This window comes from Sphingomonas sp. GM_Shp_2, from assembly GCF_026540875.1.
Taxonomy (GTDB): Bacteria; Pseudomonadota; Alphaproteobacteria; order Sphingomonadales; family Sphingomonadaceae; genus Sphingomonas; species Sphingomonas carotinifaciens.
In genome coordinates this window covers 1-54815 of the sequence record NZ_JALNUQ010000022.1, presented here as the reverse complement: position 1 = coordinate 54815, position 54815 = coordinate 1, and the positions used below count along the sequence as shown (strand labels likewise).

Annotated in this window: 56 protein-coding genes, 1 pseudogene and 1 riboswitch; of the genes and pseudogenes, 17 read left to right on the top strand and 40 right to left on the bottom strand. The window is 69.1% G+C overall.

Annotated features, from left to right (window positions below; all coding sequences use genetic code 11):
* From OXR08_RS18685 to OXR08_RS09740, 11 genes are all read right to left on the bottom strand, one after another.
* A partial coding sequence (locus OXR08_RS18685) for an archaeosortase/exosortase family protein (protein ID WP_346731896.1) occupies positions 1-112 on the bottom strand: 112 nt, incomplete at its 3' end.
* Between the two features lie 53 nt (positions 113-165).
* Positions 166-1329, bottom strand: a complete 1164-nt coding sequence (locus OXR08_RS09785; RefSeq protein ID WP_267349495.1) for a TIGR03087 family PEP-CTERM/XrtA system glycosyltransferase — start codon at positions 1327-1329, stop codon at positions 166-168.
* Between the two features lie 4 nt (positions 1330-1333).
* Positions 1334-2356 (bottom strand): FemAB family XrtA/PEP-CTERM system-associated protein, encoded by a 1023-nt coding sequence (locus tag OXR08_RS09780; protein ID WP_267349494.1) that lies wholly within the window; start codon positions 2354-2356, stop codon positions 1334-1336.
* On the bottom strand, positions 2353-3204 hold the full coding sequence (locus OXR08_RS09775; protein ID WP_267349493.1) for an XrtA system polysaccharide deacetylase: 852 nt from the start codon (positions 3202-3204) through the stop codon (positions 2353-2355). The genes OXR08_RS09780 and OXR08_RS09775 overlap by 4 nt, the downstream gene beginning before the upstream one ends.
* Positions 3194-4267: an AAA family ATPase gene (locus OXR08_RS09770; RefSeq protein WP_267349492.1), complete on the bottom strand. Its 1074-nt coding sequence runs from the start codon at positions 4265-4267 to the stop codon at positions 3194-3196. Before OXR08_RS09770 ends, OXR08_RS09775 begins: the two co-directional genes overlap by 11 nt.
* A gap of 19 nt (positions 4268-4286) precedes the next feature.
* Entirely contained in the window at positions 4287-5957 is a 1671-nt protein-coding gene (locus OXR08_RS09765) for a hypothetical protein (RefSeq protein WP_267349491.1), read from the bottom strand.
* A complete protein-coding gene (locus OXR08_RS09760) occupies positions 5954-6946 on the bottom strand; it encodes an AAA family ATPase (protein ID WP_267349490.1) in 993 nt (330 codons plus the stop codon). The genes OXR08_RS09765 and OXR08_RS09760 overlap by 4 nt, the downstream gene beginning before the upstream one ends.
* Before the next feature lie 8 nt (positions 6947-6954).
* Positions 6955-8466: an XrtA system polysaccharide chain length determinant gene (locus OXR08_RS09755; RefSeq protein ID WP_267349489.1), complete on the bottom strand. Its 1512-nt coding sequence runs from the start codon at positions 8464-8466 to the stop codon at positions 6955-6957.
* Between the two features lie 10 nt (positions 8467-8476).
* Positions 8477-9121 carry an XrtA/PEP-CTERM system exopolysaccharide export protein gene (locus tag OXR08_RS09750; RefSeq protein ID WP_267349488.1) on the bottom strand — a complete coding sequence of 215 codons (645 nt, stop codon included), beginning with the start codon at positions 9119-9121 and terminating at the stop codon, positions 8477-8479.
* Between the two features lie 118 nt (positions 9122-9239).
* Positions 9240-10451 (bottom strand): pyridoxal-dependent decarboxylase, exosortase A system-associated, encoded by a 1212-nt coding sequence (locus OXR08_RS09745; protein ID WP_267349487.1) that lies wholly within the window; start codon positions 10449-10451, stop codon positions 9240-9242.
* Positions 10448-11917: an AMP-binding protein gene (locus tag OXR08_RS09740; RefSeq protein ID WP_267349486.1), complete on the bottom strand. Its 1470-nt coding sequence runs from the start codon at positions 11915-11917 to the stop codon at positions 10448-10450. The genes OXR08_RS09745 and OXR08_RS09740 overlap by 4 nt, the downstream gene beginning before the upstream one ends.
* An 84-nt stretch (positions 11918-12001) precedes the next feature.
* Between OXR08_RS09740 and OXR08_RS09735 the strand changes: the two genes are divergently transcribed.
* From OXR08_RS09735 to OXR08_RS09725, 3 genes are read left to right on the top strand one after another with little or no spacing between them, the layout of a single operon-like run.
* The gene (locus OXR08_RS09735; RefSeq protein ID WP_112382575.1) at positions 12002-12274 is read left to right on the top strand and encodes an acyl carrier protein; all 273 of its coding nucleotides are present in this window, start codon (positions 12002-12004) and stop codon (positions 12272-12274) included.
* Complete coding sequence (locus OXR08_RS09730) at positions 12271-12912, top strand: hypothetical protein (protein ID WP_267349485.1); 642 nt, start codon at positions 12271-12273, stop codon at positions 12910-12912. Before OXR08_RS09735 ends, OXR08_RS09730 begins: the two co-directional genes overlap by 4 nt.
* Entirely contained in the window at positions 12900-13658 is a 759-nt protein-coding gene (locus OXR08_RS09725; protein WP_267349484.1) for a hydrolase 1, exosortase A system-associated, read from the top strand. The genes OXR08_RS09730 and OXR08_RS09725 overlap by 13 nt, the downstream gene beginning before the upstream one ends.
* Here OXR08_RS09725 and OXR08_RS09720 read toward each other — a convergent pair.
* The 13 genes from OXR08_RS09720 to OXR08_RS09660 form a co-directional block, all read right to left on the bottom strand.
* Entirely contained in the window at positions 13655-16378 is a 2724-nt protein-coding gene (locus tag OXR08_RS09720; RefSeq protein WP_112382576.1) for a TonB-dependent receptor, read from the bottom strand. The genes OXR08_RS09725 and OXR08_RS09720 overlap by 4 nt on opposite strands.
* A gap of 102 nt (positions 16379-16480) precedes the next feature.
* Complete coding sequence (locus OXR08_RS09715; protein WP_112382681.1) at positions 16481-18070, bottom strand: hypothetical protein; 1590 nt, start codon at positions 18068-18070, stop codon at positions 16481-16483.
* 368 nt (positions 18071-18438) lie between these two features.
* Positions 18439-19236: an AIM24 family protein gene (locus OXR08_RS09710; protein WP_267349483.1), complete on the bottom strand. Its 798-nt coding sequence runs from the start codon at positions 19234-19236 to the stop codon at positions 18439-18441.
* A 16-nt stretch (positions 19237-19252) separates the two neighbouring features.
* Entirely contained in the window at positions 19253-20146 is an 894-nt protein-coding gene (locus tag OXR08_RS09705) for an HpcH/HpaI aldolase/citrate lyase family protein (RefSeq protein ID WP_267349482.1), read from the bottom strand.
* On the bottom strand, positions 20143-21231 hold the full coding sequence (locus OXR08_RS09700) for a cysteine protease StiP domain-containing protein (protein WP_267349481.1): 1089 nt from the start codon (positions 21229-21231) through the stop codon (positions 20143-20145). Before OXR08_RS09700 ends, OXR08_RS09705 begins: the two co-directional genes overlap by 4 nt.
* Positions 21228-21968, bottom strand: a complete 741-nt coding sequence (locus tag OXR08_RS09695) for a hypothetical protein (RefSeq protein ID WP_267349480.1) — start codon at positions 21966-21968, stop codon at positions 21228-21230. Before OXR08_RS09695 ends, OXR08_RS09700 begins: the two co-directional genes overlap by 4 nt.
* Positions 21968-23071, bottom strand: coding sequence for a phosphoribosyltransferase domain-containing protein (locus tag OXR08_RS09690; RefSeq protein ID WP_267349479.1), 1104 nt, complete (start codon positions 23069-23071; stop codon positions 21968-21970). Before OXR08_RS09690 ends, OXR08_RS09695 begins: the two co-directional genes overlap by 1 nt.
* A 3-nt stretch (positions 23072-23074) precedes the next feature.
* Positions 23075-23650 carry a TerD family protein gene (locus tag OXR08_RS09685; RefSeq protein WP_112382580.1) on the bottom strand — a complete coding sequence of 192 codons (576 nt, stop codon included), beginning with the start codon at positions 23648-23650 and terminating at the stop codon, positions 23075-23077.
* 61 nt (positions 23651-23711) lie between these two features.
* Positions 23712-24797 carry a DUF475 domain-containing protein gene (locus tag OXR08_RS09680; RefSeq protein ID WP_149681997.1) on the bottom strand — a complete coding sequence of 362 codons (1086 nt, stop codon included), beginning with the start codon at positions 24795-24797 and terminating at the stop codon, positions 23712-23714.
* A gap of 47 nt (positions 24798-24844) precedes the next feature.
* Positions 24845-25954: a TerD family protein gene (locus OXR08_RS09675; RefSeq protein WP_267349478.1), complete on the bottom strand. Its 1110-nt coding sequence runs from the start codon at positions 25952-25954 to the stop codon at positions 24845-24847.
* A gap of 14 nt (positions 25955-25968) precedes the next feature.
* Positions 25969-26553: a TerD family protein gene (locus OXR08_RS09670; RefSeq protein WP_112382582.1), complete on the bottom strand. Its 585-nt coding sequence runs from the start codon at positions 26551-26553 to the stop codon at positions 25969-25971.
* A gap of 77 nt (positions 26554-26630) precedes the next feature.
* Positions 26631-27671 carry an ATP-grasp domain-containing protein gene (locus OXR08_RS09665; RefSeq protein ID WP_267349477.1) on the bottom strand — a complete coding sequence of 347 codons (1041 nt, stop codon included), beginning with the start codon at positions 27669-27671 and terminating at the stop codon, positions 26631-26633.
* 96 nt (positions 27672-27767) lie between these two features.
* Complete coding sequence (locus OXR08_RS09660) at positions 27768-28550, bottom strand: IclR family transcriptional regulator (protein WP_112382584.1); 783 nt, start codon at positions 28548-28550, stop codon at positions 27768-27770.
* A gap of 314 nt (positions 28551-28864) precedes the next feature.
* Between OXR08_RS09660 and OXR08_RS09655 the strand changes: the two genes are divergently transcribed.
* Positions 28865-29551, top strand: coding sequence for a DUF4197 domain-containing protein (locus tag OXR08_RS09655; protein ID WP_267349476.1), 687 nt, complete (start codon positions 28865-28867; stop codon positions 29549-29551).
* An 8-nt stretch (positions 29552-29559) separates the two neighbouring features.
* Here OXR08_RS09655 and OXR08_RS09650 read toward each other — a convergent pair whose 3' ends face one another.
* From OXR08_RS09650 to OXR08_RS09600, 11 genes are read right to left on the bottom strand one after another with little or no spacing between them, the layout of a single operon-like run.
* A complete protein-coding gene (locus OXR08_RS09650; RefSeq protein WP_267349475.1) occupies positions 29560-30081 on the bottom strand; it encodes a histidine phosphatase family protein in 522 nt (173 codons plus the stop codon).
* Positions 30078-30815, bottom strand: coding sequence for an adenosylcobinamide-GDP ribazoletransferase (locus OXR08_RS09645; RefSeq protein WP_267349474.1), 738 nt, complete (start codon positions 30813-30815; stop codon positions 30078-30080). Before OXR08_RS09645 ends, OXR08_RS09650 begins: the two co-directional genes overlap by 4 nt.
* A 25-nt stretch (positions 30816-30840) precedes the next feature.
* Positions 30841-31854, bottom strand: coding sequence for a nicotinate-nucleotide--dimethylbenzimidazole phosphoribosyltransferase (cobT, locus tag OXR08_RS09640; RefSeq protein WP_267349473.1), 1014 nt, complete (start codon positions 31852-31854; stop codon positions 30841-30843).
* On the bottom strand, positions 31851-33308 hold the full coding sequence (locus OXR08_RS09635) for a cobyric acid synthase (protein WP_267349499.1): 1458 nt from the start codon (positions 33306-33308) through the stop codon (positions 31851-31853). Before OXR08_RS09635 ends, cobT begins: the two co-directional genes overlap by 4 nt.
* A complete protein-coding gene (gene cbiB / locus OXR08_RS09630) occupies positions 33296-34180 on the bottom strand; it encodes an adenosylcobinamide-phosphate synthase CbiB (protein ID WP_267349472.1) in 885 nt (294 codons plus the stop codon). The genes OXR08_RS09635 and cbiB overlap by 13 nt, the downstream gene beginning before the upstream one ends.
* The gene (locus OXR08_RS09625; RefSeq protein ID WP_267349471.1) at positions 34177-34950 is read right to left on the bottom strand and encodes an ABC transporter ATP-binding protein; all 774 of its coding nucleotides are present in this window, start codon (positions 34948-34950) and stop codon (positions 34177-34179) included. The genes cbiB and OXR08_RS09625 overlap by 4 nt, the downstream gene beginning before the upstream one ends.
* Positions 34947-35909 (bottom strand): iron ABC transporter permease, encoded by a 963-nt coding sequence (locus OXR08_RS09620; RefSeq protein WP_267349470.1) that lies wholly within the window; start codon positions 35907-35909, stop codon positions 34947-34949. The genes OXR08_RS09625 and OXR08_RS09620 overlap by 4 nt, the downstream gene beginning before the upstream one ends.
* Positions 35906-36727, bottom strand: coding sequence for an ABC transporter substrate-binding protein (locus OXR08_RS09615; protein WP_267349498.1), 822 nt, complete (start codon positions 36725-36727; stop codon positions 35906-35908). Before OXR08_RS09615 ends, OXR08_RS09620 begins: the two co-directional genes overlap by 4 nt.
* 2 nt (positions 36728-36729) lie before the next feature.
* Entirely contained in the window at positions 36730-37341 is a 612-nt protein-coding gene (gene cobO / locus OXR08_RS09610) for a cob(I)yrinic acid a,c-diamide adenosyltransferase (RefSeq protein ID WP_267349469.1), read from the bottom strand.
* A complete protein-coding gene (locus OXR08_RS09605; protein WP_267349468.1) occupies positions 37338-38309 on the bottom strand; it encodes an aminotransferase class I/II-fold pyridoxal phosphate-dependent enzyme in 972 nt (323 codons plus the stop codon). The genes cobO and OXR08_RS09605 overlap by 4 nt, the downstream gene beginning before the upstream one ends.
* Positions 38310-38313: 4 nt before the next feature.
* Positions 38314-40245 carry a TonB-dependent receptor gene (locus OXR08_RS09600; RefSeq protein ID WP_267349467.1) on the bottom strand — a complete coding sequence of 644 codons (1932 nt, stop codon included), beginning with the start codon at positions 40243-40245 and terminating at the stop codon, positions 38314-38316.
* 139 nt (positions 40246-40384) lie between these two features.
* Positions 40385-40592, bottom strand: a riboswitch (cobalamin riboswitch).
* Between the two features lie 25 nt (positions 40593-40617).
* Here OXR08_RS09600 and cobU point away from each other — a divergent pair.
* The 5 genes from cobU to OXR08_RS09575 are packed head-to-tail and all read left to right on the top strand — an operon-like array spanning position 40618 to position 45576.
* Positions 40618-41130, top strand: a complete 513-nt coding sequence (cobU, locus tag OXR08_RS09595; RefSeq protein WP_267349466.1) for a bifunctional adenosylcobinamide kinase/adenosylcobinamide-phosphate guanylyltransferase — start codon at positions 40618-40620, stop codon at positions 41128-41130.
* Positions 41131-41160: 30 nt separating this feature from the next.
* Entirely contained in the window at positions 41161-41787 is a 627-nt protein-coding gene (locus tag OXR08_RS09590; RefSeq protein ID WP_112382597.1) for a TetR/AcrR family transcriptional regulator, read from the top strand.
* 36 nt (positions 41788-41823) lie between these two features.
* On the top strand, positions 41824-42939 hold the full coding sequence (locus OXR08_RS09585; RefSeq protein ID WP_267349465.1) for a glycosidase: 1116 nt from the start codon (positions 41824-41826) through the stop codon (positions 42937-42939).
* Positions 42936-44555, top strand: a complete 1620-nt coding sequence (locus OXR08_RS09580; protein ID WP_267349464.1) for an alpha-amylase family glycosyl hydrolase — start codon at positions 42936-42938, stop codon at positions 44553-44555. Before OXR08_RS09585 ends, OXR08_RS09580 begins: the two co-directional genes overlap by 4 nt.
* A 10-nt stretch (positions 44556-44565) precedes the next feature.
* Positions 44566-45576 carry a glycosyltransferase family 4 protein gene (locus OXR08_RS09575; RefSeq protein WP_267349463.1) on the top strand — a complete coding sequence of 337 codons (1011 nt, stop codon included), beginning with the start codon at positions 44566-44568 and terminating at the stop codon, positions 45574-45576.
* A 124-nt stretch (positions 45577-45700) separates the two neighbouring features.
* On the opposite strand, the gene OXR08_RS09570 is transcribed toward OXR08_RS09575, so the two are convergent.
* A complete protein-coding gene (locus OXR08_RS09570) occupies positions 45701-46159 on the bottom strand; it encodes a MarR family transcriptional regulator (protein ID WP_267349462.1) in 459 nt (152 codons plus the stop codon).
* A 64-nt stretch (positions 46160-46223) separates the two neighbouring features.
* Here OXR08_RS09570 and hppD point away from each other — a divergent pair, with 64 nt between their 5' ends.
* The 5 genes from hppD (at position 46224) to OXR08_RS09545 (ending at position 50222) form a co-directional block, all read left to right on the top strand.
* Positions 46224-47285: a 4-hydroxyphenylpyruvate dioxygenase gene (gene hppD, locus OXR08_RS09565; protein WP_267349461.1), complete on the top strand. Its 1062-nt coding sequence runs from the start codon at positions 46224-46226 to the stop codon at positions 47283-47285.
* A gap of 180 nt (positions 47286-47465) precedes the next feature.
* The gene (gene hmgA / locus OXR08_RS09560) at positions 47466-48743 is read left to right on the top strand and encodes a homogentisate 1,2-dioxygenase (protein WP_267349460.1); all 1278 of its coding nucleotides are present in this window, start codon (positions 47466-47468) and stop codon (positions 48741-48743) included.
* Entirely contained in the window at positions 48740-49372 is a 633-nt protein-coding gene (gene maiA, locus OXR08_RS09555) for a maleylacetoacetate isomerase (protein WP_267349459.1), read from the top strand. Before hmgA ends, maiA begins: the two co-directional genes overlap by 4 nt.
* Positions 49369-49758: a Rieske (2Fe-2S) protein gene (locus OXR08_RS09550; RefSeq protein WP_267349458.1), complete on the top strand. Its 390-nt coding sequence runs from the start codon at positions 49369-49371 to the stop codon at positions 49756-49758. The genes maiA and OXR08_RS09550 overlap by 4 nt, the downstream gene beginning before the upstream one ends.
* A 68-nt stretch (positions 49759-49826) precedes the next feature.
* Positions 49827-50222: a hypothetical protein gene (locus OXR08_RS09545; RefSeq protein ID WP_267349497.1), complete on the top strand. Its 396-nt coding sequence runs from the start codon at positions 49827-49829 to the stop codon at positions 50220-50222.
* A gap of 7 nt (positions 50223-50229) precedes the next feature.
* Here OXR08_RS09545 and map read toward each other — a convergent pair whose 3' ends face one another.
* The 3 genes from map to OXR08_RS09530 all read right to left on the bottom strand — a co-directional run bounded on the left by map (position 50230) and on the right by OXR08_RS09530 (position 52404).
* Positions 50230-51003 carry a type I methionyl aminopeptidase gene (gene map, locus OXR08_RS09540; RefSeq protein ID WP_267349457.1) on the bottom strand — a complete coding sequence of 258 codons (774 nt, stop codon included), beginning with the start codon at positions 51001-51003 and terminating at the stop codon, positions 50230-50232.
* Between the two features lies 1 nt (position 51004).
* On the bottom strand, positions 51005-51211 hold the full coding sequence (locus OXR08_RS09535; RefSeq protein ID WP_267349496.1) for a ParD-like family protein: 207 nt from the start codon (positions 51209-51211) through the stop codon (positions 51005-51007).
* Positions 51212-51555: 344 nt separating this feature from the next.
* Positions 51556-52404, bottom strand: coding sequence for a PEP-CTERM sorting domain-containing protein (locus OXR08_RS09530; RefSeq protein ID WP_267349456.1), 849 nt, complete (start codon positions 52402-52404; stop codon positions 51556-51558).
* 93 nt (positions 52405-52497) lie between these two features.
* Between OXR08_RS09530 and OXR08_RS09525 the strand changes: the two genes are divergently transcribed.
* The 3 genes from OXR08_RS09525 to OXR08_RS09515 all read left to right on the top strand — a co-directional run bounded on the left by OXR08_RS09525 (position 52498) and on the right by OXR08_RS09515 (position 54425).
* Positions 52498-52773, top strand: a complete 276-nt coding sequence (locus OXR08_RS09525) for a metal/formaldehyde-sensitive transcriptional repressor (protein ID WP_112382606.1) — start codon at positions 52498-52500, stop codon at positions 52771-52773.
* A gap of 13 nt (positions 52774-52786) precedes the next feature.
* The gene (dmeF, locus tag OXR08_RS09520) at positions 52787-53689 is read left to right on the top strand and encodes a CDF family Co(II)/Ni(II) efflux transporter DmeF (RefSeq protein ID WP_267349455.1); all 903 of its coding nucleotides are present in this window, start codon (positions 52787-52789) and stop codon (positions 53687-53689) included.
* 73 nt (positions 53690-53762) lie between these two features.
* Entirely contained in the window at positions 53763-54425 is a 663-nt protein-coding gene (locus OXR08_RS09515; RefSeq protein WP_267349454.1) for a L,D-transpeptidase family protein, read from the top strand.
* Here the strand turns inward: OXR08_RS09515 and OXR08_RS09510 are convergent.
* Positions 54422-54815, bottom strand: a pseudogene (locus tag OXR08_RS09510) (glycosyl hydrolase family 43); the annotation flags it as partial. The gene OXR08_RS09515 and the pseudogene OXR08_RS09510 sit on opposite strands and share 4 nt — an antisense overlap.

Genomic DNA, 54815 nt, shown 5'->3' with positions numbered 1-54815 from the left:
GCTGCCACACCAGCCACCCGACCACCGGCAGGATGAACAGGCAATGCCCATAGGTCGTGTTCGTCCACCACAGACCGACCAGCTGCACCACATCGCGCCAGAACAGCGCCACCAGCGCCAGCCACACCGCCCCCAGCACCAGCAGATGCCAGCGCCACCGGCGGCTCACGCTTCCAGCCCCATCAGCGCGTCCAGCGGCGCCAGCCGCGCGCGCCAGTCATAACGGCTCAGCACCTGGGCACGCGCGTCCGGCCGATCCGCGGGTCCGTCCAGCGCCGCGATCACCGCCGCCGCGAACGCCTCCGGGCTATCGGCCACCGCGATCGTGCCGCCATGGTCGATGCCCTCGGCCGCCGCCTGCGTCGCCACCACCGGGCGCGCCATCGCCATCGCCTCCAGCACCTTGTTCTGGATACCGCGCGCCAGCCTGAGCGGTGCCACGCACACCCGCGCCGCCGCCAGCCATCCACGTACGTCGGGCACCGTCCCCGTCACCACCACCCCGTCCCGCGCACCCAGCCGCGTCACCGCCGCCACCGGCGCCCGCCCGACGATCACAAACACCGCCGCCGGCCGGCTCTGCCGGACGATCGGCAGGACATGGTCGGCAAACCACGTTACCGCCTCGATATTCGGGCGGTAATCCATCTGTCCGGTGAACAGGATCGTCTCCGCTCCCGCCGCCACCGGGCGGCACGTGGCCGGATCATAGGTCGCCGCATCGATCCCGTTCTCGACCGCGACGATCCGTCCACGACCACCGCCTGCGCGGAACAGCGCTGCCTCCGCCTCGCTGACGAACAGGGTCGCCGCCGCGCGCGCCGATACCGATCGCTCATGCGCCGCCAGCAATCTGGCCTCACGCGCATAGATCCACGCCATGGGGCCGTGCGCGCCCTCGGCCAGTTGCGCGAACTTGGCGGAATCGACATCCACCATGTCCATCGTCATCGGCACGCCCGCCGGGGCATAGGGCGCCATCTGCCCCGAAAACACATAGGTCGCCGCGATCGGGTGGGCACGCACCACGTCCGCGACGGCCGCGGTCATCCGGCGATCGGCAAAGGCGGTCAGCGACAGGGGTCGCCCGCTCGCCAGCGCCTCCAGCCCCGCGCGCGGGCTCGATTTGGTGCGCGGCACGATGCGGCAACTCGCCAGCCGCGCCGCCAGCGCGGGCGGCACCACCCGGTCCGCCGGATCGTCGGCAAAGGCGCACAGATGCACCCGCGCCCGCGCCGCCAGATGCGACAGGATATGGAAGCTGCGGATCTTGTCCCCGCGATCGGGCGGAAACGGCGCCCGATGCGCCAGGAACAGCAGGTCCTTCACCGCCTCAGCCGAGCCCCCGGGAAATCCAGGGCCCGGCGCGATTGGCCAGCCATAACGGCAGGCGCTTCCACGTCGCCACCATCAGGGCATATTTGGGGTTCAGCGGGTTCACCTCGCGCGCCTCGCCCTCGTGCCGGCTGGCATAGCGCAGCGGTTGGCCGTCGAACCCCCAATTCTTCTTGAACGCGGCGGCCCCCGTGCCCGTCTTCGACCGACCGAAGTCGAACCGCGTACATCCGCGTTCGCGCGCATGACGCATCAGGGCGAAATACATCGCGTCGTTGGCGCGCAGGCCCCGTGCCGCCTGCGTACCCCCGCCCCAATAGGGATACACCGTTCCGTTGAAATACAGGTTCAGCACGCTCGCCACCGCCCGCCCCTCATGCCGCACGGTCAGTATGTCGGCATCCAGTTCGTCCAGTACGGCCGCGAACAGCGTGCGCGGGAATACCGGCGTCCCCAGATTGCGCACCGACTCGCCGTAAACGCGTGCATGCGCCGCCCGGTCGCGCGCCCCGCTGCCGGTTTCGATCTGCAGGTCCAGCGCCAATGCCTTGCGCAACTCCGCACGCTGCTTGCGCGGCACCGCCTTCAGTTCCGCCTCGTCATCCGCCGCCAGCGGCCGGACAAAGCCCAGGTAGCTGCTGTCGTTCACCGCCCAGCCCTCGGGCGCCGGCCCGCCGCGCAACTCGACACTGCCCATTCCGCCGGCCCGTGCCATATCCCAGGCCGCCGCCGCCAGCGCGTCCACACCCTCGCCCAGCACGCCGCCATCGACACCGAACCCGGCGGATACCAATGCCTTACCGAACAGGGGCGATCGCATCGCGGTCAGCGGCAGCACCCCCACCGGCACGCCGCCGCGCTCCGCCACCAGATAGCGTGCCTTCTGCCCCGTGCCCCGCTCCACCGCGCGCGACCAGCCGGTCAGGTGAAAGGGCGTGGCGCCCGGCGCCTGCTGCACGAACGCATCGATCCGCGCGGCCTCATCGGCCACCCGCAGGTCCGCCACGCGGATCTCGGTCATGACAGCGCCCGTGCCTCCTGCGCCACCACCGCGTCCATCCGGCCCCAGTCGTGCCGCCTCGCCAGTCGGCGCAGCTTGCCCGCCATCGCGCCCAGCCGCGAATAATGCCGCACCCGCGATTTTAACGGCGCGTTCGCCACGCGCGGCTGGTCCGGGTCGATCTCCCAGGGGTGGAAGTAGAACACCGCGCCATGCGCCTCGGCGTTCACCTGCCGCACCGCAAAGTCCATCAACTGCCCCGGCAACAGGCGGAAAAAGCCGCCCCCCGTCGCCCATCGCCGCCCGGCGATCTCGGCTACCGTCACCGGCACCTCGATCAGTGCGCTGTCGACGAGCGGGCGATAGGCATAGCGCGGCGCCTCGCGCCAGCCATAATGGTCGTGCGCCAGCGGTGCGACGCTGGAGGAATAGGCATAGCCCGCCTCGGCCAGCACCTGGTGCGCCCATGGAGTGCGCGCATCGATCGAAAAGCTCGGCGCCCGGTACCCCGTCACCGGCTGCCCCGACGCATCCTCGATCGCGGCCCGCGCCCGCGCCAGATCGGCGCGGAACGTCCCTGCGTCCATGGTTAAGACGCGGGCATGGTCCCAGCCATGGCTTGCCATCTCGTGCCCGGCATCGACGATGCGGCGGATCAGGCGGGGGTGGCGGTGTGCCACCCATCCCAGCGTGAAAAAGGTCGCGCGCGTTCCCGTCTCGGCGAACAGGTCCAGCACCGCACCGGTATTGGCCTCGACGCGGGCGTCCAGCCGGTCCCAGTCCGCCTTGTCGATCACCCGCTCGAACGCGCCGACCTGGAACCATTCCTCCACGTCGACCGACATGCCGTTCAGGGGCTTAGGCGGCATGGTCCCACGCGCTCGGCCGGTGCAGGGGCGACAGGTCGGGCTGTTCGCGATCGGATTCGACCCAGTCGACCAGCAGCGTCAGGATACGGCGCAGCGCTGCCTCCTGCTGCTCGACGCGCGTCTCAAGCGCCGCCACCCGCGCGCGCAATCCTTCGTCGGGGGTCGGCGCGGGCGACGGAGTGACGGGCACCGGTACCTCGTCGGCAACGACGCGCACCGATTCCGGGGCCGCCGCCTCGGTCGGCATCGGCAGGTCCGCCGCCATGTCCTCCGCCACCGTCTCCACCACCTCGGCATCGATCAGCGTCAGATCGAGCACCGCCGCCTGCAGCATCACCCGCCCGGCCAGCAGGTTCAACCGCCGCGGCACGCCGCCCGACACGCGGTACAGCGCGGCGAACGCGTCGTCGGCGAAGTCCGGCCGCCCCTGCCACCCCACGATCGACAGGCGATGCGCGATGTAATCGGCGACCTCATGTTCCTCCATCGGGTCGAGATGGTGGATCGCGATGATCCGCTGGCGCAGTTGCTCCAGCCGCTCCGACCCGTGCAGCCGCTCGCGAAACTCGGGCTGGCCGAGCAGTACGATCTGGAGCAGCGCATGCCCGCCCGCCTGGAAGTTGGAGAGCATGCGCAGTTCCTCCAGCGCATCCACCGGCAACCCTTGCGCCTCGTCCACGATCAGCAGCGTCCGCCGCCCGGTCCGCGCGACGCCGTGCAGTCCCCGCTCGATCGCGGTCAGCAATTGCGCCTTTTCCAGCCCGTCGGGGTCGACGTTCAGCTGCGTCGCGATGGTGCGCAGCAGGTCGCGCGCGTCGATCGCGGTCGACACGATGGTCACCGCATGCAGCCGGCGCGGATCGATCGTCTCCAGCAGGTGACCGACCAGCGTCGTCTTGCCCGCGCCGATATCGCCGGTGATGACGATGAAGCCCTCGCCCTGCGCCAGCCCGTATCCCAGATAGGACATCGCCTTGCGGTGGGTCGCCGTCTCGTACCAGAAGCGCGCGTCGGGCGTCAGCTGGAACGGCCGTCCGGTTAGCCCGTAATGCGTGTCGTACATATCCTGCCTTTCCGGCCGATCAAAAATAGTAACGGGCGGCGATAAGCGCCTGTGCGGACAAGGCGCTGTCGAGGTCGCCCACCTGGAAGTGGTACAGCCCGACGCTGGCCGTGGTGCCCAGCCGTCCGAAATTGCGGTAATAGCTGGCGGTCGCCCCCACCGAGACGACATCGTCCGCCCCCGCAAGCTCGCTGCTGTAATGATTGATGAAGGCGTTCAGGTCCACGCCCGACACCGCGTTCAACTGGCGTGCATAGAAGAGCTGCCCGTACCAGCTTTCGTCCTCCAGCCCGTACAGCACCACGCCCCCCGGCACGTTCGGCGAAAAGAGCCGCCGGTTGGCATAGCCGGCACCCGCGCCCCAGGTCGCCAGTCCCCGCTGCACCGTGACGATCCCGTCCACCCCGCGTGCGCGGTAGCTGGCCGTTTGCACCGACTGGAACACGTCGTTCAGGCATCCGCCCGGCGTCGTCCCGCTGGTCGAGAAGACGCAGCCATTCACCCCCTGGCCGAACACGTCGCGCGCACCGATGAAGCTGGTCGGCAGGCTGGCCAGCCCGGTGCGAAGCTGCCGCCCGAAGGTCTGCACCCCGTCATACACCACCACCGCCACACCCATGCTGCGCGACACCTGATAGCGCAGCGACCCCGTGTAGCTGATCGATCCGAACCGCTCGCCCACTCGCGCCTCCAGCGCGGTGCGGCGATTGGGCCGCCACATCACGCCGACATCGTAATAGACGCCGTCCGTCCGGTACGCGATCCGCCGCGGCGAGGCGGGATCGGTGACGAAGCGGCCATCCCCGTCCAGCACCGGCGCCCCGTCCGCACCGCGCAAGGCGTCGCGCTGGCTCGTCTCGATCCGCTCGTAACCGACCCCGCCGACCAGCGCGACATAAGGGGAAACCGGCCACAGCACGTCGCCGCGCCCGTACCAACCCTCGTACCGGCCGGACAACTGCCCCGCCGTTTCGCGCTCATAGGCGCCGCTGGCCGTGAAGCCCGGCGTCGCCACCACGCCCGGCGCCACGCCGATGCTGGCGGTCGCGATGTGATTCCAGCTGTCGTCGAAATAATCCAGCCGCGGCAGCGTGGGCGAAATGCCGCCGATCGACGGCACCTCCACCTTGGTATAGCCCAGCCGGTAATTGGCGTTCACCGTCGCGACGCCCAGTTGGCCGGTATAGCTCGGCCCGACATAGGCCGAATAAAGCTGGCTGGTGTTGCCGACATTGCCGACCAGCACGCCCGGCGCATCGCCGCGAATGTCCGATCGCACCCGCGTCGCCAGCGCCCCGCCCTCCAGGCTCAGCCCGCGGGTCAGCGACACGAACCCGCGCGCCAGCCCGGCATGCACGTCGCTGTCCGCCAGATCATTGCCCCAGCCGATCCGCCGCTCGTAGCGATAGCTGGCCTGCCCCTGCGCGCGCGCGGTGGCGATCGACGCATCCACCCCGGCGGCCAGCGTGGTATAGGTCAGCACGTCGCCGGAGCGCAGGTCCGCCGCCAGCACCTGCCCCAGCTCGATATAGGGCTGCACCACCGTGCGGCCCGATGCCGGCGCCCCGTTCGCGGTCCCGTCCGCGACCTGTGCCTGCGACGGCACCGATGGGCCGGCGACGCCGCCCCCAGTCTGTGCCGCCGCGGGCACCGCCAGGACGACGCCGGCAAGGGCCGCCACTGCCTTCACCGTGCGCCCTCCTGCCCGTAATAGCTGCCGAACCGCTGGCTGCCGGACACGAACGCCACCGAGTTCAGCACGAGCTGGATATGCTCGCACCCGTCGAGCAGGTTCACCGCTGCGGCCAGTTCGTTTTCCGGCGTCCGGTCCGCCCGCACGATCAGCATCACCTGCCCGACCAGCATCGCCAGCACCGAGGCGGGCGACGCCGCCAACGCCGGCGGCGAATCGAAGATGATCAGGCGGCGGGGATTGGCCTCCAGCAGCCGGGCCAGCACCGCGCGGGTCCGTGCCGATCCCAGCAATTCGGTGTCGCTCGCCGTCTTGGTGCCCGCCGACAATACCGACAGATGCGGCACGTCGGTGCGCACCACCAGCGTCTCGACGTCGATCCGCGCATCGTCCAGCGCATCCAGCAGCCCCGGCCCCTCGGGCAGCCCCAACCGCGCCAGCACGTCCGGCTTGGCAAAATCGGCATCGACCAGCAACACCTCGGTATCGCGTTCCGCCGCCACCGACAGCGCCAGATTGATCGCGCAGAACGTCTTGCCGTCGCGCGGCCGGGACGAACAGACCAGCACGCTGCGCGCCTTGTCCGTCTCGCCCGCGGCCAGCAACCGTTCGCGCGTCACGAACAATTGCCGCTTCACCAGCCGGAATTCCTCCGCCAGCGGCCCCACCGGCGCGCCGGGCACGATCATGCCGTTTTCCGCCAGCATCGCCCGGTCGATCGTCGCCACATCGGTAAAGCCCGGCGCATATTCGCTCGCCAGGAACGCGCTGTCGGCCGCGCTCGCCCGAAACTCCTCGGGAATGTTCAGCAGCACCGGCCCGTCATTACCCGGCGTTGCCGGCATCGCGACCGGCGCCTCGGGCTCCCGTTCCGGCGGCACGGCCACCGCCGCCGGCGGCGTTGCCCGAATATGCGCCGAAAAGTCGTATATCTCGGCCGCACGTTCCAGCAGCGAGGATGATCGGCGCGGTCTGGGGTTGCTCATCTGGGTCCTCACGCCGCCATTCCGCGCTGCAATACCTCAACACCCAGCAGCAGCACATAGGCCACCCCCAGCGCCGCCGTCCCGCCGAGGAACAGTTTCAGCCGCTTTGCCCGTGCCTCGGCCTGGGCGCGGGTCACCACCTCGCCGATCGCACCGATCACCGGCATGCCGGTCGCCCGCTCCAAGGCGCCGACCGTGGTGAACGTCCCCCTCAGCTTCGCCAGCGCGAACGCCGCGGCGACGCCTGCGCCCAATCCGGCCACGAAAACGCCACTCAGCAACAGCATGCGGTTCGGCGCCACCGGCTTGGAGGCCAGCGTCGGCGGATCGATCAGGCTGAAGCGCACGGCATCGGTCTGCGTCTGCGCCTGACCGCGCAGCGCGATCTGTTCGCGCTGGCGCAGCAACTGGTTATATTGGTCCTGCAGCACCTCATAATCGCGCTCGATCTGGCCCTGCTCGGCCGCGACCTCCGGATCACCGGCCAGCTTGGCGTTCAACTGGTCCAGATCGCCCTGCAACTGCGCCTTTCGCATCCGGAGTGCCGCGACCTGCGCCTGCTTGTCCGCCGCCAGCGATTGCAGCGACAGGTAGAGCGGATTGGCCGTCGCACCGCCCGCCGTGCCCGCCGGCTCGGCCCGCGCCGCCGCGGTCGCCGCGCCCAGCTGGCTCTTCAGCGCCACCACATCGGGGTGATTGTCGGTATAGCCGCGTGCCCGCGCATCGGCCAGCTGCCCCTGGATCGCCGCCAGCCGCGCGCGCGCCGGGCCACCGGTGGTGCCCCCCGGGCCCGCCACGGTCTGTGCGGTGGACGCCATCTGCCCCTGCACCGCCGCCAGCCCGGACTGCGCCGCGGCCAGGTCGCCGTCCACCTGCGCCATCTGCGCGCGCGACGCACCGATGCGGTCGCTCACCGACCCGGTACCCGGCAGGCCACCCAGATACCGGTTCTGGAAGTCGGCGCGCTTGGCCTCCGCATCCGCCAGTTGCCGCTGGCGCTGCGCCAGTTGCTTGTCCAGAAACGCCAAGCTCTGGCTCGTCGCGCTGCGATCGCCCGCCAGATTGGTTTCGACGAAAATGTCGATCAGCTTCTGCGTCACGTCGCGCGCCAGCTTCGGGCTGCTCATCGTCGTGGTGATCTGGAACAGATTGTCCTGCTGGCTGTCGATCTTGATCGACTGCGCCAGCGACGACACCCGGTCGGCCACGTCGCGATCGTTCGCCACCGTGTTCGCCAGATCGGTGCCGCGCACCACCTTCTGCAGGTTCACCGCCGAGATCAGCGTCTGGCGCACCTGGTCCACCGTCTGCTGCGCCGCCTGCGGCGCCCCGTTCAGGTCGGCGGGCAGGATCGACTGCATGTCGACCAGCACGCGGGCGCGCGACTCGTACCGGCTCGGTATCTGCGCCACGAACAGCCAGCCGAGCACGCACACGGCCCAGGCGACCGCCAGCGCGACCCAGCGCCGCGTCCACACCGCGTGCAGCGCCAGCCTTACCTCGTCCAGGATGCCGTTCATGCGCGCATCCTCAGAACATCGACTCGGGGATGATGATCACGTCGCCCGGCTCCAGCCGGACATTGGCGGAGGAATTGCCGCGCTTCAGCAGGTCGGCGATCTTCAGCGCATATTCCTTCTGCTTGCCCGTCGCCCGGTCGTAGCGCACCAGCTTGGCCTTGTTGCCCGCGGCATATTGGCTGAGGCCGCCGACCGCGATCATCGCATCGAGCAGCGTCATGTTCGCGCGGTAGGGCAGCGATGCCGGCTTTTCGGTGGCGCCGACGATGCGCACCTGCTGGCTGAACGTGCCGGAGAAATTCTCCACGATCACCGAGACGATCGGCTTGGAGATATATTCGGACAGGGCCTTGGTCATGTCCTCGGCCAGCATCGCCGGCGTCTTGCCCACGGCGGGCATGTCGTTGACCAGCGGCGTCGTGATCCGGCCGTCGGGGCGCACCTGTACCTTGGCGGTCAGTTCGGGATTGCGCCACACGAAGATGTTCAACTGGTCCAGCGGACCGATCACATATTCCTCGCCCGGCTGCTCCTTGCTCGCCACATAGGACGCCGCGGGCAACTGCGCCGCCGGCGTCGTCGTCGTGGCGCACCCGGTCAGGGCCGTGGCAGCGATGCCGGCGAGCAGGCAGGAACGGACAAATGGGCCGGGCATCGGAACATCACTCCTCAAGACGCCATGTCCGGCGCCATCGTCTTCACCCTCCGCTATGCTGTGCCAGAGGTGAACATAGCGTTAGAGGCGGATGGAAAGTCGCAAAACGGCGGCACCGTCACCGCGCCAGCCGCTCCGCCGCCGCCGGATGGCCCAGAAACGCTGCCGGACTCGCGCTCGCGCCATACGCCCCCGCCAGGAAGATCGCGATCACGTCCCCCGCCGCGGCGGCGGGCAACGCCACCCGGTCGCCCAGCCGGTCCAGCGGCGTGCACAGCGGCCCGACCACCGACACCGTCTCGTGCCGTTCCGCCCCCATCGCATGCACCACCGCCAGCGGATAGTTGCGCCGCACCACCGTGCCGAAATTGCCGCTCGCGGCCAGTTGGTGGTTCAACCCGCCCGACAGGATCAGGAAGGTCTCGCCCCCGCTCTCCTTGCGGTCGATCACCCGCGCCAGATACACGCCCGCCTCCGCGACCAGCCAGCGGCCCAGTTCGATCGCGAACCGGCTGTCGGCCAGCACCGCGGCACGCCCCGACAGGGCATCGGCCAGCGCCGCGCCGACCGTTTCCACCTCCAGCGCCGTGTCGCCCGCGAAATAGGGCACGCCGAACCCGCCGCCCAGATTGACCAGCGGCGGCGCATGGCCCGCCTCGTCCGCCAGCCGCGCCGCCAGATCCAGCGTCGCGGCGTGCGTGTCGATGATCGCCTGCGCGTCCAGCGCCTGGCTGCCCGCATAGATGTGGAAACCGCGCCAGTCCGCGCCCGCCGTCACCAGCCGCCGTACCAGCGCGGGCACCCGCACCGCGTCGATCCCGAATGGCGAGGGGCGCCCGCCCATCCGCATGCCCGATCCGCGCAACTCCACATCCGGGTTCACCCTGACCGCCAGCCGCGGCACCCGGTCAAGGCGTGCCGCGATGGTCAGCGCCCGCTCCGCCTCCCCTTCCGATTCCACGTTCAGCGTGATCCCGGCGGCGATCGCCGCGGCCAGTTCGCCGTCGCGCTTGCCCGGCCCGGCAAAACTGATCGGCAGGCCAAGCCCTGCGACCTTGTCCAGTTCTCCCGCGGATGCGACGTCGAAACCGTCGACCATCCCGGCCATCGCCGTCAGCAGCGGCGGGAACGGATTGGCCTTGATCGCATAATGCAGGTCGATGCCCGCAAAGCTCGCCCGGAACCGCGCCACCCGCGCCGCGACGATGGCGGGGTCGTAGACGAACACCGGCGCGTCCCCCTCGATCCAGTCCGCCGCCGCGCGCCCGCCGATCGCCAGCGCACCCCGCTGCCCGGCGAACTCCGGCGGGATCGGTCCCATCGGCTTCATGCGCGCAACCCCGCCCGGTCCAGCTTGCCATTGGCGTTGCGCGGCAGGGCTTCCCGCCAGTCATAGCTGCGTGGTTGCATGAAGCTCGGCAAGTCGCGTTTCAACCGCGCGCGCAAGCCCGCCTCCTGCGCCGGATCGCCGGCCAGCACGACATGGATCGCCTGGCCCAGCCTTTCGTCCGCCACGCCCATCGCCACCGCTTCGCGCGCCTCGCCACCCGCCAATACCGCCTCCTCGATCTCCTGCGGACTGATCCGGTTTCCCGCCGACTTGATCATGTCGTCGTCCCGCCCGACGAAGCGCAACAACCCGTCCTCCCCCTCCACCACGCTGTCGCCCGACCACACCGCCATGCCCCCCGACACGGCAAATTCCGGTGCCGGGCGAAAGCGTTGCGCGCTACGCTCCTCGTCCTGCCAATAGCCTCCCGCGACGAGCGGCCCGGCATGGACCAGCTCCCCCTGCTCGCCGGGGAGCGCGCGGGTGCCGTCCGCCCGCACCACCATCACCTCGGCAAAGGGAATGGCCCGCCCGATCGCGTCGGGATGTGCGTCGACCAGCGCTGGATCGAGGTAGGTGGAGCGGAACGCCTCGGTCAGCCCGTACATCGCGTACAGGTCGGCGCCCGGAAAGCGCGCCCGCAGATCGCGCACCAGGCGCGGCGTCAGCGCGCCACCGGAATTGGTCAGTCGCCGCAGCGATGCCGCGACCTCCCCCGGCCATTCCGCCTCCAGCATCTGCACCCACAGGGGCGGCACCCCGGCCAGCGTCGTCGCACCGACCCGCGCTACCCCCTTCACCACGTCGCGCGCGGTCAGATAGTCCAGCGGCGCCACGCTTGCGCCAGCGATCCAGCTCGAAAACAACTGGTTCTGCCCGTAATCGAAACTCAGCGGCAACACGCCCAGCACCCGGTCGTCGGGCGTCAGCTTCAGGTAATGCGCGACCGACACCGCCCCCAGCCACAGATTGGCATGGCTCAGCATCACCCCCTTGGGCCGCCCGGTCGATCCGCTCGTATACAGGATCGCCGCCAGCGCACCGGTGTCGGCGTCGGAGCGGCCGAGCGCCGGCCCGTCCAGCGCATCCTCGGCAACGATCGGCGTCGCGATATCCTCAAGCCCCGCCGTCCGCGCCTCCTGCGTCACCAGCATCCGGGCACCGCTGTCGTTCAGGATGTGCTCCACCTGTGCCCGGCGCAGTGCCGGATTGATCGGCACGTGCACCAGCCCGGCGCGCGGCACCGCCAGCGGCAGGATGCAGGCCATCCGCGTCTTGGGTAGCCAGCTCGCCACCCGGTCCCCTTTCGCGAAGCCCTGCGCCGCCAGCCAGCCGGCCGCCCGCGCGACCGCATCCTCCAGCGCGGCATAGTCCATCACCCCCGCCCGCTCGATCAGCGCAGGAGCATCGGGCGCGCCGGCCAGAACATGGTCGATGGGTCGGGGGGTGGCATCCAGTGGGATCATGACACCGCCGCTATGCGCCAAGCCGTTGCCGAATTCACCCCCGCGCATTAACGGGCGGGCTGAACCATAGCGAGGCCACAAGCCGTGATCCCCGAAGGCCGCCACGAAATCGAACATACCGTCCGCGCCGTCCTGGCCGACGTGCTGGGACTGACGCCGGAGCGCGTTGCCGGCTTCACCGCCGACACGCCGCTGTTCGGCGCGCTGCCCGAACTCGACTCGATGGCGGTCGCCGGCGTGCTGACCGAGCTTGAGGACCGGTTGGGCGTCCTGATCGAGGATGACGAGGTGGACGGCGAGATGCTGGAAAGCTTCGGCAGCCTCGTCGCGTTCGCCGCCGGCAAGGCGCTCGTTTGATCGATCGCTACACCTGGTCGGGGGGGACCGAGGCGATGCTGCGCTTCGGCCCCCCGACCGGTGTGGTGGTCATCGCCATCCTTCCGCTTCTCGAAGAAGCGAATCGCACCCGCGGCCTTGCCGTTTCGATCCTGCGGCATCTTGCGGATCGTGGCATCGCCGGGGCGCTGCCCGACCTGCCCGGCACCGGCGAAAGCCCGCTCCCTACCGATGCGCTGTGCCTGCCCGACCTGCGCACCGCACTCGCTACCGCCGTCCGCTCCCTGAACCGCCCCGCCGTCACGCTCGCCATCCGCAGCGCCGCGCTTCTCGATGCCGACGCGCCGATGGTCGCGCGCTGGCTTCTGGCGCCGCAGGGGGGCGACGATCTGCTGCGTGCATGGCGGCGACTGTCGACGGGCGAGATGGTGGCGGGAAATGCCGTCGCACCCGCACTGCTCGCCGCGCTGCCCGGCACCGACCCCGTCGCCAGCGACGTACCGACCCGCGTCGTGCGCCTGGATACCGACCCTCGCCCCGCCGACATGAAGCTGCCCGGGGCTCCCCCCTGGCACCGTTCGGAACCGGACACGGACCTGACGCTCGGCACGGCGCTGGTGGACGATATCGCGACATGGGTCCGGCGATGCGCCGCCTGATCGCATTCGCGTGCGAGGGGGCGTCGCTGCTCGGCACGCTGGACGAGGCGACGGGCAGCACCGGCATCCTGATCGTCTCCGGCGGCAACGAACCTCGGATGGGCGCACACCGCGGCATGACGATGCTCGCTATCCGGCTCGCCGCACGGGGCCACCCCGTCTTCCGCTACGACCGACGCGGCATCGGTGATTCGCAAGGGGCGAACGGCGGCTGGCAATCCGCCGCGCCCGATCTCGCCGCCGCCGCCGCTATATTCCGTGCCGCAGCGCCGCAGGTCACGCGGCTGATCGGCTTCGGCAATTGCGATGCCGCCACCACGCTGGCGCTCTATGGTCGCGCCGCCGGGATCGACCGCGTCGTTCTGGCGAACCCGTGGCTGGGGAAGGACGATGACGCACTTCCCCCCGCTGCCGCGATCCGCCGGCATTATGCGCAACGCCTGTTCTCGCCCGCGACATGGTGGCGCTTCGCCCGCGGCGGCATCGACCGGACCCGCCTGCGCGCCGGCCTGGTGAAGCTGTGGCGCTCGCCCACCCCGCCCCTTTCGGACCGCGTGATGCGTGCCATCGCCGGCTGGGGGGCGGATGCCTCCATCCTGCTCGCCGAGGGCGACGCCACCGCCATCGGCTTCCAGGTCGCCACCCGCCGCCACCGTTTCGCCACCGGCTACGTGGCCACCGCCTCCCACAGTTTCGCCGGCCACCCGCAAGCGGTGGACGCGGCGATCCTGGCAGCCCTTGCTTAGAAGGTCGTGCTGACGCCCAGCGTGAAGATGCGACCCAGGCGGTACCGGTTGATGTCCACCTGCGCGCCGTTTTCGAAGGTCTGGAATTCGCGGTAGCCGGTGCCCGTCAGGTTCCGTGCCTCGAACTTCACCTCGAACTGACCACCCAACAGATCAACGCCCTGCCGCGCCACCACGTCCAGACGGATGCCCGGACGCTCGATCAGATCCGGCAGGCGCAGGCCGCCGCCGCCCGACACCGGGCCGCGATTGGTCACGCGGTTGCTGGCATAGTTGAACAGCACGGTCAGCTGCGACAGGCTTTCCTTGTCCTCCAGCCCAAGTTGCAGGTTCACCAGATGGTCCGACTGGCCGACCAGCGAGGCACCATCCTGGAACAGGATGTTGGCCGGGCGCAGCACCGGGTTGACGCCGGTCTGCAGCGGGCTGGCGATCAACTGGTCCGTCGCGTCGATCGACGATTTGGTAAAGGTATAGTTGGCGATCGCGACCAGGCGGCGTGTCGCCAGGAAGCCGATGTCCAGCCCGTCGAGCGGAATATATTTCTGCAACTCGACCTCGCCGCCGTACAGCTTGGCACGCGGGGCATTGGCGAAACCGGTCTGGAGCACGTCCGCGCCGCCGGGGAAGAATGCCACCGCCTCGATCGGATCGTCGATCCGCTTGTAGAAGCCGGAGGCGCTGAACCGCTGGTCGCGCGCAAAATACCATTCGTAGCGCAACTCGCCGTTGTAAAGCTGCGAGTCCTTCAGGAAGGCGTTGCCGAAGAACAGGCGATCGCTCTCGAAATCCTGGTAAAGCTGCGGCGCCAGTTCGCGGAATTGCGGCCGGGCCAGCGTCTTGGACATATGCCCGCGAAGCTGCATGTCCTCGGCGAAATTCCAGGTGATCGTCACCGCCGGCAACCAGTAATCATTCTGGATACGCGTCGGCGCGGCGTTGCCCGAAGGCATCACCTGCTCGTCGCCATTCTCGTAGCGCACACCGACCGTGGCACGCAGCCCGTCGGTGATCTCGCCCTCCACCTGCGCATAGGCGCCGTGGACGCGCAGGCTCGCGTCATATGCGGCCGCTCCCTGCCCGGTCGACGTGTTGCGCAGATAGATGCCCGCATTCTGGATGGTGAAGTCGGACAGCAGGTAATCGGGCCGCAACTGCGCGATAGTGTCGGACACCGGACCATTGTTCGGCCCCGAATATTGGAAGGTGTAGCGGCTGGAGCTACGCGCCGTATCGTTATAGGCATAGCCGACCGACACCGCGAACGGCCGGTCGAACGGCACGTTCCAGGTCAGGTTCGCCTGACCCGACCACAGGCGCTCGTCCAGTTCGCTGAACGCGATGGCGGCGGACTGCAACCCGCTCAGGTTGTTCGTATAATCGCCGATCGCCTCGTTATACTGATAGGTGAAGCCGCGCTCATACGGGCTGTTGCGCTTGGTCTTGGCATAGGCGCCGCGTGCGTCGAACGAGATGTCGTCGAACTTGAACTCGCCCACCAGCTGCGTGTCGCGCAGCTCGCGCTCGAACCAGCTCGTATTCTGGTTGATGAACGGGTCGATCCCGCCCGGCAGCGTACCGATATTGGCGGTCGTCCCGCGCGACAGGCGCCCCTGCTTCAGCGTGTCGTGGATGTAGAGGTTGGTCAGCCGGATCTTGTGCGCGCCGAACTCGGCACCCATGCCCAGCATGCCGTTCACGATCGCGCGGTGATCGGTCAGCACGGTGCGGAAATCGCGCAGCAGGCCGCCGTCGATGTCGTCGGATAGCTGCTGGCGCGAATCGCGGGTCCGCCAGCTGTTCGACAGCCCGGCCGCCGCGATCACGCCCAGCCGGACATTGCCGATATCGGTGGAGCTGCCGAAGCTCGCCTCATAGGAGAAGTTGGCCGGCAACTGGTTGTTCTGCTGCAGCAGCGTCGTCTGCGCGTTGTTCAGCCCGATGATCTCGGACGATCCGGGCGATGTGCCCGCGATGCCGGCGCGCTTGATGAAGCCCGGCGTGGTGCGCGTGCCATCGTCGAACCCGGTCCAGTCCGCATCGCCGCCGGCATAGGTATAGCCCAGCTCGCTGGTCGTCACCGTGTCCGCGCCGAGCGATCCGCCGATCTGGAAGAAGGTCTTGTCCGGCACCGCCTTGGTGGTCAGGTTGATGACGCCGCCGCCGAATTCGGCCGGGTAGTTCACCGAATAGCTCTTCTGCACCAGCGCCGAGGCGATGACGTTGGTCGGGAAGATGTCGAGCGGCACCACGCGGCGCAGCGGCTCGGGGCTGGGCAGCGGCGATCCGTTGAGCAGCGACGAGGAGTAGCGATCGCCCAGGCCGCGGACATAGACGAAGCCGTTGCCGACCACCGACAGGCCGGTCACGCGGCTGAGCGCACCGGCGATGTCGCCCTCGCCCGTCCGCTGGATGTCGGCGGTGGACAGGACGTTCAGCACCTCCGGCGTGGCGCGCACGACGTTGGGGATGTTGCGACCGACCACGACGATCTCGTCCGTGTTCGCCGCCCCGCCCGGGGTCGAGACGTCGACCTGTTCCTGCTGCTGCTCGGCGGCGGCTTGCGGGTCCTGCTGCGCCGGCGTGCCGGCCTGCGGCGACACCACCTGACCGGCCGGAGCCCCGCCGCCCGCGGGCGCCGCAGTGCCGGTCTGCGCGACGGCGGCGGCCGGAAGCAGGATGGTGCTCGCCAGCAGGGTGGAAAGGTAGGATGACGTCATGATGGCCCCGAGCCTTGAAGTAATGGCTCGTGGGCGACCCCCGCCGCCCCGAGCCTTGAATGGGTTCGCGGGCGGCTCCGGCCGCCCGCGTGGATACGCCGCTTAGCTCGGCAGGCTGGTGCAGGCGCCCGACGTCGTGCCGAAGTTGGCGCGGTTGGAATTGCACGTCCAGCCGCGGAACCAGGTGTCGTTCGGGCCGCTGACCGCGCCGACATAGCTGGTCTGGACCAGGAACGAGGTGCCTGCCGGGTTCAGCGTGGAGGCGTTGAACGCGGTCGCGGTCGTGGCCTGGCCGGCGGGGTAGAAGCCGTTGGTCAGCAGGCCGGTGCCGCGCTCGACATTGTTGCCGCCCGCCGCGTTGAAGATCGCCGCCATTTCCGCATTGGTGACGGTGACGTTGTTCACCGTCGTCTCCGCATAGGGGTTGGCGCAACCGAACAGCACCGAGTTGAACACCGGCGGGCCATTGTCCTCCAGCGCGGTGTTGGCAGGACGGATCGTCGTCTTGCCCTGCGCATCGGCACCCGCGACGATGTTGAGGCAGGCGGTCGGGCCGACCACGATGCCGTTGACGAAGCGCGCATCGGCGCCGCCACGCAGGCGGATCGCGGCGTTGGTCGCGGTCGAGGTCTGCACGAAGGTGAAGTTCGACAGCGTGTAGCGCTGACGCGGCAGCGCGTCCTCGTTGTTGTTCGAGTCGATCTCGGTCGAATAATTGTCGGTCTGCGTGTTCACCGGCTTCTGGATCGCCAGCACGAACTGGATGAAGCCCTGCCAGCCCACATCGGTATCCACCGCGTCGTCGTCCGTGCCGGTCATCACCAGGTAGCGCATGTTGGTGCGACCGCCGAAGACCTCGATGCCGTCGTCCGACGAGTTATGGACCTGGACGTGGTCGATCGTCGTGCCGGAACCCGTGCCGCCGAGCGTCAGGCCCTGTAGCTCGTTGTTCGGGCTGATGATCGTGCCCGAATACCGGATCTGGACGTAGCGCACGGTGCCCGAGCTGTCGGTCGGCGTCGCGCCGCCGTAGAGCGCGGTGGAGGTGCCCTCCACTACGTTTTCGCAGTTCACCGAACCACCCGCGACGGTCGCGTTGCAGTTCGAGATCGGCGCGCGGCCGGCCATGATGATGCCGCCCCACAGGCCCTGGCTCTCGTCGGTGACGCCGCCGGTCAGGTTCTGCTGCGCGGTGAAGATGATCGGCTGCGTCTCGGTGCCCTCGGCGTTCATGCGCGAGCCGCGGTTGACGACCAGGAAGTCGTTATCGGCGTTGGTCGTGTTGGCATAGATCAGCACGCCCGGCGCGATCGTCAGCGTGGCCGACGCACCGCCCGGTGCGTTGCCCGCGCCGCCGATGTCGACGCCGACATCGACGCGGCCGTTGATCTCATAGGCGACGCCCGCGACCTTCTGGAGCGACAGCGAACCCTCGATGCGGCTCGGCAGGCGGCAGCCGCGATAGCTGCCGACGATGCCGGCGTCCGACGTGCCGGTGGGGCAGGACGCCGCGGGCGTGCCCGGTGCGGTGGGGGTCGGCGTGGGGGTGGAGGGCGTCGGTGTCGGGGTGCCCGGCACGACGATGACGCCTTCGCCCGGCGAGGCGACGCCGTCCGCGCCGTTGCAGCCGGCAAGTGCCAGGCTCGCGGTCGTCGCCAGTAGAAGAGTGCCGAGGCGGTTAAAGCGGGCCATGTGAAGCTCCTGGTCGATCTTGGATGGTGCGATCGACCAGAGCATTCCCCCCTGCCGATCTCCCCGCGGCGGTTAGGCGGGCCGCATGACGGGAAGATGTGGTTTCGGGGTCAGAACGGTTACGGCTGCGTGACGGTTTCGTGACGATGCCGGGATGACACAGCGCGGCCGCATCGGCCGTTTCGCTGCAATGCAGCAATGCTGCTCGTCAAAGACCGACGCTATCGGAATGGCATGAGGAGCCTCTTCCCTTCAGGGAAGGGGTTGAGGTGGGGCGTTTCCTCAAACGCCGCGCTTGTGGAGGCGCCACCGCTTTCGACCTTTGAAGATGCAGGGACGCTGGACTGTTCGGTCACGCCCCCGGCCTCTCACCCCAGCTTGGCGGTGGGCGTCAGCCATACCGTGCCACGCCCGCGAAAGACGAACACCAGCCCCTCGCCGCTGCGCATCGCGTTGCGAATGCCCTGCACCAGCGGCCGCAACTCCACCTGCAACGTCGCCGAATACATCAGCATCAGGTCGCCATCGACGATCAGTTCGCCCGATCCGTCCAGTTCGATCACCTCGATCTCGTCCACCGGCACCGGCGCCTCGACCACGAACGCGCCCGCACCCGTCAGCTTGGGCTGCATCAGCCCGTTGCCGGAGAACAGCCCCGCGACCGAGCGGTGGACATGCGTCGACACCTGGATGTTCGCGTCGCACGCGTAAAAGGCGCCGTCGTCCAGGATCAGCGAATCCTGCGGCCCGTCCATCGCCGCCAGGATGAAATGCTTGGTGGTCGGCTCGGTCCACACCTCGCCCCGCCCCGAGAAGCGCGTCGCATAGGCCGATTCACCCGACCCGGCCGATTTCACCGCCCGTGCCAGAAAGCCGCCGCTCTCGTTGCGCTGCACCTCGGTATGGATCGCGCCGTGCGCATATTGCAGCGCCCCCGGCTCGAGCAGCGCGGCCCCGCCCTCCAGCACGATGCGAACCTGCCGCGCGGTCGCCTCATGCGCGGGGTAGACATAGACCGGGGCCGCGGCGGCCTGCCCGGCCGTTCCGCCCTGCGCCGTCGCCTGCACCGCGCGCGCCATGGCATAGCTCTTGCGCTTGAACTGAAAGAGTTCCAGCCGCATGCCATTGCCCTGCTGCTCGTCGATCTTCGTCCTGAAATCGGCCATCTCGTCCTCCGTCACGTCACGCGATCTTCAGTTCGGCGCCCGTCGTCCCGAACGCTTCGGCCCGCGCCATCACCCGCCGTGCCCAGCGGGCATGCGTTGCGGGTTCGCACATCACGCCCGCGCTGTTGAACACCGCCGGGCTGTCCTCGCCGAGGATTGCCTGCGCCTCCGCCAGTTGCGCCATCGGCACCGCCAGCGAGGCATGGATCACCGGCACCTGGGACGGGTGGATCGCGGTCTTGGCGCACAGCCCATGGTCCAGGTCGCGCTCCACCTCGGCGGCGAGCAGCGCAGGATTGGCGAAATTCTCCATCACCGGCGCGGTCAGCTCGAACCCCCAGGGCGCGAACGTCGCCACCAGCGTCCCGATCAGCGGGCCGAGCGGCCCGTCATAAACGGTGCGCGTCGCCGATCGCCGTGCCCCCAGTATCTGCAACAGGTCGTTGCCGCCGATGCGCAGCGCCAGGATACGGTCCTGCTGCCCCAGCAACTGGTCGCGCAGGCGGCGCATCTCGTGCCCGTCACACACCTCGCGCGTTTCCAGCGTCGGCATCAGCCGGTGCCCCTCGTGCAGCGGCAGCGCCAGATAGGCGGGCAGGCTGTCGGCATGCGCCTTGGGGATCACGAAGCCCGCCGCATGGCCGATACCGTCCAGGTGCAGGATATGCTCCAGCATGCCCGCACTTCGCGGCCGGACGAACACCGCCAGTGGAATGGCGCCAAGGACCGGCAACACCGCCGCCAGATTCTCCAGCGCCGCCGGCACGTCGCGCGCATGCACCGAATCCTCGACGCACAACACCGCCGATCGCAGCCCCGACGCCGCCGCCCGCGCCAGTGCCGCCGCCAGGTCGCCCCGCGTGCACGGCATATACAGGGTCGCGCCCAGTTCGATCGCGGACACGGTCATGCCGCCACCCGGTCCCGGCCCAGCGAGCGGATGATCGTCACCGCCCGGTACCGGCAATCGGCGTCCAGCCGCTCCACCGGCACGCCGCCCTGTTCCGCCAGATGGATCAGGTGCGCGACATCGGCATCGCCGGGATCGCGCACGAACAGTCGTTCCGGCATCCGCCGCAACAGGGCGCGTGTCGCCTCCGCGATGCCCGGCTTCACCCGGTTCGCATCCTCGCTGCCGATCGCCGCCAGCATCCGCGTCACCAGCGCATCGCTCGCCGCGCGCAAGGCCGCGCGCTGCGCCCCGTGCCCCCCGATCGGCCGCGGTTGCGCCAGCGCCGCCATCGGCGCCAGCGCGTCGACGAATGCGCGCGACCGGTCCGCCGCCGCATGCTCGGGATAGGTGACGCAGGCATGGAAATCCCCCGGCCCCACCACCGCATCCGACAGGATCGACCGGCTGACCAGCCCGGACACGATGCCGTTCAACAGCCCCGACGCGATCAGGTAATCGTCCGCGGTCGCCGCGATATCGGCCACGCCCGCCGGGTCCGCCACCACCGCCAGCACCGGTGCAAAGCCGAACGGCCGGTCGGCCAGGCTGCGCTGCAACTCGCCCGCGATCGCGCCCTTGCCCGTCCAGCCGTCGACGAACACCACGTCCGCCGGATCGTGCCGCGCCGCGATATGGGCCAGCGCCGCACGGTCGATCCCCCGGTCGCGGATGATGCTGATCGCATAATGCGCCGCTTTGACGCCGTGCGCACGCAGCGTGCGCAGCAGCAGCACGCCGATCGGCGTCCCCGCCCGCGCCAGGCTGGCGATCGCCACCTCGCGGCCCTCCGCCCGCGCCGCCAGATGCGCGGCCAGCGCGGCGATATCGCTCGCCAGCCTCAGGCCGTTGCGTTGCAGGGCGGCATCGTACAGCGCCAGATAGGCGGCATCGGGCACCGCCTCGGGCGCGATCATCTCCGAATAATGCCGCGCGCCGGACTGGATCGCCCGTTCCTTGGCCGCGACGTCGGTGGCCGCCAGCACCACCGGTTTCAACAGGAAGGTGACGTCCGCCGGATCGTAGCTTCCGGAAAAGCCGCTCATGCGAACAGCCGGTCCGCCAGTTGGGATCGCGTCGGCAGCATCGCGAAATCGCACAGCGCCATGAACGGCGCATCGGTCAGGCTGTCGCCCACCCCGATCACGCTCGCCTCCGGAAACCGCGCGCGAAGGCCGGGCAGCAGATGCGCCACCGCATTGGCCTTGCCCAGATAGGGCGGCATCATCGCGACGTTGTTGCCGTTGCGATGCAGCGTCCATCCCGCCGGCACGTCCGGGATCGCGGCGTCCACCACCTTGAACAAGGCGTCGTGATCCGCCTCGGGATGCTTGGCCAGGGTGTAGATCGGCACGCCCGCCTCCTCCAGCACTCGTACCCTCAGCGGCACGCCCTGCGCTTCCGCCTCGCGGGTGATCGCCGCGGCATAGCCCTCCAGCGCCCCGGCATGGTCGGCCGCGGCACGCGCGATCTCGGCCGCCCAGCCTTCATCCGGCTCGCCATCCTCGCCTAGCACCACGCCGCCATGCGCACACACGCCGGCGGCAAAGGGCACGTTCACCCGGCGCAGCGCATCCAGGCTGCGGCCGGTGACGGGCACCAGATGCGTCGTCTCGGCCAGCCATTCGATGAAGCGCATCTGCCGCGGCGTGGCATAGCTCAGCGGTGCCCCGTCGACTGCAAAGCCGATCGGGGTCAGCGCCTCGTCGGCAAGGTCCTCGGGGCATTTCGCCCGCGTCTGGAACAGCGTGTCGTCCAGATCGACCAGCGCGATCGCCCGCATCAGCGCGCACTCCAGCGCAGCGTTTCTGCATCCAGCGCCGAAACCAGTGCCGGATCAACGTCCGGCGTCTCGTGGCAGATCCATGTCGTCCGCCCATCGGCGGCATCCGCATTGTAAAGAAAGTTCGGCACACCCGTCCCATAATTGTCGTCGAAACACAGCGCGCAGGCCAGCGCCCCGCCGATCCGTGCCGGACTGCGGCTCGTCGCCTGCACCACCACGTCCAGCCCCGCCGCCTCCAGCCGCTCCGCCAGCCGGAACGGCGCATAGGTGAACTCCCCCGTCCCCACGATCCGCAGCGGACCGTGAACCGCCGGCTCCCTGTCCGGCCCGGCGACATCGCTGTCACGGCGGCCCAGCCGCCCGTGATTGACGGGATCGTCCAGCACGCCAAGCGTCCCCGCCGCCGCCTCGAACCCGGCCACGTCCTCCGCCACCCCGCCCGGCGTCCAGTCCAGCCGCCCTTGCAACAGGCTCGCGATCGTCGCCGGCCGCGGCATCGCCGCCAGCCACCCGCCCCCCGACCAGTCGGTCAGCGTCGCCACCACGATCCGCTCGACGCTCGGCCAGCGCGCCACCAGCACCCTTGCCAGATTGGTCAGCGTCGTCCCCGTCGATACCTCGTCATCGACCAGCACCAGCGTCCTCGGCGCCTCGAACCCCGGCTCCACCGGCTCGTACACCAGATGCGCGGACGCATGGCTGTGCGGCTCCTCGAACCGCGCCAGCAGCGGATGGTCGATCCGCTGCCGCGTCGAATGCAGGAACAGCGCGTCGCCCCGCGCCATCTCCTCATGCAGCGTCTGGCCCAGGCACACCGCCGTCTCGGCCAGCCCCATCACCACGATGGGCCCCGCCAGATCGCCCGGCAACCGCGCCGCCAGCGCGCGCACCGCGGCGCGCATCTCCCCCGGCCGCGCCGGCCAATGTCGCCCCAGCACCTTGGACACCACCAGGAAACCGCGCCTGGGATTGCGCCGCGCCGCGAACCCGCACAGCCGCGCGAGCGGCCAGTCCGGATCGCCCCCCGTCACCTCCACGCGCAACTCCCCCGTCGACAGCGACACCGCCGCTGCCGACACCTGCCCCCCCGCCGCCATCATCGCCTAGACGTTGACGCCGAACGACCGGGCCAGCGGCCCCAGGCCACCGGCAAAGCCCTGGCCGATCGCCTTGAACTTCCACTCGCCACCATGGCGATACAGGTCGCCGAAGATCATCGCCGTCTCGGTCGATGCGTCTTCGGACAGGTCGTAGCGCGCGATCTCGGTGCCACCATCGGCGTTCAGCACGCGGATGAACGCGTTCGATACCATGCCGAAATTCTGCCGACGCGCCTCCGCCTCATGGATCGTCACCGCAAAGCTGATCTTGGCGATGTCGGCGGGCAGCGTGTCGAGGTTGACGCTTACCGTCTCGTCGTCGCCCGAGCCCTCGCCGGTCAGGTTGTCGCCCTGATGCTCGACCGCGCCGTTCGCGCCTAGCTTGTTGTTGTAGAACACGAAGTCCGCGTCCGACCGCACCTGTCCCGCCTCGTTCAGCAGGAACACCGACGCATCCAGGTCGAACCCGCTGCCGTCCGTCACCCGCGTGTCCCAACCCAGGCCGACGCGTACCGCCTTCAGGCCGGGTGCTTCCTTCGACAGGCTGACATTGCCGCCCTTGGACAGGGATACCGCCATCTGATCGTCTCCATTGCTTGCCGGCCGATCATCGACCGATATTGACGTAAAGGTTGCGCGCTCAGTCCTTCAGCGCGGTGCCCGACGGCTTGACCGGATCGGCCGCCTCGATCGGCTGCTCCGGATCCCGCTTGTTGCTGCGCACCGACGCCCAGAAGGCCAGACCGATCAGCGCGGCGCCGATCAGGCCGGTCACCGTCTCCGGAATCTCGAACTCGACCGACAGCAGCATGATCGCGGCCAGCGCGATGATCGCATAAAAGGCGCCGTGCTCCAGATAGCGATACTGGGTCAGCGTGCCCTTATCGACCAGCATGATCGTCATCGAACGCACGAACATCGCCCCGATGCCGAGGCCCAGCGCGATGATGAACAGGTTGTTCGACAAGGCAAACGCACCGATCACCCCGTCGAACGAGAAGCTGGCGTCCAGCACTTCCAGATACAGGAAGGATGCCAGGCCCGACCGCGCCGCCGCGCCCGTCGCGGCATCGCCGTCGCCTTCCAGCAGCACGCCCAGCGCATGCACAGCGATATAGGTCAACAGTCCGAAGATGCCGGAGGTTATGTAGGTCATCGCCTCCTCGACGGGAATGAAGCGCGAGATCACGTACATCGCCAGCAGCACGATGCCGACCGCCAGACCTGAAATGTCGGTCAGCTTGGCCAGCGGCCGCTCGATCACGCCGATCCAGTGCTCCTCCTTCTCGTCGTCGAAGAAGAAGTTCAGGCCGACCATCGCCAGGAACGCGCCGCCAAAGCCCGAAATGCCGACATGGGCGGAGGTGATGATCTGTTCGTACCGCACGGGATCGCCCGCCGCCAGCTTCAGCGCCTCGACCGGCCCCAGGCTGGCCGCGATCGCGACGATCGCCAGCGGGAAGACGATGCGCATGCCGAACACCGCGATCAGGATGCCCCAGGTCAGGAAGCGGCGGCGCCATTTCTCGTCCATGTCGCGCAGCACCGTCGCGTTGACGACGGCGTTGTCGAACGACAGCGACACCTCCAGCACGCCCAGCACCGCCACGATCCACAACACGCCCAGCGTGCCGCCGACGGTGCCGGTGCTCTGCATCCCCAGCCAGGCCGCGATGGCCAGGCAGATGCCCGTGAAGATGAACGAACCCTTGTAATATTTCAGCAGCACGAATGTCCCCCGGATGCGCCGTCTTGGTGTATGGGGCGCTTATGTCAGTCCTTTGACCCCGCCGTCCAGCGCAAGCCCCAGCGATAGGCTTCGTCCAGCTTGCGCTGCCCCTGATGGTAATCCACCAGCCGCATCGCCTGGAACCGGCCGCCGACATTTTCCAGCATCGCGACCGCGCACAGCCGGCGGTCGTTGCGCCCCTCGGTCATGCGCACTTCGATATCCTGTTCGCCGGGCATCTTCACCGTCACCACGCCGTCCGTCGCCTGCCAGTTCGGCACGCCTTCGTAGATCAGCGCGAAAACGAGGATGCGGCGGATTCGGTCCCAATGCCGGCCGTTTACCCGCATCGTCTCGCCGCTGGCGGTGTCGCCCGATCGATCGTCGGCGGACAGCGCGATCCACGGCTCGCCCTCATAATCGCCGAATGTGCCGCCCAGCGCCTGGATCACGCCCTTCCAGCCATCGTCCAGCTCGAACAGGCAACCCAGGTCCAGGTCGACCGCGCCGCTGCGCCCCCAGCCGCCCCTGCCGCGCGACCAGTTCAGGTTGATGACGATCTCGCCGGTCGGCTTGGCAAGGCTGACCGTCTGGCGCGGCTTGTCCAGCGTCACCTTGCTCAGCCGCACCGGCGGGGGTGGAGGCGGCGGCGGTGGCGGCGGTGGCGGCGCGGCGACAGGCTCCGCCACCTCGATCCCGAACGAGCGGGCGAGCGGCGCCAGCCCGCCGTCGAAGCCCTGCCCCACTGCGCGGAACTTCCACTGCCCGGCGCGCCGGTACAGCTCGCCCAGCATCATCGCCGCCTCGCTCGCGCCTGCCAGACGCGGGCGATATTCGACATCGCCCGCCGTGATCGCGGCCCCCTCCAGCACCGCCACCGTGCCCCGGTCCACCGTTACGCAGAACACGATCCGTTCGATCGCCGGGTCCAGCCGCGACAGGGTGACCGCAAAGGTCCGGGTCGCCACGTCCAGCCGGACCGCGCCCGCGGGATCGGCGGGCTGGTTGTAGAACAGCATGTCGGCATCGCCGCGCACCCGCCCGTCCCCGCGCAGCAGGTAAGCGGACACATCGGCCTCCGCCGGCAGGGTCAGGGCGACGCGCACCGCGTCCCCCGCCACCGCTGCATTGCCGCCCTGGCTCAGTTCGCGCATCGCGAGGGGCGCCCTTACAACGCGGCCGTGATCGGCCCCATCATGTCATGGAAGGTGCGGCCCGTGGTCTTCTCGCCCAGCGCCTTCATCTCCCACCCGTCGCCGACGCGCACCACCTGCGCCATCACCTGCCCGGTATGCGTGCCCGATCCCGACAGGTCGAACCGCGCCAGTTCGCTGCCGTTGGTGGCATCCACCAGCCGGCAATAGGCATTGTCGATCCGGTCGAACGTGTCGCCGCGAAAGCTGTTCACCGTGAACACCAGCGCGCGCACCGTGGAGGGCAGACGCGTCAGGTCGACATTGATCGTCTCGTCATCGCCAGCACCCGCCCCCGTCAGATTGTCGCCCGAATGGACGATGCTGCCGTCGCGGCTGGTCAGTTGCCGGAACCACACCTGGTCCACCATCTGCCCGCCGGCATCGAACAGCAGGCAGGACGCATCCAGGTCGATGTCGCCGCCCCCGCCGCCCAGCAGCGCGCCGAACAGCCCCTTGGCCTTTTTCACGTCCCAGCCCAGCCCCATGGTCACGCGGGTCAGCGTGCCGCCACCGCGCTTTTCCAGTCGAACTGTCTGACCTTTTTGAAGATTTACCATCGCGCTGCCCCTCCCAAGGCAAAAGATCGGAAGATGTCCGCACCACGCTAGACCGCCCCTGCGGGCGCCCGCAACCGCTATTCGTCGCGGATCATCGCGGAAAAGGGCGGCGCCGGCGCATCCAGCCGGATCGCATCGGGCACCGCCGCCACCAGTGCGCGGCCGCGGGGGCGCGGCACCATGTCCGCATGCGCCAGCCCCAGTTCCAGCGCGACATGCCACCAGGGCAGGTTCACGCCGGCAAACACGGTGTTCAGGCACCCGCCGCTCATCCGCGTATTGACCTCGATCAGCCGCGGCTGCCCGGCCGCATCCTCGATCATCTGCACGTTGATCAGGCCGGACAGGCCGAACAGCCGCACCGTCGCTGCCGCCAGGTCGATCGCCTCGCCCTCGCTTTCCACCCACTGCCCCACGCGCTCCTTGCGCCGGGCGACGGCGCTCACCACGCGACCGCCGTCCGCCAGCACATCGACGCTCGTCTCGTGCCCCGGCAGATATTCCAGTATCAGCAGGTCGGGCGCCTGCCCGTCGTCCAGCGCCTGCGCAAAGGCCTCGACCGCGATCGTCCGCGCATCGACATCCATCAGCGTCGCGATCAGCGGCCGTTCGTCCTCCAGCCGCCAGAAGCCCGCCCCGAACACCCCGCGCCGCGGCTTGACGCACGCGCCAAGCCCCTGTCCGCGCAGGGCGGCAGCGGCGCCGCGCACGTCATCGCCGCCCCGCGCCAGCCACGCCTGCGGTACCGGCAGCCCGGCCGCCGCCACCGCGTCCATGAACGCCCATTTGTCGTCGAGCAGGTCCAGCATGTCGGGCGCCGCCGGCAGCGCCAGCCGCGTGCCGAGCGCGGCAAAAGCGGCCGCGTCGCCCGCGATCAGGTCGCGGCGCATGCCGGGCACGAACAGGTCGACGCCGTGCACCCGGCACATGTCCAGACACCAGTCGCGATAGCCGTCCGCCGCGATCGGCTCGATGAGCGCCAGATCGGCGGCCGCCAGCGCCGCGGCATCGGCATAAGGGTGCGAGGCGATCAATCGCACCCGCCCGTTCGCCCCCGCTCTTATCAGGGCCAACGCATTGCGGACCGAATGCCCGCGATCGAACCAGATCGTCTTCATCGCCGGCGCTGTTTCAGACTTTGCGGGCTGGCGATAGCGCCCCCGGCCGGTGTCACCCTGAAACCGGCGCCGCCGCGAACGTCCGACTGGGTATCTTCAGGCGTGGCTGTCGTTGAACGCCAGGCTGCTGGAAATTTCCGCCGCCGCCGCCCGGATCGCGTTGCATGCGGCATCTTCCGATACCGTCGAATCGGTCAGGCGCAGGAACGGTACGGTCAACGCCGCGATCGCCTGCCGCCCGCGCAGGATCGGCGCGGACAGATCGCGCATTCCGTTGATGCACGGGTTGTCCTGCCGCCCCAGGCCGGTGACGCGGATCTCGTCGGCGCGCGCCCGGAACGCATTCAGTTCGTCGGCCGAGGGTGCCGGCTGGAACGACCGCTCCCAGTCACCCCGGATGGAGGGCGACTGAAACGCATAGAGCACCGCCCCGGAGGAGGTCCGGTGCAACGGCTGCCGATATCCGACCCGTACCGCAAAGCCCACCGCCGCGGTCGATTCCATGCGCGCGACCACGGCCATGTCGCTGCCCGTCTGGATGCCCAGATGGCAGGATTGACCGATATCGATGGTCAGTTGCCGCATGATCGGCAGGGCCTGTTCCAGCATGCTGCGTACCGGCGGCCGCTTCAATCCCAGATGGAACAGGCGCGGCGTCATGACATAGCCGGCGGGTCCCTGTTCCACGAAACCGCGATGTTCCAGCACCTGGATCATGCGAAACAGCTCGCCCGTGGATCGCCCCAGTCGCTGCACGATGGCGCTGACCGTCAGCGGCTGTTCCTCGCCCGCCAGCAGCTCCAGGATATCCAGGCCCTTTTCCAGCGCGGGCGCGCGATAGAGCCGCTTGCCGTCGCGCTCCAGAATGCCGTCTTCCATTTCCGCTTCCGCTTCCAAACGCCGTTCCCCCGTTCCTGCTGTCTGGCTCGATCTTTTGCTTATCGGTCCGTAGCTTCGCGACATGTCGGTTCGGTCGTGTGCATCGTTCCAAACCAGCGTACCGTAACCTGGATTAACTTTAGCTATGCAATGGAACGCGGAAACGTCAATGATCTATGCGTTTGCTGACACCGCTGGACAACAATGGCGCGCAAAACCGTGATCCTGCCGGCCCGTTCACCCTGTCGCAATCCCCCGTCCCCCACAGGCTAGGTCATATCGACCCGTCAAATCCACCCAAATCGGGATGTTCAATGACCATGTCGCCTCTCCTTGCCCGCCGCCACCTGCTCCGCGGTGCCGCGCTGCTGCCGCTGGTCGCGATCGGCGCCTGCACCACGCCGCTCGGCTCCTACAGCCTGGGTGACGGCATCCACCGTCTGCTCACCCTGTCCAGCCAGCGTGCCTTTGCCCGGCTGCTGCAACCCGGCGGCTTTTATGACGACCAGCTGACCCGCATCACCGTGCCGCAGCAGGTGGCGGGCGGCCGAGACGGCGACGTGCTGGCCGCGATCCTGCGCACCCGCGCGGTACGCGACCGCATCGCCTTTGCCCTGAACGACGTGGCCGTGGATGCCGCCGACCGGGCGACGCCGGTCGTGCTCGATGCGATTCGCGGCCTTAGCGTGGCCGATGCCGTATCGGTGCTGCGCGGCGGGCCGACCGCGGCGACGACCCTGCTCGAACGCCAGGCGCGCGGCGCGGTGGTCGACGCCATGTTTCCCGAGATCGGCGGCGCGCTACGCTCCGACGGCGCGGAGATACTGGGCGCGGTCATCGCCGCGCGCACCGGGGTGGATTACACCGCGCTCGCCCGGGATGTCGCCGAACAGGCCGGCAGCGCCATCTTCCGCGCGATCGGTCGCGAGGAGGCCGCGATCCGCGCCGACCCGCTGGCGACGCGCGACCCCGTGCTGATCGCGGTGCTGGGCGGCCGCTGACCCGCCGGTCAGTGTGCCAGTTCCACCATCTCGCCGCAGGCGGGGATGAACCGCACCGCCTCGGTCAGCGGCGCCCCCGCCAACAGGCAGCGGAGCGTCGCGATCGACCCGCCATGCGCGATCACCAGCACATGGTCAGCGTCGGGCAGCGCGTCCCAGGCCGCCCGCACCCGCGCGGCCAGCATCGCCCCCGTCTCGCCGCCACCCGGACGGAAACCGTGCGGGTCGGTCATCAGGCCGTCCATCGCATTCCCGCTCTCGCGCCAGATCGCGTCCCAGCGCCGGCCCTCCCACGCGCCAAAGTCGCGCTCGCGCCACCGCACATCCTCGATCGGTGCGGGACACAGCATCTCGGCCAGTCGCCGCGTCCGCTCCAGCCCCGAATGCACGACGGTGTCCGCCCGCACCGCCGCCGCCAGCGACCACGCCATCGCCCGCCCTTCGCGGCTCCATCCCATGTCCGACACGCCGTAGCACCGCCCGGCCCAGGCCCTGGCGACCGGCGGATGCCGCAACAGCCGCACCGTCACGCGCCCGCCACCACCAACAGCACCAGCACCTGCGCCGCATAGGCCGCAAAGCCCAGACAGTCCCCCGTGCTGCCCCCGATCCGCCGTCGTATCCCGCGCGCGATCCAGGTCAGCATGACGCCCAGCAGGATCAAGGCGATGACCACCCCGCCACCGGTCATCGTCGCCAGCAGTCCGATCGCCGGCAGGACGGTCACCGCCGCCAGCCAGAAGGATCGTCGCGGCAGGCGTCCGATATCCTTCGCCACGCCCTCGCCCGTCGCCGCCGGCGGCGCCATCGCCATCAACAGCACCGCGCTCCACCGCGCGATGCCGGCCGCGGCGACGATCGCATACAGCCCGACCGAACCCGGCACCGCCAGCGTCGCCGCCACGCGCAGCGCGACCGCCAGCCCCAGTCCCAGCGCACCGTAACTGCCAATCCGGCTGTCCTTCATGATCCGCCGCGTCGTCTCCGCATCGCGCGCAGCCCCGAACGCGTCGCAGAAATCGGCCACCGCATCCTCATGGAACGCGCCGGTCAGCCACGCCTCCACCGCCAGCGCGACCAGCAGCGCGACCAGCGGCGGCCACCATATCTGCCCCAGCGCGAACACGACCGCGGTGACGATGCCGATGCCTGTCCCCACCAACGGCAACCACCCGGTCGACCGCACGAACGCATCGCCCGCCCGCGCGCCGTCCAGCCGCGCCAGCCAAGGCACCGGCACGCGCGTCAGGAACTGTACCGCCATCAGCGGCGGCGCCCAGAACGGCGCCCTAGTCCGCACGGCCCACGCCGATCGCATCCAGCCGCGCCACGTCGCGCAGCAGCGCCGCCGCGCTGTCGAGCAGCGGCAGCGCGACCAGCGCCCCGCTCCCCTCGCCCAGCCGCATGTCCCATTCCAGCATCGGCGCCAGCCCCAGCGCCGCCAGCGCCGCTGCGTGCCCCGGCTCGGCCGAGCGATGCGCCGCGATCATGGCCCGCGCCGTCCCCGGCGCCAGCCGCTCCGCCACCAGCGCCGCCGCCGTCGCGACATAGCCGTCGATCAACAGGGTCACGCCGGCCCGCGCCCCTTCGGCATAAAATCCCGCCATCGCCGCGATCTCATAGCCGCAGATACCCGCGATCGCCTCGCGGACATCAGCCTCGCCACGCGCTCGTGCCACCGCACCGGCGGTCACCGCCCGCTTTGCCGCCATCGCCGCATCGTCCGCACCCGCCCCGCGCCCCACCGCCGCATCGGCCTCGATCCCCGTAATGAGCGCAGTCAGGCACGCCGCCGGCGTCGTATTCCCGATCCCCATTTCGCCCGCGATCAGCACCGCCGCGCCGTCACCGACCGCGCGGCGCGCCTCCTCGACGCCGACCGCCCAGGCCGCCTCGAACGCGTCGACCGACATCGCAGGCCCCCGCGCAAGGCTCGCCGTCCCGTCACCGACCCGCGCATCGCGGAAAAAGGCCGGCGCATCGGTGGTGCGCGGCCCCGCCACGCCGACATCCACCAGCCTGAGCGTACAGTCCTGCGCGGCCGCCAGCGCATTGCTCGTCGCCCGGCCGCCCAGGATCGCCCCGACCATCACCCCCGTCACCGCCGAGGGCCAGGCCGACACGCCATCGTCCACACAGCCATGGTCGCCCGCGAACAGCACCAGTTGTCGCGGCCGGGTCGCCGGATCGATCCGCCCCTGGCTCAGCGCCAGCCGCACCGCCACCTCCTCCAGCCGCCCCATGGCGCCCCGCGGCTTGGCCAGCGCATCCAGATGCGCGCGCACCTCCGCCTCGGCGATCATGCCGCCTCCCCCGCCAGCGCCAATATCCGCTCCACCGCCACTACCGCTTCCAGTTCCCCCGCAATCGCATCCAGCGCCGCATCGATCGCCTCGCTGCGGTCCCACCCGTCCGACACCGCCCCGATCACCTCCAGCCAATGCCCCCGCGCGCCCACCCGGTCGAACAAGCCATGGACATAACAGCCCGCGATCCGCCCATCCTCAGCGGTCGCGCCATCGACGCCGCCATCCTCGAAGCGAAGCAGCGGCGGCGTCCCCGCATCCACCCGCGTCACTCCGGCATGGATCTCGTACCCGGCAAAGTCGCCCCCGCCGCCGTGCAGCGTGCCCGTCACCGCCCGCACCCGCTTGTCGCGGCCCAGTTCGGTCTCCACCGGCAGCAGGCCCAGTCCCGCGACGCTGCCCGCCGCGCCCTCGATCCCTTCCGGATCGGACACCCGCCGCCCCAGCATCTGGTATCCGCCGCAAATCCCCAGCACCCGGCCGCCACGCCGGACATGCGCGAACAGGTCCACGTCCCACCCCTGCGCGCGCAGGAACGCCAGGTCCGCGATCGTCGCCTTGCTCCCCGGCAGGATCACCAGCGCCGCGTCGGCCGGCAAAGGCTGCCCCGGCGGGATCATCGCCAGCCGCACGCCCGGCTCGTTCGCCAGCGCATCGAAATCGTCGAAATTGGCGATCCGCGACAGCATCGGCACCGCGATCACCACCCCCTGGCCCCCGCCCATCCGGTCGAGCGCCACCGCATCTTCCGCCGGCAAGCGCGCCGCCGCGTTCAGCCACGGCACCAGCCCCAGCGCCTCCCACCCGGTCCGCGCCACGATCGCCGCCATGCCGTCTGCGAACAGCGCCGGGTCGCCGCGGAACTTGTTGATCAGGAACCCGCGCACCATCGCCCCGTCCGCCTCGTCCAGCACCGCGCGCGTGCCGACCAGCGACGCGATCACCCCGCCCCGGTCGATATCGCCCACCAGCACCACCGGCACGCCCGCCGCGCGCGCAAAGCCCATATTGGCGATGTCGCCGTCGCGCAGGTTGATCTCCGCCGGGCTTCCCGCCCCCTCCACGATCACCAGATCGGCCTCGTCGCGCAACCGGCGATAGGACGCCAGCACCGGGTCCAGCAGCCCCGCCTTCGCCTCGCGCCAGCGCCCCGCCTGCACCACGCCCGCGACCCGCCCCTGCACCACCAGTTGCGACGTCCGGTCGGACTGCGGCTTCATCAGCACCGGGTTCATGTCCGTCGTCGGCGGCGTGCGCGCGGCGATCGCCTGCAACGCCTGCGCCCGCCCGATCTCGCCGCCATCCGCGGCGACCGCCGCATTGTTCGACATGTTCTGCGGCTTGAACGGCCGGACCTTCAGCCCCCGGTTGGCAAAGAGCCGGCACAGCCCGGCGACCAGCACCGACTTGCCCACGTCCGACCCCGTCCCCTGCAGCATCACCGCGCCCAAGCGATCACCCCCACCAGCATCCACATCATCAGGCACGCGCCGCGATAGACGCGCAGCGCCCGCCTCAGGTCGCCCACACCCGGCACCGCCCCGTCGCCCAGCACCGCGCGGATCGCCGGCTCGCCATCATAGCATACCGGCCCGCCCAGCCGCCGCCCCAGCACGCCGGCCATCGCGCTTTCCGGCCAACCGCCATTGGGCGAGGCATGTTTGCCCGCATCGCGCAGCATCACCCGCCATCCGCCCCGCCCGACCAGACAGATCAGCAACCCCGCGATCTGCGCCGGCAACCAGTTGATCACATCATCGGCCTTCGCACTCGCCCATCCGAACGCCGCCAGCCTTTCGGTGCGATGCCCCACCATGCTGTCCGCAGTGTTGATCGCCTTGGCCACGAACAGCCCCGGCAACCCGCCGATCAGGAACCAGAAGGCCGGCGCCACCACCCCGTCGCAGAAACTCTCCGCCAGGCTCTCGATCGCCGCCGTCGCCACCCCGCCCTCGTCCAGCGTGTCGGTATCGCGCCCGACGATCATCGCCACCGCGCCGCGCGCCGCCACCAGATCGCCCGCCGCAAGCGGCGTCGCCACCGCCGAAACATGGTCGTGAAGGCTTCGCTGCGCCAACCCCGTCGTGCCCACCAGCACGACCGCAACCCACCCGAGCATCCCGATCGCCAGCCCGGCCGCGACCGCCAATCCGATCAGCACCGCCAGCAACACCACGCCCCCGATCCGGCGGTGCCGCCGCCAACGCCGCTCGAACGCCGCGATCAGCGCCCCCACCGCCTCCACCGGATGCCGCCACCGCCACGGATAGCCCAGCACCGCCTCCAGCATCAGGATCGCCAACAGCGCCGCCGCCTGGTTCATGCCCGCGCGGTCGGCAGGATGAAGCGGTGCCCGCCCGGTGTCCGTCCGATCTCCACCGCGACACCATAGGTCCGGGCGATCAACGGCGCGGTCAGCACCGCATCCGCCGCTCCCGCCGCAACGACCCGCCCCCGGTTCAGCAGCACCACATCGTCGGCGATCCGTCCCGCCAGATGCAGGTCGTGCAGCACCACCACCACGCCGCGCCCGGCATCCGCCACGGCGCGCAGCCGCGCCAGCACGTCCAGTTGATGCGCCGGGTCCAGGCTGGCCAGCGGCTCGTCGGCCAGCAGCCAGTCCGGCTCCCCCGCCAGCACCCGCGCCAGCAGCGCGCGCCCCCGCTCCCCGCCCGACAGGCGTTCGACGCCGCGCCGGGCCAGATGCTCCACATCGGTCTCGGCCATCGCCCGCGCCACCGCCGCGCGGTCGGCATCGGTCTCGCCCCAGCGCCCCCGATGCGGCAGGCGGCCCAACGCCACCAGCGTCGCCACGTCGATGTTCCAGTGCACATCGCCGTCCTGCGGCAACAACCCGATCCGCCGCCCCCGCTCGCGCCGGTCGAGCGCCGTCACCCCGGTGCCGTCCAGCGTCACGCGGCCCGCATCCGGCCGCCGCAACCCCGCCACGCAGGACAACAGGCTGCTCTTGCCCGCCCCGTTCGGCCCCAGCAGCGCGGTCACGCGCCCCTGCGCAAACGCGAACGACACCTCGTGCAGCACCGGATTGCCGCCCAGCGCCAGCGAGACGCCCTCGATCGCCAGCACGCTCATGCCAGCCCCCGCCGCATGCGGATCAGCAGATACAGGAAGAACGGCCCGCCCAGCATCGACATCGCCACCCCCAGCCTCAGTTCGCTGACCGTCGGCGCGATCCGCACCAGACTGTCCGCCACCGTCACCAGCAGCGCCCCGCCCAGCGCGGAGGGCAGCAGGATCGCCGAGGGGCGATTACCCGCCAGCGGCCGCACCAGATGCGGCACCATCAGCCCGACAAAGCCGATCACCCCGGCCGTCGCCACGCTCGCCCCCACGGTCAGCGCGGTGCCCGCGATCACCGCCAGTTGCAGCCGCCGGGGATCGACCCCGATCGACCGTGCCGCCGCCTCGCCCAGCGTCAGCGCATCCAACGACCGCGCCGTCGTCGCCAGCACCGCCATCCCGCCTGCAATCAGCGGCAGCGCGACCTTTACGTCGTCCCAGCTCCGGTCGGTCAGCGCGCCGATCAGCCAGGTGACGATCTCGCTGGCGACGAACGGCGTCGGCGCCAGGCTGATCGCCAGCGTCGTCAGCGATCCCGCGATGCTGGTCAGGATCATGCCCGCCAGCGTGAACAGGATCAGGCTGCCCGACCGCCCGGCGATCAGCGCGAGCAGCGCCATCGTCACGCCTGCCCCGGCCAGCGCGAAGCCCGGCAGCAACCACGCCTGCGCCGCATAGCCGAAGAACAGCGACAAGACCGCCCCCAGCGCCGCGCCCGACGACACGCCGAACAGCCCCGGATCGGCCAGCGGGTTGCGCAGATAGCCTTGCATCACCGCGCCCGACAGGCCGAGCGCCGCGCCCACCGCCATCGCCAGCACGGTGCGCGGCAGGCGCAACTCGGCGATGATGATCCCGCGCGGATCGTCCGCAGTCCATGCGCCCCACGGCACCCAGACCTTGCCCGCCGCCACCGACAGCAACGCCGCCGCGATCAACGCCAGCAGCAGAAACAGGCTCAACCGCTTCATCGCCCCAAACCTTCTCGTACCGTCCGCAGCCGCGCCATCGCCGCGACGATCGTCGGGCCGCCGCAATTCATCAGCCGCGCCGGATAGGGCGCCACCGTGATCCGCTCGCCCAGCCGCCGCACCGCCGGATGCCGCGCCAGCCGGTCGCCGCCGGCCTCCGCGGTGCCCACCGACAGCAACACCCGCGGCGGTCGCGCCACCAGATATTCCAGCGGCAGCACGTCCCATTTCTTCAGGCCATAGGCCGCGCTCATGTTGCGGAACCCGCTGCGCGCCAACAGGTCGTCGGACAGGGTTCCCGCCCCCGGCACCAGTCCGCCACCCTGCCAGATCAGCGCCGGCACCTTTGCCCCCGCCACCGGCCGCGCCGCCGCCGTGATCGCGCGCGCCAGATGCGCGCCCCGGTCGGCATGGCCGATCGCGGCGGCCATCTCGCGCACCTGCGCCACGCTTTCGTCCACGCTGTCGGGCACCGGATATTGCACCAGCCGGATCTTCATCCGCTTCAACGCCGCGATCGTGGAGGGTGCGACATGGGGGCCGCTCAGCACCAGATCGGGGCGCAGCGCCACCACCTCCTCCGCGGTGCCCGAGGTCGCGTGAAAGCGCCGCGCGAGGTCCAGCGGGATGGAGGAGGCGCGCGCATCCTGCGAATAATGGCTGATCCCGGCGATCTCGGCGGGATCGGCGATGCGCATCAGGATCGCATCGATGCACGGATTGATCGACACGATGCGCAAGGTCCCCGGCACCGGCACCGGCACCGGCGCCGCCGACACCGTCATCAGGCACGCCGCCGCGCCGATCGCGCGCGCCATGCTCAATATTCGACACCCTTCTGCGCCTTGAAGCCCGCGTTGTAGGGATGCTTCACCTCGCCGAACTCGGTCACCAGATCGGTGATCTCCAGCAGTTCGGGCTTTGCATGTCGTCCGGTGATGCAAATGTGCTTGGTGAGCGGCCGGTCCTTCAGGAACGCGACGATCTCGTCCGCCGGCAACGTCCCGTCGCGCAGCACGATGTTCAGTTCGTCCAGGATAACGAAGTCGATCTCGGGGTCGAGGATCATCGCCTTGGACCGCTCCCACGCGGCGCGCGCGGCGCGGATGTCCTGCTCGCGGTCCTGCGTGTCCCAGGTGAAGCCTTCGCCCATCACCTCGAAGGTGGCGAGATCGGGATGCGCTTCGAAGAAGTTGCGCTCGCCCGTCTCCCACTTGCCCTTCACATATTGCAGGATGGCGACCTTCATGCCCCAGCCGATGCTGCGGATCGCCATGCCGAAGGCGGAGGACGACTTGCCCTTGCCGTTGCCGGTATGGACGATCAACAGGCCACGCTCCAGCGTGCGCCTGGCCTGCATCTTCTCGCGCGCCGCCTGCATCCGCTTCATCTTGGCGTTGTGGCGGGCATAGTCCTCGGGCGTATCGGTCATCGCTTGAACTCCTGTAACGCGTCGGCCAGTCGCCGCACCGCCGCCTCGTCTCCGGGCAGGCCGATGCGCAACCGGTCCGGCTGGTCGGCCAGCGGCCGCACCAGGATCGCACACTCGGCCAGATGGCGGAACAGGCGCCCGGCACCGGGTACCGCGACCAGCCGGAACAACCCCGCCCGCCCCGACACCGCGAACCCGGCTGCATCCAGCACCGCATCCAGCGCCACCGCCGCATCCCCGATCCTGCGCACCTGCTCCACCTGCCACGCCGTGTCGCCATAGGCCTGCGTCCCGATCGTCACCGCCGGCCCGCTCACCGGCCAATCCCCCAGCAACGCCCGCAAGGTGTCCGCCAGCGCCGGCGCCGCGATGACGAAACCGAGCCTCACCCCCGGCAACCCATAGAATTTGCCGAACGACCGCAGCACCACCAGCCTCGCGTCATCCATCGCCGCCAGCCCCGGCGCCGGGTCGGCATAGGCCTCGTCCACCACCAGCATGCCGCGCGCCAGCAGGTCGCGGGCGCTCACCGGGTCCAGCCGCCGGCCGTCGGGGTTGGCGGGGCTCGCAAGAATGGTCAGGTCGTGGCCGCCCTGCCCCAGCGCCTCCCAAGCGATCGGCACCGCCGCCGGCCACGCCGCCCGGTGCCCGCCATAGCCCGGCACCACCACCGCCGGACGCTCCCCCGGCATCAGCAGCGCCAGCAGCCGCATCGCCAGGTCCGTCCCCGGCACCGCCACCACCGCGCGCGCGCCGGGCACCCCGAACGCGCGCGCCGCCGCCGCCTCCAACGCCGCCACCGCCCCGCTCTCCGGCAGGCGCGCCAGCCCGGTCTCCCCCACCGGATAGGCCCGCGGCGCGATCCCCGTCGACAGGTCGATCCAGTCCTCGCCCCCGAACACGGCCCGAGCCTCCGCCACCCGGCCGCCATGCACGTAGAACGGTGCCAGATCCCCCGCGCCGATCATCGCCTCAATACGCCACCCGCACGCCCACAAACCCCGCCCGCCCCTGCTGACCGTAATCGAGCACCGTTTGGTAGCGTTCGTCGAACAGGTTCTCGATCCGGCCATAGACGGCCAGATTGCCCGTCACCGGCATCGATGCGCGCAGGTCGACCAGCGTGTACCCATCGAGCCGGCGAACATTGGCCGCATCGTTGAAGCTGTCGCCGATGCTCGTCACCGTCGCCCCCGTCTCCAATCCGAACGCCCAGCGGTAATCGGCATTCACCGTCACGCTGTGATCCGGCCGCTGCGCCAGCCGCCGCCCGAAACCGGCGGTGCCGGTCGAGCGATCCTCGGCATCCAGATAGGTGTAGGCCGCACTCAGCCGCAACGCCTCGACCGGCACCAGCGCCAGGGTGAACTCCAGCCCCTGTGACCGCGCCCGCGCGACATTGTCATAGGTACCGAACGGCCGCCCCGCACAGATGCCGGAAAGCGGCGCCGCGCACGATACGAAGGTGATCAGGTCGCGCGAGGTGCGGTGGAACCATGTCGCGCTCGCCTCGATCGCACCGTCCAGCGCGCGCTGCGTGATGCCCGCGTCCCAGCCCTTCGACCGTTCGGGATCGAGCAGCGCGTTGCCATATTCGCTCTGCAACTGGTACAGCGTCGGCGCCTTGAACCCTTCCGAATAGCTGCCCCGGAACAGCGTATTGCCGCCATTGGGCGACCAGACGCCGCTGGCCGATACCGTGGTCGTGCCGCCGAACACGTTATGGTCGTCATGGCGCACGCCGCCCGTCACGGTCAGCCCTGCGACGGGCGTCACCGCCAACTGGCCATAGACGCTGAACAGCCGCGCCCGTCCGCGCGTTTCCGGCCCGCCAAAGCTCGTGGTGGTGAACCGCGTCACCTCCCGCTCCGCGCCGAACGTGCCCTGCACCGCGTCGCTCAGGTCGAGCAGCCCCTGATATTCGATGCGCTCGTTGCGGCCATTGCCGCGAAACGTCTCGGTCGGCACCCCGTCCGGATCGATGTTGCGCCGCCGCGTCTGCGTATAGGCATAGCCCAGCCGGTTGCGCAGCCGCCCGTCGAACAGCGCCAGGTTTGCGCCGCCATAGCCGACGAACTGCTTCGACGTGCCATATTCGCGCGTATCGCCAAAGGTGAAGGCGGGTGCCGGAAAGCCGTCAATCTCCGTCCGGCCATCCGAATAGAAGCCGCGCAGGTCCAGCGACAGGTTGGTGGCAACGTCCACCGTCACGCTGCCATTGGCGCCGTAGTTGCGATATCCGTCGCGCTCGGTCCCGCCGGCAAAGGCGGACAGGCCGTCGCTGGTGAAATACCCGCCGCCAAGGCTCGCCGCGACCGGCCCCGCCTTGCCCGACACATTGGCGAACACCTGCCCCGTATCACGCCAGCCCCCTTCCGCGCGCGCGTTGACCGACAGCGCCTCGGTCGGCTGCCGCGTGATCAGGTTCACCACACCGCCGATCGCCTGGCTGCCCCACAGCACCGACTGCGCACCCCGCAGCACCTCGATCCGCGCGATATTCCCCACCAGAAGTCCGCCGAAGTTGAACCCGCCGCCGGGCGCCGACGGATCGTTCAGCTTGATGCCGTCGATCAGTGCCACCGTCTGGTCGGTTTCCGCACCGCGGATGCTGACCCCGGTCTGCGTGCCGATCCCGCCGTTGCGCGCGATGGTCACGCCGGGCGTCTGGCGCAGCAGGTCGGCCACCGCCACCGACTGGCGCCGCGTGATCTCTGCGGTGTCCAGCACGCTTATCGCCTGGCCTACCCGGTCGATCGGCTGCGCGGCGCGGTTGGCCGTCACCACGATGCGGTCGTCGGCGCCCTGCACCTGTTCCAGTCCGGCATTGGACTGCGCGCTCTGGCCCCAGGCCGGCAGCGCGGCGAGCAGCACCGGTGCCGCCAATAGATATCGAATCGTCACAGCTCTTGTTTCCCCCTTCGCGTTCGCAACCGGGGGCACGCGCACGGGCGGCGCCGAACAAGCCCCGCTGCACCCACGCCCCCAAAGACGTCGTCACGCGAGGATCATTCCTCGATCGCCCGGCACACCCCGTCCGCGCGAAGGACAGACCGCGACAGGCAGGTCTCCTGGCTCCCGGGTCAGCGCCGCGCCCGGCCTTCCCGGATCAACTCCAGTGGCATGGGGATGGGCGAGGCTCGCCGGTCACAGTTGCGGGGGCAGCTTCGGATCACGACGGCCCGGTCCGGGCGTCGCTTCCGAATTCCCTTTTCATCCCGTCTCCGGGAACCTGTCACGCTTGCGCCCTTAGGCGGGGGCGGGCACGGGGGCAAGATGGCGACGACGTTGTTCCTCGGGGGTGCCCGCTCGGGCAAGAGCCGGCTGGCCCAGACCGCGGCGGAGCGCTTCGCCGCGCCGCTGATCTACTGCGCGACGGGCCAGGCGTTCGACGACGAGATGGCGGAGCGCATCGCCCGGCACCGTGCCGATCGCGACGGGCGCTGGACGACGATCGACTGCCCGGTCGCGCTGCCCGCGGCGATCCGCGAGGCCGTGGGCGGTGCGATCCTGGTCGATTGCCTGACCCTGTGGCTGACCAATGTCATGCTCGGCGGTCACGACGTCGCTGCCGCCCGCGCCGACCTGCTCGCCGCGATCGGCGTGGCGCGCGCGCCGCTGTTCCTCGTCTCCAACGAGGTGGGGCTCGGCCTCGTCCCCGAAACCCCGCTCGGCCGCGCCTTTCGCGACGAGGCGGGCCGGCTCAACCAGGCGGTGGCCGCGGTGGTGGAGCGCACCTATTTCGTCGTCGCCGGTCTGGCGCTGCGCCTGCAGCCGTCCGATATTTGACGTGCGCGACCCCGCCCGCAAAAGAAGATCATGCCCACCGACAAACGCACCACCGGACGACCCACCCGCGAACAGGCGCAGCAGATCAACGACCTGGTCCTCACCGGCGCGCGCGAGGCCTTTTGCTGCCGGGGCATCGACGGCACCTCGATGGAGGAGATCGCCGCTGCCGTCGGCGTCAGCAAGCACACCATCTATCGCCGCTATCCCGGCAAGATGGCGCTGCTCGACGCGGTGGTGACGCGCGACCTTGAGCGACTGGCCGAGGCGTTCGTCGAGGGCGACGGCGCGGAAAACCCCCTCGCCGCGCTGAAGCGCGCCTCACGCCATTTCTTCGGCTTCTGCCTGTCGCCCGACAATGTCCGCTTCATGGCCTTTCTCACCTCGGAGGCCGCCTATTCGGAGGAGCTGCGCACCCGCTTCGCCGCGTGGAACCGGATCATGTCCGCGCCCATGCTCGACCGCATCCGCCACGCGCAAGCCGCCGGCCTGCTCCGCCAGGCCGATCCGACCTGCCTCTACCATCTGCTCGGCGACCTGCTCGACGGGCCGACCCGGCGCCTGCAATTCGGCCTGCCCGATCCCTTTTGCGGCCTTTCGCCGGATGCATTTTTCGAGGAACGCTGGCGCGTCTTCCTGCGCGACGCCGCGATCTGAAGGAACGCCGGCCCACGCCGCCGCGTTCGCGCCCGCATGGCCGACGACTTCCTGATCTTCCGTCCCGACGATGTCGACCTCGCACGCTCGCCGCTGCGTCGCGGGATCGCCGAGCCGACCTATGTGCTGGGCGCATTCAATCCCGGCATGGCGCGATTGCCGAACGGCAACCTGCTGCTAATGGTCCGCATCGCAGAGGCATTGGCGCAGCCGGTGGTGGACGGCCATGTCCGCGCCATCCGCTGGACGACCGGCGGCTATGTGCTCGACCGCTACCCCCTTGCCGGCGTCGACATGACCGACCCGCGCCAGTTCGCGCTGAAGGGCCATGCCCACCGCATGCTGGCGCTCACCTCGCTGTCCTGGCTGCTGCCGGTCGAACTCACCCCCGATGGCGAGCGCATCGTCGCGGTCCATTACGACAAGGCGATCGAGCCCGCCGCCCCCTATCAGGATTACGGGGTCGAGGATGCCCGGATCAGCCGCATCGCCGACCGCTGGTACATGACCACCTGTTCGGTCTCTGCCGAGCGTCACTGCACCACCCTCCACATCTCCGACAACGGCATAGACTACCGGCTGGAGGGGATCGTCCTCGATCATCAGAACAAGGACATGATCCTGTTCGAAGGGCTGGTCGGCGACCGCTTCATGGCGCTGACCAGGCCATTGGGAGAGGTGTATTTCGCCTATCCCGAGGACAGCCCCTATGTCGGCGGCCCCGCGATCAACTTCGCCGCCTCGCCCGACGCGCTCCACTGGAAGCCGCTGGAGGCACCCGGCATCCGCGCGCGCAAGGGCTCCACCTCGGCGATGAAGATCGGCGGCGGCACGCAGCCGGTGCTGACCGACGACGGCTGGCTGACCATCTATCACGGCGTCGAGCGGCGCGAGACGGTGGGCATCTATCGCAGTTTCTGGGCGCTGCTCGACCGCGACCACCCCACCCGCATCCTGCGGCTGGAGGACGATGCACCCTTGATCGAGGCCGCCCCCGCCCTCACTGCCGACATCGCACACCAGATGTACCTGCCGACCCCCGTCGTCTTTTCCACCGGGCTGGCCGATGGCGGCGACCATTATCTGGTCGCCAGCGGCGAGGCCGATCTCGCCTGCCGGATGACCCGCCTGCGCAAGGATCGCTTCCGATGAGCATATCGGCCCCGGAAGCACCCCCGGAAGCACCCCCGGAAGCACCATGGTGGCGATCCGCCGTCCTGTACCAGATCTATCCCCGCTCGTTTCAGGACAGCGACGGCGACGGCATCGGCGACCTGAACGGCATCGCCGCCCGGCTCGATTATCTGGTCGGTCTCGGCGTCGATGCGATCTGGATCTCGCCCATCTTCCCCTCGCCCATGGCCGATTTCGGCTATGATGTGGCGGATTATTGCGGGATCGATCCGCGCTTCGGCACGCTGGCCGATTTCGACGCGCTGCTCGCCGCCGCGCATGCCCGCGGGCTGAAGATACTGCTCGATTTCGTGCCGAACCACAGTTCGGACCAGCATCCCTGGTTTCGCGAAAGCCGCGCGTCGCGGAACAACCCGAAACGCGACTGGTATCTGTGGCGCGACGCCGCACCGGATGGCGGCGTGCCCAACAACTGGATCAGCGATTTCGGCGGCCCCGCCTGGGAATGGGACGAGGCGACCGGCCAATATTACTACCATGCCTTTCTGAAGGAGCAGCCAGACCTCAACTGGCGCAACCCGGATGTGCGTGCGGCGATGCTGGACGTGCTGCGCTTCTGGTTCGCTCGCGGCGTCGATGGCTTCCGCATCGACGTGCTGTGGCACATGGTCAAGCATGCCGACTTCCCCGACAATCCGTTGAACCCCGCCTGGCACGTCAGCATGGGCGAGATGCACCGTGTGCTGCAACTCCACTCCACCGACCAGCCCGAGGTGCACGCCATCGCCGGCGACATGCGCCGCATCGCCGACGATTACAGCACCCCCGGCGAGGAGCGCGTGCTGATCGGCGAGATCTACCTGCCGCTCGAACGCCTGATGCACTATTACGGGCAGGACGAAAGCGGCGTCCACCTGCCCTTCAACTTCCAGTTGATCGACGCCCGCTGGGACGCGCGCACGCTGGCGCAGATGATCGCCGATTATGAGGCAGCGCTCCCCCCCGGCGGCTGGCCCAACTGGGTGCTGGGCAACCATGATCGCCCACGCAGCGCCACCAAGCGCGGAGCCGAACAGGCCCGTGTCGCCGCCATGCTGCTGCTCACCCTGCGCGGCACGCCCACCCTTTATTATGGCGACGAACTGGGGCTGGAGGATGCGACCATCCCGCCCGACCGGGTGCAGGACCCGCGCGAGTTGCGCGAACCCGGCCTCGGCCTCGGCCGCGATCCGGTTCGCACACCGATGCCATGGGATGCCGGCCCCCATGCCGGCTTCTCCACCGCCGAACCATGGCTTCCGCTCGGGGCGGACTGGCGGACGCGGAACGTCGCGGCCGAACGGGATGACCCGGCCTCGATGCTGTCGTTGCACCGGGCGTTGCTCGCCCTGCGCCGCCGCCATCCCGCGCTCGGCGTCGGCCAGTTCCGGTTGATCGAGGCGGAGGGCGATGTTCTCGCCTATGAACGCGTCTGCGGCGACGACCGCATCGTCGTCGCGCTCAACCTCGGCACGACGCCGCACCCCGTCATCCTGCCGCCGGGCGCATGGCGCCTGCTGCTGTCCACCACCCCCGACCCCTTCACCGATACCCTCGCGCCCAACCAGGGCGTCATCCTCCAGCCAGAACGGTAACGCCCTTTTCATGAAGATCGCGATGATCGCCCCGATCGCCTGGCGCACCCCGCCGCGCGCCTATGGTCCCTGGGAACTCGTCACCAGCCTGCTGACCGAGGCGCTCGTCGCACGCGGGGTGGACGTCACCCTGTTTGCCACCCAGGACAGCATCACCGCCGCCACCCTCGCCGGCCCCGTCCCCGCCGCCTATTCCGAAGATCCCTCGATCGACGCCAAGGTATGGGAGATGCGCCATCTCTCCACCGTCTTCGCGCGCGCGGCCGAATTCGACCTGATCCACAATCAGGCCGACTTCCCCGCCCACGCCTTCGCGCCCCTCGTCTCCACGCCGATGGTCACCACCATCCACGGCTTCTCGTCCGACCGCATCCTGCCGATGTACGCGCCCTATCAGGACCGCGTGCACTATGTCGCGATCTCGAACGCCGACCGCCACCCCGCGCTCCGCTACGCCGCCACCATCCACCACGGCATTCCGGTGGACGACTTCCCCTTCGACCCCGTCGGCAGCGATGACCTCCTCTTCTTCGGCCGCATGCACCCCGACAAGGGCGCCCGCGAAGCGATCGACGCCGCCCGCGCCACCGGCCGTCGCCTCCACATGGCCGGCATCGTTCAGGATCAGGGTTACTGGGACCGCGACGTCCGGCCGCATGTCGACGGCATCCGGGTCGTCTATCACGGCCCGCTAGGCGGCGAGGACCGCACCCGCGCACTCGGCAATGCCAGGGCGCTTCTCCACCTCATCAACTTCGACGAACCCTTCGGCCTGTCGGTGGTCGAGGCGATGGCCTGCGGCACCCCGGTCATCGCGATCGACCGCGGCTCGATGCCCGAACTGATCGAAGACGGCGTCAACGGCTTCCTGGTAAAGGACATGGCGGAAGCGGTAAGGGCCATCGACCGCCTCGACACGATCGACCGCGCCGCCTGCCGCCGCGCCGCCATCGACCACTTCTCGATCGACCGCATGGCCGACGCCTATATCGCGCTCTACCGGGACATCCTTGATGCCTGAACCCCTCTCCCCTTCAGGGGAGGGGTTGGGGTGGGGCGTATCCACAAGCCCCACCTATGAGGAAGCGCCCCACCCCCGTCCCCTCCCCTGAAGGGGAGGGGAGAACAGCCCACACGCTAAAAGCTCACCCCAAAACCGCCCGCTCCATCCGCCGGAGCATCGCCGTAAACTCCGCCAGTTCCTCCTCCGAAAACTCGGCAAACAACCGCGCCTCCAGTTCCAGTGCCTTGGGCGCCACCTGCGCGTAGAGTTCCTCCCCCGCGCCCGTCAGCATCAACAGATGCGACCTGCGATCCCCGTCATGTGGCACCCGCGCGACCAGCCCGCGATCGGCCAGCGCGATCGCGGCGCGGCTGACCGTCACCTTGTCCATCCGGCTCCGCTCGCAGATCGCCGACTGCGCGATCCGGCCCTCTTCCGCCACGATCGCGACCAGCCGCCATTCGGGAATGCTCAACCCGAACAATTGCTCATACGCACTGGCGATATGCCCGCTCACCAGATTGGATGCGATCGACAACCGATAGGGCAGGAAATCGTCCAGCCGCAGCACCGCCGCACCGCCGTCTTGCGATCGTAACATTTGACACCATCCTTCCCGTGCGGCACATTGGTAACCAACGATACCAGATCAGGAGTTGGATGCCATGTCCGTCGAAACGAACCCGCTGGGCCTGGACGGCTTCGCCTTCTGCGAATTCACCTCGCCCGAACCCGAAGCACTGGCCCGCCAGTTCGAGATGATGGGCTTCGTGCCTGCACATCGCCACCCGACCAAGGCGATCACCCGCTATGTGCAGGGTCGCATCAACCTGCTGCTCAATGCGGAGGAAACCGGCCAGGCTGCCGACTTCCGTGCCGAACATGGCCCGTCGGCCAGCGGCATGGGCTTTCGCGTCACCGACCCCGCCGCGGCCCACGCCCATGCGCTTCAGCACGGCGCGGTCGCGGTCGATCCCTCTGTCGGCGCGCTGGGCGCGGACAGCTTCGCGGTCGAGGGTATCGGCGGCTCCTATCTCTACCTCGTCGCCGCCGGCGGGGACATGTACGCCGACTGGATCGAAATCCCCGGCTGGCAACAGGCGGCACGGGAAAACAGCGTCGGCCTCGACCTGCTCGATCACCTGACCCACAATGTCCGCCGCGGCGAGATGCGCACCTGGTCCAGCTTCTACGGCCGCATCTTCGGCTTCGAGGAGCAGAAATACTTCGACATCAAGGGCAAGGCGACCGGCCTGTTCAGCCAGGCGATGATCGCCCCCGATCAGGCGATCCGCATCCCGCTCAACGAAAGCCAGGACGAGAACAGCCAGATCGAGGAATTCATCCGGCAATATCAGGGCGAGGGCATCCAGCACCTCGCGCTGACCACCGACGACATCTACACCACCGTCGAAAAACTGCGCGAGCGCGGCGTGCGCCTGCAGGACACGATCGAGACCTATTTCGAACTGGTCGACAAGCGTGTCCCCGGCCATGGCGAGGATCTGGAACGCCTTCGCAAGAACCGCATCCTGATCGACGGCTCGGTCGAGCGCGGCGAGGGACTGCTGCTCCAGATCTTCACCGAGAACATGGTCGGCCCGATCTTCTTCGAGATCATCCAGCGCAAGGGCAATGAAGGCTTCGGCAACGGCAATTTCCAGGCGCTGTTCGAGTCCATTGAACTCGATCAAATTCGTCGGGGCGTCATCACCGTCGACGCTTGAGAAAGAAGTGGATCACGCGAAGGCGCGAAGACGCGAAGAGATACCGTCCCGGGCAAGCGATCGCGTCAGCGGTCAAACCGATGCCTGCGGGTCGATATGGGAAGGCCGCTCACGCGGCATACGCATCATCTTCGCGCCTTCGCATCTTCGCGTGAACAATCTTCTTGCAGGAGATCGGCGATGACCGACTACACCCCCGGCTTCGGCAACCACGTCTCGACGGAGGCCGTGCCCGGCGCCCTCCCCATCGGTCGCAACTCGCCGCAGCGCCCCGCCTTCGGTCTCTATGCCGAGCAACTGTCGGGCACCGCCTTCACGGCGCCGCGTCACGAGAACCGCCGCTCCTGGCTCTACCGAATGCGCCCCACCGCGGAGCATCCGCCGTACACCCGCTACGAGGGCGCCCCCCGCTTCGCTCCGGGCACCGTCGAAGACCCGCTGCCCCCCAACCGCCTCCGCTGGGACCCCATCGCCGATCCCGCCCCCGGCACCGACTGGCTCGACAGCCTGACGACGATGCTCGCCAACCGCGACCCCGCCGATCTCGAGGGTGTCGCCATCCACCTCTACGCCGCGAACAAGGACATGCAGGACCGCGTCTTCATGGACGCGGACGGCGAACTGCTCTTTGTCCCCCAGTCCGGCCGCCTCGCGATCTTCACCGAACTCGGCCGCCTCGATCTCGCCCCCGGCCAGATCGCCCTCATCCCCCGCGGCGTCCGCTTCCGCATCACCCTCCCTGACGGAGCCGCCCGCGGTTATGTCTGCGAAAACCACGGCGCCCTGTTCCGCTTGCCCGATCTCGGGCCGATCGGTGCCAACGGCCTCGCCAATCCCCGCGATTTCGAGACGCCGCACGCCTGGTATGAGGATCGGGATACCCCCACACAGGTCGTCCAAAAATATCTCGGTCATCTGTGGACGACCCAACTCGATCACAGTCCGCTCGACGTCGTCGCGTGGCACGGCAATCTCGCGCCCTGGCGCTATGACCTGTCGCGCTTCAACACGATCGGCACGGTCAGCTTCGACCATCCCGATCCGTCGATCTTCACGCTCTTGACCTCGCCCTCCGACGTGCCCGGCCGTGCCAATGCCGATTTCGTCCTGTTTCCGCCGCGCTGGATGGTGGCGGAGGATACGTTCCGCCCGCCCTGGTTCCACCGCAACGTCATGTCCGAGGCGATGGGCCTCATCACCGGCGCCTATGATGCCAAGGCGGAAGGGTTTCAGCCCGGTGGCCTTTCGCTCCACAACCTCATGGCCGGCCACGGGCCGGACCTCGCCAGTTGGCAGGGCGCCTCGCATGCCGCATTGAAACCGCACAAGATCGACGGCACGATGGCGTTCATGCTGGAAAGCTGCTGGCCCTATCGCCCCACCCGCTTCGCGCAGGATCATGCGCAGCTCGATTATGATGCGGTGTGGAAGGACTTCCCCAAGGCCCTGCTCCCGTGACCCTGCGGCTGCACGGCTATTGGCGCTCCAGCGCCGCCTACCGTGTCCGCCTCGCGCTCGGGCTGAAGGGGCTGGCCTATGAACAGGTTCCGCACGACCTGCGCACCGGCGCGCAGTCTACGCCCGACTACCGCGCGCTGAACCCGCAGGCGCTGCTGCCGACGCTGGAGGCGGACGGCCTGGTCCTGACGCAAAGCCCCGCCATCCTGGAATGGCTGGACGAGCGCTTTCCCGATCCTCCGCTGCTGCCCGCCGACCCCGATGCGCGCGCCGTCGTTCGCGCCATGGCGGCGATCGTCGCCTGCGACATCCATCCGGTGAACAATCTGCGCATCCTCTCCGCGCTTCGTCGCGACTTCGACGCGCAGGATGTCGCGGTCTCGCGCTGGATACGCCGCTGGATCACCCAGGGCTTCGAAGCGCTGGAGGTGATGATCGCCCGTCACGGCGGCGGTTTCGCCTATGGCGACACGCCGACGATCGCCGACTGCCACCTGCTCCCCCAGGTCTATAACGCACTGCGCTTCGACCTCGACCTCGCCCCCTTCCCCCTCCTCGCCGCCGCCGCCGCAAAACTCGACGCCCGCGTGCCGCAAGCCCATCCCGACGCGCAGCCGGACGCGCCATGAACGACAGCGGCGCAAGCGAAGCGCGCCTGACCGCCACCCCCGCCGGTGTTCGCCTGGGGCCGCTCGACACGATCGCGGACGGCGCCGCCCGCAACTTCGTTCTCCAGATGCGCGCCGGCCGGTTCCACGGCTTCATCGTCCGCCGCGGCGATGCCGTGCATGGCTATGTCGATCGCTGCCCGCACATGGGCCTGCCCCTCGCACAGGCGCTCGACGCCTATCTGACGCCTGACGACACCCATATCGCCTGCTCCTGGCACGGCGCCGTCTTCGCGGTGGAGAATGGGCTTTGCCTTGGCGGCCCCTGCACGGGCCAGCGGCTGACGCCGTGGCCCGTTACCGTCACCGATGGCCAGATCGTCACCACCACCAGTGACCGGGATTGATCGCGCGGCAACGATGGTGCAGCTTGGGGCGTTGTTACCGCAACCCGATACGAAAGGACGCCGTGAGCATGCTCTCCATCCTCCTTTTCGCCGCCGCGGCCGGCCAGGCCACCGACCGCCCCCCCGAATTCGGCATCGATGCGCCCACACCGAATATGTGGCAGGGCATCCAATATTATCCGACGCTCTACACCCAGGGCGACGACCGTGCCTTTCGCCGCCGCATGCTGGCCTTTCGCGAGGAAGCGTTGCAGCAACAGGCGCTCGATGGCGGCACGCTGACCGCCGAACATCGCGCCGAATTGCAGCGCAAGCTCGATCGCATCCACTTCCGCTACGCCGAACGTCGCCGCCGGGCCGACATATTGGCGGTGGATAGCAATGGTCGCGCGGTCTATTCGGCCGCCACGCGTCCGACCTTTGTGCAACCCCCGGGGCTGCGCCTGACCCGCGTGGCGAACTGACCGCCGGTCAGCGCGCCGCCATCGGCCGTTCGTCCCGGCGCAGCGTCAGGACCTCGACGCCGTCCTTCGTGACCGCGACCGTATGCTCGAACTGTGCCGAAAGCTTGCCGTCGCCGGTCACCACCGTCCAGCCATCGTCCATGGTCGACACCTTGCGCGTGCCCTGGTTGATCATCGGCTCGACGGTGAAGGTCATCCCCTCGCGCAGCGGCGCGCCCGTACCCGGCCGCCCGAAGTTCAGCACATCGGGCGCCTCGTGCATCTCGCGACCGATGCCATGGCCGCAAAAGTCGCGCACCACTGAATAGCCGTTCTTCTTGGCATGCCGCTCGATCGCAAAGCCGATATCGCCGACATGCGCGCCCGGTCGCACCTGCGCGATGCCCTTCCACATCGCCTCCTGCGCGACCCGCACCAGCCGTTTCGCGCCCGGTGACACCTCGCCGACCATATAGGTCTTGCTGGAGTCGGCGATGAACCCGTTCTTCTCCAGCGTAATATCCAGGTTGATGATGTCGCCGTCCCGGATAATCGTCGCCGCATCCGGCACGCCGTGGCACACCACCGCGTTGATCGAACAGTTCAGCACATAGGCAAAGCCATATTGCCCCTTGCTCGCCGGCCGCGCCGCCAGATCATGGGTGATGAAGCGGTCCACCATGTCGTTCACCGCCAGCGTCGACATGCCCGCCAAATCCTGTTCGTCCAGCATCTCGAATACCGATGCCAGCAACCGGCCGGACGTGCGCATCAACGCCAGTTCGTCGGGAGTCTTCACCATGTCAGGCCGCCACCGCCCGCACGCCGCCAACCTGTGCGGCCTCGACCTGCATCCTCATGATATCGTTGAACGAAAGCGTGGGATTGCACTCGGCAATCATGCCCACCTTCATCCAGAACTCCGCCTGCGCATTGATCGACCTGCACATCACAGCGCTCGCCCGACGCGCCTCTTCATGCAGGTCGTCGTCGATCTTCACGATACCCATGCCAAATTGCTCCTCGATATGGAACATATACGTTTCATATATTCGAGGTCAATCCGCCATGCCCCCTGCCGTCCCTCCCCATCGCAGAGGTCAGGTGGTCCCGTGAGGACCAAGCCCGATCCGACACCATCAGGTTCGGAGCTGATCGCGCCGATCCGCGGGATGAAACGCGATCCCGTGTACGGAGCATGTCAGGCGCAAAGATGGATCACCTACCGGCGGCACGCCAGGCATAGCTGTCACCTGCGAATGGCTGCGCGACCTTGCGCGTCAGGCGCGCACCATCAGGTCGACGCGTTCGCCATTTCACCGGACCGTACCCGCGATGACCGGACGGCTGTGACTTAGGCTGTCAACTCGGCCTGCGCCACCGCCTGCAGGCGCTCCATCAGTTGCGGCTCCAGCCCCAGGTCACGCCCGGCACGCTCGTTGCGGCCCAGCGTGCGAACGTCGACCCCGGTCACCCGTCCGAAGATCGTCAGCGCTTCCAGATAATAGCCCGCCGCGCTCGCATGATACTGGTCCCAGGTCCACAGGTCGACCTGCCCGAAGGCGATGCCGTCATAGGGATTGGGATCGGCGATCCGGTCGCGCATCGCCCGCGTCCATGCCTGTCCCACTGGAATCGCGCCGGCAATATCGGAACTGGCGCGCACCGCCAGGGCGTTGCCCGCCGCCAGTGTCTCGGCCATCGCGGCATAGCCCTGCCCCCGCCACGGACTGGGGTGGCGATAGGTCAGGTCGGCGCGGCTCCACGTCGTCACCAGCTCGACGCGCACCTTGGAGTTGGCGCGCTTCACCATGGCGGCCAGTTGCGCGGCCGCCCCGGCATGACGCATCGGGTCGCCGGGCTTTTCCGGGTCCAGCGTGCTATACCCTTGCAGGATCACCACGTCCCAGCGACGGTCGATCTGCCGCTGCTTATGTTCGAAATGATAAGCCAGATCCTTGCCCGGCACTGTCTCCAGGTTGACCTTCCAGTCGAGCTTCGCCTGCTCGGCAAAGGTCTTGAACAGCGCCGGCACGCCGCCGATCCCCTCCCGGTTCAGGTCGGTCACCGCATCGGGGCGGTAGCGCATCACCGGCGAATTCGCGCCAAAGGTAAAGCTGTTGCCGACGAACAGGATCGTCTCCGCCGCCGCCGGCGTGGCAATCAGCGCACCCAGCGCGGCAACGATGATCCCGATCCTCATGGCTTCCCCCAAACCCTGTGCGTGCACGCAACGCCCCTAGCCGCCTGGCGATCCTTGCGCCAACAGGCGATATACCCTATACCCCTATATGCTATGGCCCATGTCACGACCAACAAGGACAAGATCGTCGCGCGCGTTCGCCGCATCGCCGGGCAGGTCGCCGCGGTCGAACGCTCGGTGCTTGCCGACGCGGAATGTGCGGACACGCTGCATCTCGTCGCCGCCGTGCGCGGCGCGGTCGCCGGGCTGATGGACGAACTGGTCGAGGATCATCTCCACGCCCATGTCGCGGCCGCCGGCGTCACCGATGCGGAGCGTGCCGCTGCCGCCGCCGAACTCGCCAAGCTGCTCCGTCGCCACTTCCGCTAAAGGTTTCGCGACCATGGTCTCGCACGATCACGATTATCTGGGCCACCATCATGACGAGCATGCGCGCCGGACGCGCTGGGTCGTCTGGTTGAGCGCCGGCATGATGGTGGCCGAAATCGTCGCGGGCTGGCTGACCGGGTCGATGGCCCTGCTCGCCGACGGCTTCCACATGGCGACGCATGTCGGTGCGCTGGGGATGGCGGCGCTCGCCTATTCCTATGCACGCCGCAACGTCGGCAATCCGCGTTACGGCTGGGGCACCGGCAAGGTGGGCGAACTTGCCGCCTTCGCATCGGCACTGGTGCTGGGGATCGTATCGCTCGGCATCGCGGTCGAATCGATCATGCGGCTGGGTGAACATCACCCTGTTGCGTTCGGCGACGCCACGCTGGTCGCGGTTCTCGGCCTGCTGGTCAATCTCGCAAGCGCGGCGCTGCTCGGCGGCGGGCACCATCATCACGGCTCCCGGCATGATCATGATCACGGCCATGACCATGACCATGACCATGGCGACGATGCCAATATGCGTGCCGCCTATCTTCATGTGCTGGCGGACGCGCTGACCTCGGTCATGGCGATCGCCGCGCTGCTGGCGGGACGCTATCTGGGCTGGTGGTGGCTCGATCCGCTCACCGGACTTATCGGCGCGGTGGTCATCGCACGCTGGTCCTGGACGCTGATGCGCGATGCGTCCGCGGTGCTGCTTGACGCCACCGACCCGGCGCTCGCCGCCCGCGTCCGCGCGTGCGTGGAAGGCGCCGGCGATGTCCAGATCCTCGACATGCACGTCTGGCGGATCGGCCCCGGCGCCCATGCCGCCATCGTGGAGGTGCGCGGCACCGTCACATCGGCCACCTTGCGCCAGCGCCTGTCGCCGATCCCCGCCCTTGCCCACGTCACCATAGAGGTGCGCTGAACCCTTTTTCCGTCCCGCTACGGTACGGAACCGGACCCTGACAAGCCGGGGCGGAGTGGGTTAGGATGCGTTCATGGCCGATGCCTGGCGCCCCCTTGCCGCGCGGATCACCGCGATCGCGATCCTGTCCGTCACCGCGGGCAGCGCCGCCATGTTCGCAATGGCGGCGGATGGTTCGGGCGTGGCGCCGCCCCCGGCCCGGAAGGCGGCCGCAAAGCTATCTCCGACTCCAACTCCCGCGCCCATTCCAACGGCGACCCCAACCCCGACCCCAACCCCGCTGGTCGTCCGCCGCATCCTTCACCTCGAAAAGCCCCTGCGCCACGGTGATTTCGTCTGGGACGATGCGGGCGTACCGGCGGGTCCACTGGTCATCACCATCGATCTGGCGGCGCAGACCATTTCGGCGTTTCGCGATGGCTACGAAATTGGCGCGGCCGCCATCCTGTATGGCGCGGATAACAAGCCGACCCCGCTCGGCGTCTTCCCGATCCTGGAAAAGGACGCCGATCACGTCTCCAACCTGTATGACGCGCCGATGCCCTATATGCTGCGTCTCACCCGCGACGGTGTAGCAATCCACGCCAGCGACGTGCGGTTCGGCTATGCGACCCATGGCTGCATCGGCGTGCCGCCCGGCTTCGCGCGACGCCTGTTCGCGGCGGCCAGGCTGGGTGACACGGTCATCGTCACCAATGGCAAGATGATGCAGATGGGCGATACGATCACCAGCTAGGGGCGGTCGCAGGGCGGGGCGGCGGTTTTCGGGGCGGGCGGCGGCACGGTCGCCTGGGGGCCCAGCGCTTCCCATTCCTGCACCCCGACGCCCGCCCCTTTCGATGCCACGAATTGCGCCCGCAGGCACCGGGTGGTCACGCGCGGGAAATCCACCGTCTGCCACCTATCGGCGGACGTGCCATAGGGGCCGGCCCCCCGGACCGGCTTCCAGCCGCCATCCCAATATTCCAGCCGCCACGATGCGGGCGGCGCCACCCCTTCGCCGGCCCCTGCCGGCTGGTCCGCGAAGAAGCGGATGCGGCTGCCGTTCAGCGTGACCGGCGCCGGCCAGCGATATTCGATCCACGGCGTTGCGGGATTGTCCTTGCCCCGCCAGCTCGACCACATG

Coding starts and splice junctions, on each gene's coding strand:
- OXR08_RS09770 (WP_267349492.1), bottom strand. CDS start 4,267: ATGTACGACACGCATTACGGGCTAACCGGACGGCCGTTCCAGCTGACG.
- OXR08_RS09670 (WP_112382582.1), bottom strand. CDS start 26,553: ATGGTAAATCTTCAAAAAGGTCAGACAGTTCGACTGGAAAAGCGCGGT.
- cobU (WP_267349466.1), top strand. CDS start 40,618: ATGGCGACGACGTTGTTCCTCGGGGGTGCCCGCTCGGGCAAGAGCCGG.
- OXR08_RS09590 (WP_112382597.1), top strand. CDS start 41,161: ATGCCCACCGACAAACGCACCACCGGACGACCCACCCGCGAACAGGCG.
- OXR08_RS09755 (WP_267349489.1), bottom strand. CDS start 8,466: ATGAACGGCATCCTGGACGAGGTAAGGCTGGCGCTGCACGCGGTGTGG.
- hmgA (WP_267349460.1), top strand. CDS start 47,466: ATGACCGACTACACCCCCGGCTTCGGCAACCACGTCTCGACGGAGGCC.
- OXR08_RS09655 (WP_267349476.1), top strand. CDS start 28,865: ATGACCATGTCGCCTCTCCTTGCCCGCCGCCACCTGCTCCGCGGTGCC.
- OXR08_RS09695 (WP_267349480.1), bottom strand. CDS start 21,968: ATGCGGGCGATCGCGCTGGTCGATCTGGACGACACGCTGTTCCAGACG.
- OXR08_RS09700 (WP_267349481.1), bottom strand. CDS start 21,231: ATGAGCGGCTTTTCCGGAAGCTACGATCCGGCGGACGTCACCTTCCTG.
- OXR08_RS09775 (WP_267349493.1), bottom strand. CDS start 3,204: ATGCCGCCTAAGCCCCTGAACGGCATGTCGGTCGACGTGGAGGAATGG.
- OXR08_RS09625 (WP_267349471.1), bottom strand. CDS start 34,950: ATGAGCGTGCTGGCGATCGAGGGCGTCTCGCTGGCGCTGGGCGGCAAT.
- OXR08_RS09620 (WP_267349470.1), bottom strand. CDS start 35,909: ATGAAGCGGTTGAGCCTGTTTCTGCTGCTGGCGTTGATCGCGGCGGCG.
- OXR08_RS09780 (WP_267349494.1), bottom strand. CDS start 2,356: ATGACCGAGATCCGCGTGGCGGACCTGCGGGTGGCCGATGAGGCCGCG.
- OXR08_RS09725 (WP_267349484.1), top strand. CDS start 12,900: ATGCGCCGCCTGATCGCATTCGCGTGCGAGGGGGCGTCGCTGCTCGGC.
- OXR08_RS09715 (WP_112382681.1), bottom strand. CDS start 18,070: ATGGCCCGCTTTAACCGCCTCGGCACTCTTCTACTGGCGACGACCGCG.
- OXR08_RS09685 (WP_112382580.1), bottom strand. CDS start 23,650: ATGGCGGTATCCCTGTCCAAGGGCGGCAATGTCAGCCTGTCGAAGGAA.
- OXR08_RS09710 (WP_267349483.1), bottom strand. CDS start 19,236: ATGGCCGATTTCAGGACGAAGATCGACGAGCAGCAGGGCAATGGCATG.
- OXR08_RS09615 (WP_267349498.1), bottom strand. CDS start 36,727: ATGGCGCGCGCGATCGGCGCGGCGGCGTGCCTGATGACGGTGTCGGCG.
- OXR08_RS09675 (WP_267349478.1), bottom strand. CDS start 25,954: ATGCGCGAACTGAGCCAGGGCGGCAATGCAGCGGTGGCGGGGGACGCG.
- map (WP_267349457.1), bottom strand. CDS start 51,003: ATGGTGAAGACTCCCGACGAACTGGCGTTGATGCGCACGTCCGGCCGG.
- OXR08_RS09720 (WP_112382576.1), bottom strand. CDS start 16,378: ATGACGTCATCCTACCTTTCCACCCTGCTGGCGAGCACCATCCTGCTT.
- OXR08_RS09760 (WP_267349490.1), bottom strand. CDS start 6,946: ATGAGCAACCCCAGACCGCGCCGATCATCCTCGCTGCTGGAACGTGCG.
- OXR08_RS09535 (WP_267349496.1), bottom strand. CDS start 51,211: ATGGGTATCGTGAAGATCGACGACGACCTGCATGAAGAGGCGCGTCGG.
- dmeF (WP_267349455.1), top strand. CDS start 52,787: ATGGTCTCGCACGATCACGATTATCTGGGCCACCATCATGACGAGCAT.
- OXR08_RS09580 (WP_267349464.1), top strand. CDS start 42,936: ATGAGCATATCGGCCCCGGAAGCACCCCCGGAAGCACCCCCGGAAGCA.
- OXR08_RS09575 (WP_267349463.1), top strand. CDS start 44,566: ATGAAGATCGCGATGATCGCCCCGATCGCCTGGCGCACCCCGCCGCGC.
- OXR08_RS09585 (WP_267349465.1), top strand. CDS start 41,824: ATGGCCGACGACTTCCTGATCTTCCGTCCCGACGATGTCGACCTCGCA.
- OXR08_RS09705 (WP_267349482.1), bottom strand. CDS start 20,146: ATGACCGTGTCCGCGATCGAACTGGGCGCGACCCTGTATATGCCGTGC.
- OXR08_RS09690 (WP_267349479.1), bottom strand. CDS start 23,071: ATGATGGCGGCGGGGGGGCAGGTGTCGGCAGCGGCGGTGTCGCTGTCG.
- OXR08_RS09545 (WP_267349497.1), top strand. CDS start 49,827: ATGCTCTCCATCCTCCTTTTCGCCGCCGCGGCCGGCCAGGCCACCGAC.
- OXR08_RS09515 (WP_267349454.1), top strand. CDS start 53,763: ATGGCCGATGCCTGGCGCCCCCTTGCCGCGCGGATCACCGCGATCGCG.
- OXR08_RS09525 (WP_112382606.1), top strand. CDS start 52,498: ATGGCCCATGTCACGACCAACAAGGACAAGATCGTCGCGCGCGTTCGC.
- cobO (WP_267349469.1), bottom strand. CDS start 37,341: ATGACCGATACGCCCGAGGACTATGCCCGCCACAACGCCAAGATGAAG.
- OXR08_RS09740 (WP_267349486.1), bottom strand. CDS start 11,917: ATGATCCCACTGGATGCCACCCCCCGACCCATCGACCATGTTCTGGCC.
- OXR08_RS09530 (WP_267349456.1), bottom strand. CDS start 52,404: ATGAGGATCGGGATCATCGTTGCCGCGCTGGGTGCGCTGATTGCCACG.
- OXR08_RS09605 (WP_267349468.1), bottom strand. CDS start 38,309: ATGATCGGCGCGGGGGATCTGGCACCGTTCTACGTGCATGGCGGCCGG.
- OXR08_RS09645 (WP_267349474.1), bottom strand. CDS start 30,815: ATGGCGGTACAGTTCCTGACGCGCGTGCCGGTGCCTTGGCTGGCGCGG.
- hppD (WP_267349461.1), top strand. CDS start 46,224: ATGTCCGTCGAAACGAACCCGCTGGGCCTGGACGGCTTCGCCTTCTGC.
- OXR08_RS09550 (WP_267349458.1), top strand. CDS start 49,369: ATGAACGACAGCGGCGCAAGCGAAGCGCGCCTGACCGCCACCCCCGCC.
- OXR08_RS09750 (WP_267349488.1), bottom strand. CDS start 9,121: ATGCCCGGCCCATTTGTCCGTTCCTGCCTGCTCGCCGGCATCGCTGCC.
- OXR08_RS09665 (WP_267349477.1), bottom strand. CDS start 27,671: ATGAAGACGATCTGGTTCGATCGCGGGCATTCGGTCCGCAATGCGTTG.
- OXR08_RS09570 (WP_267349462.1), bottom strand. CDS start 46,159: ATGTTACGATCGCAAGACGGCGGTGCGGCGGTGCTGCGGCTGGACGAT.
- cobT (WP_267349473.1), bottom strand. CDS start 31,854: ATGATCGCCGAGGCGGAGGTGCGCGCGCATCTGGATGCGCTGGCCAAG.
- OXR08_RS09745 (WP_267349487.1), bottom strand. CDS start 10,451: ATGAAGCCGATGGGACCGATCCCGCCGGAGTTCGCCGGGCAGCGGGGT.
- cbiB (WP_267349472.1), bottom strand. CDS start 34,180: ATGAACCAGGCGGCGGCGCTGTTGGCGATCCTGATGCTGGAGGCGGTG.
- OXR08_RS09660 (WP_112382584.1), bottom strand. CDS start 28,550: ATGGAAGACGGCATTCTGGAGCGCGACGGCAAGCGGCTCTATCGCGCG.